This is a genomic window from Haoranjiania flava, from assembly GCF_025631005.1.
GTDB lineage: Bacteria > Bacteroidota > Bacteroidia > Chitinophagales > Chitinophagaceae > Haoranjiania > Haoranjiania flava.
In genome coordinates this window covers 1-57,671 of record NZ_JAOTPL010000014.1, presented here as the reverse complement: position 1 = coordinate 57,671, position 57,671 = coordinate 1, and the positions used below count along the sequence as shown (strand labels likewise).

Below are 57,671 nucleotides of genomic sequence, written 5' to 3'. Positions count from 1 at the left end.
ACAGATATGAGCTGCCTGATGCATATTGATGGTATATTAAAAAAACAGGGAGGAAACCTCAAAGTTTTGCACCTGGCAGATGTACTGGCTAATGGATGGTGAAGTTAGAGAAGCGTTTAATGGATCATTGACAATGGATAATGATTATCGTGGAGTTGCTTAGTTGTAGGGTTGTAGGGTTGTTTAAGTTGTGGGGTTGTTTATATATCGCTGAATACTTTTTAATTCTCACGTATTACTTCTTACTTTTTACTTAAAAATCAATACGAATGAAATGGCTGCTAAAGTCTGAACCCTTTAAATACAGTTGGGATCAGTTTGTGGAAGATAAACAAACCTTTTGGGATGGTGTGCGCAACTACCAGGCACGCAACAACCTGCAACAGATGAAAAAAGGCGATGAAGTTTTCTTCTACCATAGCAACGAAGGTAAAGAAATTGTGGGCATTGCCAAAGTAGTAAAAGCGGTTTACCCGGATCCTACAACCACTGATGAACGCTGGGTTTGCGTGGATCTGCAGCCGGTAAAAAAACTAAAAAAACCTGTTTCCCTGGCTCAAATGAAAACAGAGAATAAATTAGCAGATTTCGCATTGATAAAACAAAGCAGGCTATCCGTAATACCGGTTACTGATGGGGAATGGAAAACAATCCTGGAGATGAGTGAATAATTAAAACGATCTTATGAAACGACAATCATTTTTTTCAACCCTGCTCATTAGCATTCTTTGCACGGCTATTGCCTGTTCTAAAAACTATTACCAGCATACTCCGGGAGAAAAATGGCCATTGACATGGGAAGAAAATTTTAACGGGAATAGCCTTGATCTGAGCAGATGGACAAAAATCCCACGCGGCACAAGCGATTGGAACAGGTATATGTCGGCCTACGACTCCTTGTATGAAGTAAAAAACGGCAATCTTATTTTACGTGGTGTAACAAATACTTCGCAGCTCGCAGACACTGCATCCTACCTTACCGGTGGTGTGTATACCAAAGATAAAGCCAACTTCGGGTATGGCAGGCTGGAAATACGTGCAAAGCTCAATGGCGCAAAGGGCGCATGGCCTGCATTCTGGATGCTTCCTGCAACCGGCCGCTGGCCGCATGGAGGTGAAATTGACATTATGGAACGCTTGAATTTTGACGCCATTGCCTACCAGACAGTACACTCGCATTATACTTACAATCTTAAGATTAAAAGCCCAGCGCAAGGCGCTACCATGCCTATTAAACCTGACGATTATAATATTTATGCTGTTGAAAAACACAAAGACAGCCTGGTGTTTTTTGTAAACGAAAAAAGGAGTTTTACTTATCCGCGCATAGAAACTGATAAAGAAGGCCAATTCCTTTTCGACCAGAGTGATTTCTATTTGTTGCTTGATATGCAGCTGGGTGGAAACTGGGTAGGCGCCATTGACAACAGGCAACTGCCCGTAGAAATGTACATCGACTGGGTAAGATTTTATGAATTGAAATAGTTTAGCGTATAACCTATTAAAACACCGATGCTAAACACTATTTTTATTTTTATTCCGCAATTCTAATATTATCATTCTCGGTTGGTATAGATTCCTAATCTTTATGGTTATCTCCTTCTGGCGCAAGCGTCCGCTTGTGCACCCACTGCCGCACTGTCATTCAGAGCGAGGAGGCACAAACCAAGCCATCTCCTTGTGGCGCAACCCCCTTCTGGCGCAAGCGTCCGCTTGTGCCTCACGGCCAGCACTGTCATTCAGAGCGAGGCATAAACCAAGCCATCCCCTTCTGGCGCAAGCGTCCGCTTGTGCCTCACCGCCAGTACCGTCATTCAGAGGGAGGCACAAACCAAGCCATCTTTTCCCGCAGGACTCTACCTGACGACGGACTCATGCATTCGCTTTTCCCTGACAATAAATAATTTCTTGAATTTGGCAGTTGTCTTCAAATAACGAAATCAAACTCTATTATATGTATGGAATTTGATGTGTGTATTTTTATTTTTCTTTATGGTCACATTAAATAACCATTTTTTTAGATTCCATATTCATTCCCGGTTGGTATAGATTCTTGATCTTTATGGAATTTCATTTATCTTAGCGCATTAATTTTTCAAAATATTAAAAGATATAACCGGATGAAAAAAATCTTCTCATTTCTTATTGCGTGCCTTTTTGCTTTTCAATCTTTTGCAGATGAAGGAATGTGGCTGCCGTACCTTTTAGGGCAGGAAACTTACAACAACATGGTTAAACGTGGGCTGAAACTCACTAAGGAACAACTTTACAGCATCAACAAACCTTCTGTAAAAGATGCAATCGTGATCTTTGGCGGCGGCTGTACCGGAGAAATTGTAAGCGATAAAGGCCTGCTTTTTACCAACCACCATTGCGGCTACAACAACATTGCAAATGCAAGCACAGTAGAGCACAATTATTTAAAAGATGGTTTCTATGCAAAAAGCATGAAAGAAGAAATTCCCTCCGAAGGGCTTAGCGTAAAATTCCTGGATAAAGTTGTAGACGTAACAGACCAGTTCCTGCCCAAATTAAAAGGTTTAGCGGGCGCTGAACGCCAGAACAAAGGCAGTGAAATAGCACGTGAACTTATTGACAAATCTACCAACCAGGCTGCAGGCCTTGAAGCAAACATAATCCCTTTCTACAAAGGAAATCAATACCTGCTGTTTGTTTACAAGGTTTACAAGGATGTGCGACTGGTAGCAGCCCCACCAGAAAACATCGGCAAATTTGGTGGAGATACAGACAACTGGGAATGGCCGCGCCATACCGGTGACTTCTCTGTTTTTCGCGTGTACATGAGCCCCGAGGGCAACCCCGCAGCTTATTCTCCCAATAACGTTCCTTACAAACCCAAACACTTCCTGCCTGTTTCTATCAAAGGTGTAAAAGAAGGCGACTACGCCATGATCTATGGCTATCCCGGCGGCACCAACCGGTATGAAACCTCTTACGGTGTAAAACTTAAAAACGATATTGAGAATCCAACCCTGGTAAGCCTCCGCGACACACGCCTGAAGCTGATGATGAACGAAATGAAGAAAGATGCTGCTACCAAATTAAAGCTGGCTTCTTCTTACGCAGGCATTGCAAACTATTGGAAATTTTTCGACGGAGAATCAAAACAACTGAAAAAACACAATGTATACAACGTAAAGCAGGCACAGGAGCAGCAGTTCATCACTTGGGCAAAAAACAAACCTGAATACAAAGATATTTTTACCGACTATAAAACCGCCTACGAACAATGGACTCCATATGCTAAACAAAGAGTCTACTACACAGAAGGCATTATGGGCGCGCCCGTTGCAAGATACAGCAATATGTTGTCCGGTTTTGAAAAAGCACTTGCTGAAAATAACACGGAAGAGATCAATAAACTTAAAACCTCTCTTGACAGGGTAAGAAAAGGATTTATTGCAGAAGAAGACATACCAAGCGATAAAAATATTCTTGCAGCAACTGCACAGCTTTATTACAACGATGTAGATAAAAGCCAGCAACCAACCGAGTTCTACAACTGGCTGCAAACAAAATATGGCGCATTGGACGATGCCGTTACTTACAAAAAATGGGCTAACGATGCTTTTGAGAGCTCGCTGCTCATCAATGATGCTAAGTGGAACGCTTTTATTCAAAACCCTACCATGGCCCAACTCAACAGCGACCTGGTGTACCAGTACGTGCGTGCTTTTGGCAGATATTACCAGGAGCAGGTAGCGCCGAAATATGCTGCATTCAACAATAAGATCAGCGACCTCGGCAGGCTGTACATAAAAGGCTCACAGGAAATGAATCCCAAAGCAAATATATACCCTGATGCAAACTTCAGCATGAGGCTTTCTTATGGCACCGTACAATCTTATACGCCCAGAGATGCTGTATTTTACAACTACGCCACTACCATGAAAGGTGTATTGGAAAAATATGTGCCCGGCGATTATGAATTTGACCTGGCGCAGAAACAGATAGACCTGTACACGAAAAAAGATTTCGGCCAATACAAAGATCCCAAGTTTAATGATGTGGTGGTAGGCTTTATTACCAACAACGACATTACCGGTGGTAACTCAGGCTCGCCTGTGTTGAACGCTAAAGGTGAACTTATCGGCCTGGCATTCGATGGCAACTACGAAGCGCTGAGCCATAAAATTGCTTTTGACAAAGATCTGAACCGTACCATAAATGTAGATATCCGCTACGTGTTGTGGGTAATAGAAAAAATGGGCGGCGCTAAAAATATCATCAATGAACTAAAAATTGTGAGATAGGCATTTTGTAATTTAAGTTTCAATAAGGTCATCTCAAAAGGTGGCCTTATTTTTTACGGATTACAGACAAATAAATAAATTTTCTTGAAAACTAACATTTGATAATTGAAAAAATTATCGACATTTGCATGTAAATTCATTCAATCATTTTTAAAAAACGTTTACCGATTGTAAACATTTGTATTAATTTATTAAAAAATATTTAACCGGATGCTAAAAGAAATTTTAAAAAGAGAACAGGCCATAACGTTAGTAAAAGATACTTTTTCAAATGCGTTAGCGAGAGAATTAAACCTGGTGAAAGTGTCTTCACCTTTAATAGTTTTAGACGGCACCGGTATAAATGATGACCTCAATGGTATTGAAAGGCCGGTGGCTTTTCCCGTAAAGAGTATGGAAGAGAAACGCGCGGTAGTGGTGCATTCCCTGGCTAAATGGAAACGCCTTCGCCTAAAAGAGCTGGATGTGGAAGCAGGAAAAGGAATTCTTACAGACATGCGCGCCCTGCGCCCGGATGAAGATTATAGCCCGCTGCATTCTATCTATGTAGACCAGTGGGATTGGGAAAAACACATTGAGCCTGAAGAAAGAAACCTTGCTTATCTTAAAAAAACTGTCAAAAAAATTTACAGGGCTTTTAAACATACGGAAGCAGTTGTGCACGAGCATCATCATCACATTAAACCAACGCTGCCCGAAAATATTACGTTCATTCATTCCGAAGAGCTGCTGCAACGCTATCCGGGCAAGAAAGCAAAAGAAAGAGAGCATCTTATTGCCAAGGAATTTGGCGCTGTGTTTATAATGGGCATTGGCGGCAAACTATCCAACGACGAGCCGCATGATGGCCGTGCTGCAGACTATGATGACTGGAGCACCCAAAACGATGACGGCTACAACGGCATCAACGGTGATATTATTTTCTGGCATCCGCTGCTGGAATGCGCTTTTGAAGTATCGTCCATGGGCATCAGGGTAGATAAAAAAGCCATGAAACAACAGCTGAAACTTAAAAACTGTGAACAAAAAGCCGAACTTCCATTTCACAAACTATTGCTTTCGGGCAAGTTGCCAGAAAGTATAGGTGGAGGCATCGGCCAGTCCAGGACCTGCATGTTCTTATTGAAGAATACTCATATTGGCGAGGTACAGGTAAGTGTGTGGCCGGAAGATCAAAGAAAAAGAGTGCAGCAAGACGGCATTACGCTGCTTTAGCTTTCCTGATCTTTTCTATATTTTTTCTGCGCCGCTGCATTTCAAGCTGTATCTTTGATTTACTCTGCGTAACAATATAGACACCGGAAAAAACAAGTATGGCAGAAAGGATATTTTCATAACCGAAACTGCCCATGCCTATGGCTATAGCAACAACAGATGCTACAAAAGGCTGCAAATAATTATACATGCTCAGGGTAGTAGGCCGGATGGTTTTCTGGCCGACCGGGATCAATAAATAGGCTATAAACGTTGCAAACACTACAACGTAGCCTATTCTTAACCACGCATCTGTTGGCAATTGACTGAAAGGTGTATCAATAAAAGCGGTATAGCAAAGAGGAATGCTTATTATTAAAGAAAATAAAAACATCCATTTCATAATGTGAACCGGGTGATAAGTTGCAATAAGTTTTTTGAATAAAGTGAGATACAGCGCATAGCTGAATGATGAAAACAAAATTAATAGAATACCGTGTAAGCTGCTGTCGCCGGTCCCTTCGGCATTTGCCATTATAAGAAGCAATGCGCCTGAGGCGCCGACAGCCACGCCTGTCACTTTCAGCCAGCTGATAGGTTCACTGAGTATCAGAAAAGATAAAATCATTGTGATCACCGGAAGTAAAGTTGTTATTAAAGAAGCTGTAACGGGTGAAGTTGTGGAAAGACCGATGATAAATGATAACTGGTTGATGAGAACCCCGAGCATACCGGCAAGAAATAATTTGATGATATCTTTAAAAGGTATTCTTGCTTTTTTAATAAACACAGAAGCAATCCAGAAAAGCAGCGCCGCACCCGCTACCCTGAAAAGATGCAGCGATAAAGGCTGCAGCATATCCGGAAGCAAAGATCTTGATACGGCCATATTTAGTCCGAATATAATATTAGCTATCAACAGCGCAACGTGCCCCGAAGATCTTTTGATTATCCTCATTGAAAACAGTTAATTAGGTAAGGCACAAATATCATCAAACCGGTGATAACTGCCAAAAGAGAAACAAGCAATACAGCGCCTGCCGATACATCTTTGACAACTTTAATAATTTCATCATAATCGGTTGTGACGCGGTCGCAAAGTTTTTCAATGGCTGTGTTGAGCATTTCGGTCGCCATCACTACGGCACACAAGATCAGGACGATGAGCCATTCTGTTTTTGTAATGGAAAATATCCACGCAAATACAATGGCTATAACGCTTACAGCAAGCTGTATCTGGCCGTTTCGCTCTTTGGAAAAAAAAGTTATAATGCCGGCGAGTGCATACATAACCGATTGCAGGAATGGCGCTTTTCTATTCTTCATTTCCCCAACGATAAGCCTGGTTATCAAATCCACATAGATCAATTATCCTGTCTACCACGGTGGCGGCAAGCGCTTCAATAGTTTGCGGGCGGCTGTAAAAGGAAGGAGACAGCGGGCATACGATGCCGCCGGCAAGTGTTACAGTTTGCATATTCTGTATATGTACAAGGCTGTAAGGCGTATCACGGACAGCTAAGATCAGCTTTCTTCTCTCTTTCAGTATCACGTCTGCGGCACGGGTTACCAGGTCGTTGCTCACACCGGAAGCGATGCGGCCTAATGTGCCCATGCTGCAAGGCACAATGATCATGGTATCGTACCTGGCAGAGCCTGATGCAAAGGGCGCATTAAAATCCATTTTATCATAATACTTTACAGGGTAGTGTTTGTAAGCATCATTCTGCAATTCCGTAGACCACACATCTTGGGCGTTTCTGCTCATAACAATGCTGACATCTTCCCATTGGTCTTTAAGCATCATGAGTTTATCCAGCAGCAATTTTGCATACAACGATCCGCTTGCACCTGTAACCGCTATCACTATTTTTTTAGACATTGTGCAAAGTTACATTTTAAACTACTGATCGCGCAAACGCGCGTACACTTCCTTTATAAAATCTATGGCAAACTTTATCTCTTCACCAGTGGTGAACCTTCCCAGGCTAAAGCGTACGGAACTTTTTGCCATATCTTCAGGCACGCCCATTGCCGTTAAGACATGGCTGGGCATATTACTTTCGGCGCTGCACGCAGAGCCGGCAGATACCGCCATTTCTTTAGATAGCTCCGCTATCAGCCGCTTGCCGCTGACTTTTTTAAAAGACAAATTGCACACATTGAATATACGGCGCTGCCTGTGCCCATTCAGTAAGACGCCTTCAACACCAAGCAAAGCATTTTCAAGCGTATCTCTTAATGTTTCTATGCGTTTAGTTTCTTCTTCATGAAAAATATCCAACGATTTGCCCAATCCCACTATTCCCGGCACATTCAGCGTGCCGCTGCGCCAGCCACGCTCATGGCCGCCCCCGTGCACCTGTGCTGCAAGATTTACCCGCGGGTTTTTTCTTCGCACATACAAGCCGCCGATGCCTTTAGGCCCGTACATCTTATGCCCTGAAAAGCACAGCAGGTCTATGTTTTCGTCCTGCACATTCATTGGCAACTTACCTACTGCCTGGGTAGCATCGCAAAAGAAAAACACGTTTTTTTGTTTACAAATATTGCCAATGATTTTTATTGGCTGTAATACACCGGTCTCGTTATTGGCGTACATCACTGCTATTAGCAACGTATCTTCGCGGATGGCGCTTTGCAGCGACTCCATATCTAAAAGCCCGTGTGAGTCAACCGGCAAAACAGTTAGCTCCGCGCCTTTTTCTTCTAAGCTTTTGCAGGTATCCATTACTGCGCTGTGCTCCGTAGCCACAGTGATGATGTGTTTCTTTCTACCGCCATACATTCCGTATAACCCTTTAACAGCGAGGTTTACAGCTTCCGTAGCGCCGGAAGTAAAAATAATCTCCTGCGCATCGGCATGTAAATGAGCGGCAATTTTTTCACGTGCATTATCTACCGCTTTCCGCGCCTGCAAACCGTACACATGTGTAGCGCTTGAGGCGTTCCCAAACTGTGTGGTAAAGTAAGGCAGCATCTCCTGCAATACATTTTTATCAACGGGTGTTGTGGCATTATAATCCAGGTAGATCATGATCTGTTTTTAAATAGCAACAATATTTTTACTTTTATTTTCCTTTATTTTTTCCGGTAAAGATTGCAGTAGCTCGTGTTTCAGCAGGTTTACCAGTTTCTTTTTCACAAAGTCTGTGTTTGTTACCAGGCTCACTTCGCGCATGGGTTTGGGCGCTTTAAAGAGTTTTAGCTGCCGCAGCTGTTTCACGCCTAAATTTAATGTTGCCAGCTCGGGCAAAAACGTTACGCCGTCTGTTACGTCTACCAATCTTATTAAGGTTTCCAGGCTGCCTGCCTCGTATTCAAACAAGCTGCCGTGCAGGCTGTTTTTCCTTAATTCACAAAAGTTCATCACCTGCGAACGGAAGCAATGGCCTTCTTCCAGGAGCCAGAGCTTATCGGGGTTTATATCTTTTGACAAAATATATTCCTTGCCAATAAGGTCGCTTTTTTTAGAAGTATACACCATCAGCTCTTCGTAGAATAAAACATTTTCCCTGATGCCCTTATCATAGAGCGGTGTTACCAGTATGCCGGCGTCGAGAGCGCCTTCTTTTAAATCCCTTACCAGCAGGTCTGTAGTAACCTCATTGACAACAAGCTTTATTTTAGGGTATTTTTTTGTGAACAGCGGTATAAACAAAGGCAACAGGTAAGGGGCAAGCGTGGGTATAATGCCTACCCTCAACTCACCATTTACAATATCTTTTTTATCCGAAATAGACTGCAACAGCTCGTCTCTTTCCGCGATTATTTTCCTCGCATAAGCTATCACCTCCTGTCCTGCCTGTGTAACTGTTACAGGCTGTTTGGTGCGGTCGAATATTTTTACACCCAGCTCATCTTCCAGCTTTTGTATCTGCATGCTCAGCGTAGGCTGCGTTACATAACATTTCTCAGCGGCCAGAGAAAACTGTTTGTGGATGTTTAAGGAAATAATGTATTCTAACTGCGTAAAAGTCATATTGATAATTTCTATAAAGATAAGTAATAATTATCAATACATTTTATAGCTACTTTTTGAGGTAGCGTTTCATTTCTTTGGCATTATCGCGCTGTTTAATGGTTTCGCGTTTATCGTAGATCTTTTTGCCCTTTGCCAGCCCTACCTCTACCTTTACCAGGTTTCTCTCATTCACAAATATTTGCAGAGGCACCAATGTTAATCCTTTTTCTTTCAGCGCTGCCTGTATTCTTTTGATCTCTCGCTTTGTAAGCAACAGTTTACGGTCGTGTACAGCTACGTGGTTGTTGCTGGTTCCGAGTTTGTATTCAGCAATATACAAGCCCCTCAGCCAGATCTCACCTTTATCAAAAAAGCAGAAGCTGTCATTGAAGCTCACGCGCGCTTCGCGCACTGATTTTACTTCGGTACCAAGCAGCACAATACCAGCGGTGTATTTATCTTCGATAAAATAATGGTAATATGCCTGCCTGTTACTTATGCGTATATCCTTCATTGCTGCTCGCTCTTTAAAAAATCAAAAGCCCCTCGCTTGGTGAAAGGCTTTGAAATTATCTGTCAGAAAATTTTATTTCAACAAGTTCACATACACAGAAACCCGCTGTTTAAGGTCGTGCCTGTGTACAATAAAATCCAGGAAGCCGTGTTCAAGCTGGAACTCGCTTTTCTGGAATCCTTTGGGCAGCTCTTTTTTAATGGTGTCTTTGATCACCCTGGGGCCTGCAAAGCCAATGAGCGCGCCGGGTTCAGCAAAGTTAAAGTCGCCCAGCATGGCAAAGCTTGCAGTAACGCCGCCAAAAGTAGGATCTGTAACCAGCGAGAAGAACGGTATTTTAGCATTGCTCAGTTGTGTAAGCTTGGCGCTTGTCTTTGCCATCTGCATTAAGCTGAAGGCGCTTTCCATCATACGTGCGCCGCCGCTTTTGCTGATGACCATGAACGGGATCTGATGCTCAATGGCATAATCTACCGAACGGCTAAACTTCTCTCCCATGACACTGCCCAGTGAGCCGCCGATAAAGGCAAAATCCATGCTGGCGATAATCATCTCATTGCCGTTGACCTTGCCGGTAGCCACGCGCATACTGTCTTTCAGGTCGGTTTGAGAGTATAGTTTATCTAGCCTTTGCTGGTAAGATTTTAAATCTGTAAAGCCTAAAAAATCTATGCTTTTAATTTCATTGTAAAGCTCCTTGTATTGCGCATCATCAAACATCAGCCTGAAATATTCTTCGCTTTCAATGCGATGGTGGTAGCTGCACTTCGGGCACACATATTTACTGTCTGCCAATTCCTGAGAAGTACATATATAGCTACATTCCGGGCATTTACTCCAGAGGCCTTCGGGCATCTCCTTCTTTTCTGAAGTGCTGGTGCTGATGCCTTTTTTTAAACGTTGAAACCAACTCAAATTATCTTCTTTATTTTCAAGGTTCTGAAATACAGTTATATTTTCCGCTATAGGATCAAGGTTATCCGTTTCGTGATCCTGCTTATCAATTTCTTCTGCCATAGAGATTTGTAAAAAAACAATGTTATCACAAAATTAATGAACAATTCTATTCTACGTGTTTTTTATTGCTTTAATCTGCAAAGTTAGCAAAAATCTCCTAACATCAATTCGGTTTGTTGCTTACCGAAAACATGTTTAATTTTGCATAAAATTTTTTCAAATTAAAAACTACAACAAATGGCAAAATACAGAAGTGGCGTACTTTATGGCGAAGAGTTAAGGGCTTTGTACAACGATGCAAATGCTAATAAATTTGCAATGCCTGCCGTAAATGTAATTGGCACAAACTCTATCAATGCGGTACTGGAAACAGCGGCCAAAGTCAACTCTCCCGTTATCATACAATTCAGCAACGGCGGCGCCCAGTTCTTTGCCGGAAAGGGTATGCCGAATGACCAGTTGCAAGCCAATATTGCCGGAGCTATCAGCGGCGCCCTGCACGTACACAATGTAGCTCAATATTATAATGTGCCTGTGGTTTTACACACAGACCATGCCGCTAAAAAATGGTTGCCCTGGATAGATGCACTGATCAAAGCAGGCGAGCAATTTAAAAAAGAAAAAGGCCAGCCTTTATTCAGCTCCCACATGCTTGACCTGAGCGAGGAATCTTTGGAGGAAAACATTGAAACTTCTGTAGAATTTTTTAAGAAAATGGCTCCGCTCGGCATGAGCATTGAAGTGGAACTGGGCGTTACAGGCGGTGAAGAAGACGGTGTAGACAATACAGATGTAGACAATTCAAAATTGTATACCCAGCCGGAAGAAGTATGGCAGGTGTATGAAGCGCTGAGCCAGGTAGGCGACCTGTTTACCGTTGCAGCTGCGTTTGGTAATGTGCACGGCGTGTACAAACCGGGTAATGTGGAATTGCGTCCTGATATTCTTAAGAGCAGCCAGAGCTTTGTGTGTGAAAAATTAGGCTTAGGCAGCGAAGAAAAACCTGTATGCTACGTATTCCACGGTGGCAGCGGCTCTCCGAAACACCAGATCACTGAATCTCTGGACTACGGTGTAATCAAAATGAACATTGATACAGATATGCAATGGGCATTTTCTGAAGGTGTGTTTAATTATTACAAGAAAAATGAAGCTTACCTGCAAGGGCAATTAGGCAACCCGGAAGGCCCCGATGCTCCAAACAAAAAATACTATGATCCACGCGTGTGGTTGCGCAAAGGCGAAGAAACTTTCGTACAAAGATTACAGGAAGCATTTACCGACCTGAACTGCATCAACAGGAACGCATAATAATTCATTGAAATATTTTAACTTTAATCTCAGGACAACCTCCTGGGATTTTTTTATTTAAAAATAATACAATAATGAGGCTGCTACTGCTATCAACGGCCATGTTGCTATCTTTGAGTGCATCTGCACAGAAAGACACAGCCGGCATTGCCCCTGAAGACAGCACCACGATTGGCTTTGCCATGTACGACCTCTACCATAAACTGCCCGAAGGGCCGCTGGGAAATTTTATTGCCGATGGCATAAAAACAGCAGTACAGTTAAAATGGGGCAATAAGATAGATATTGCGCTGGTTTCTCCGCAATCGATCAGAGGAAAAATAGAGAAAGGCACTTTTAAGAAAAACCAGTTATTAAAGCTGTTGCCCTATGAAGACTCTATTGCCGTGATGAAAGTAAACGGGGTACAACTTAAACCCATGCTCGACAAGATCGCTTCTTTGGGAGGCTACGCTGTAGCCGGCCTGCAAATGCAGATAAACAACATGCAGGCAGACAGTATTTTTATCAACAGGCAACCACTGGACAGCGCTCGCGAATACATGCTGGCTATACCCTATTACCTCCTTGTAAAAAAAAGAATTCCTGTACCGGCAAATATACCCGTTTTAAATGCTGACCTGAGCATGCGCCGCGCCATATGTGAATATATTCAATGGCTTACCAACACCGGAAAAACTATATGGCCTGTTCCGTACAGAAGAATACGCTATGCTAACTAAAATCGCCGGAAATGGCTAAAACATTGGATTGTATGAATATAATGCGTATCTTCAAATCAAATTCTAAATAACCAGTTGTTTTATGCATTAGATAAATTTGAGCGAAATAAAAAATTTTTTTTTCAACAAAAAAAGCAAGAAATTCGTCTTCTGTTTTCGAGAGGTTTTCAATTGAAAATGAACGACATTTCTCATTATTAAATGTGTTTGCAATTAAAGTAATGAATAATACTGCGGAATCTGTTTGGAACAATTGTTTGAATATTATTAAGGATATTGTTGAGTGGCAGGAATACAAAACCTGGTTCGAACCCATTGTGCCCATTGAACTAAAAGATAACGGACTGTTGATACAGGTTCCCAGCCAGTTTTTTTATGAATACCTGGAAGAGCATTACGTTTCTTTATTGCAAAAAACACTTACCCGCACTTTAGGCCGCGGCGCTAAACTGGAATACCGCATAATGATAGACAGCGGATCTCAAAACAAAAGCGGCACTACAGATATACCAGGCGGCCATGCAAGGCCAAGCAGCGACAACAGCATTGAACTTCCCTGGAACTTCAACCGCGAAAAATCCGTAACCATCAATCCATTTGCCGCTCCCGGCATTACAAAATTCAAGATTGATTCACAACTCAATGATAACTATACTTTTGAATCTTTTATAGAAGGCGATTGTAACCGCGTGGCAAGAAGAGCAGGCAAAACCGTGGCGGAAAGGCCCGGCTCCACTTCGTTTAACCCATTGGTGATCTACGGCGGCACAGGCCTGGGAAAAACACACCTGATACAGGCTATAGGAAACGAAACCAAAAAGGCCAATCCCAATAAAGTTGTGCTGTATGTAAGCTGTGAGAAATTCATTAACCAGTTTATTAACCACTCCCGCAACAACCAGATAAACGATTTTATTCTTTTCTACCAGTTAATAGATGTGCTGATCATAGATGATGTGCAATACTTTGCTTCGGCCGACAAGAGCCAGGATGCCTTCTTTGCCATATTCAACCACCTGCACCAGAGCGGCAAGCAACTGATCATGACATCGGATAAACCGCCCAAAGACCTTAACGGTTTGCAGGAAAGGCTGCTGAGCCGCTTTCGCTGGGGATTGAGCACCGACATACAAATACCCGATCCTGAAGTGCGCCTGGAAATACTTCGCCAGAAAATGCATAAAGACGGTGTAGACATTCCGAAAGAAGTATTGAAATACGTAGCCAACAATATTTCCACCAACGTGCGTGAACTGGAAGGCGCTTTCCTTTCGCTGCTGGCACAGTCATCGCTGAATAAAAAGGAAATTGATATTGATATTGCTAAAAAAGTTCTGCGCAACATCATTAAATCCAATTCAAAAGAAATAACCATAGAAGCCATTCAGAAAATGGTATGCGAATATTTTGATGTGCCTTATGAAAAGCTTCTGCAGAAAACCCGGAAGCGCGAGATTGTACAGGCAAGGCAGATAACGATGTACCTGGCGAAGGCATTTACAAAAAATTCCCTCAAGACCATCGGCGAACATTTTGGCGGCCGCGACCATACCACCGTGATCCATAGCTGCCAGACTGTAAAGGACCTGATGGAGACCGATTCTGTATTTAATGAAAATGTGATGGAGCTCACGCAAAAAGTGCAGCTTGCCACGCTGAATTAGCGGTTAAAAATTTGGTATTATAAAAATGGAGTAATACATTTGCATCCCTGTTTAAGCGAAAGGTGAGGTGGATGAGTGGCTGAAATCAGTAGTTTGCTAAACTGCCGTACGGGTTAAACTGTACCGAGGGTTCGAATCCCTCCCTCACCGCTGAGAGGGTCTTCATTGAGAAGACCCTCTTTTTTTCGTATATTAATAATCCTTTTTCTTTCATTTTTAAATGGTTATGCGGCAATAAACCGAGCATGGTAGGTGTTCGATAAATACCGTTTTTCATAATACAGATTGCTGTCGAACACCCTGTTCACAAATTCCCTCTTTTGCAGGGTATCGGATACCGTATATACGTGGCGGATATCTGTCAATAGGTTTAGGTTGTCTTCCAAAATGCTGAACGCCTTGCTCTGGTCATTGCTCAATCGTTCAATCGCCCCTTTGAGGTTCAGTATCTCGTTGCTGTATATCGAATACCAACGGTCGTAGGTATCTTTATTGATTTCGTTCTTTATCCATTTCTCCTCGACCGAGAACAGTTTTTCCTCGACTTCCTGCAATTGGGCTCTCTTTTCGATGACCTTTTTACGGTTGCTCTCCATTTCCAAATCGAGCGAGCTTTTGGTAACTGTCCTAATCTTCCTTACCCTTGCACTCGGCAGGCTCATCAGTTCGCAGGCTTCCAAAAATTGATTGTGGGCTTTGATGGCACTTATATTATTGTGCTTGGAGTGTCTGCACTTATAGTAATAGAAATACTTGCCCGATTTACCCCTTGATGGCGCACCCGAAGGATGGCTTCCACAATGGCAATTTTTCCTCTTTCTCACGTTCCCTTTGCTCGTTAATTTCCAAAATGGTCTTGTCGATTTCGGGAGTTTCCTTTTTGTTCTCACTGTTTTCCATCGCTATTATTCCTTTCTGTTGGTGAAAAATGAAGCAGATTGTCCGCTTCATTTTTGAAATTACCCTGAAGGGGTGTTTGAGCTTTCAATGTTGTAGTCAGAGGTAGCATTTGGCGTTTAGATGCCAAATTATGTATTGCAACCCCAATTTTGGTTAAAGTATTTTCTGTAAATTTGCATCAAACAAAAACACATATTTCAATGAAGCTATAAGTAACTGTTCAAAAAGAGAGATAATAATTCATCAATTATGCAAAGTGATGAAGAAATATATTGCAAATTTTAAATTTCAGAACAATGACACAGTTACAAATGATTGATACAACCAAATCAATAGCTCAACAAGACAAAAATGTTTCCGCAGTTTTAATGTATGGTTCGTTTACCAAAAATGAGGGAGACCAATATTCTGACATCGAGTTTTATATCTTCCTGAAAAACAAAGAAAATTTTTCTGCCGAAAAGTGGGTGAATCAGATTTATCCAACGGCTTTGTACTTCACGAATGAATACGCAAGTGAAGTTGCCATTTTTGAAAATCTAATTAGAGGCGAGTTCCATTTTTTAACAGTAAATGAGATTGACGTTATAAAATCGTGGGAGGGTTTTGTATCGTTCAGTGATTTTGACCAAATGAGTTTAATTGACAAAGACGGTCTTTTAGCTAAAACACTTAATCAAATCAAAATAAAGTCGCCTGAACGTATTACAGATGAGAATATCTTGTTCTTAAGTCAATCATTATTAAATGTATTATTGACAACAAACAATTTGATAAAAAGACAGGAATATGCTCACGCTTACCAGAGTCTATCAAATGTACAAAAGTATTTACTTTGGTTAATCCGAATAGCGACCAATCAAACCAATCATTGGGAAAGCCCTACTAAAAGTCTGGAAACAGACATTGATAAAGGTTGGTATTCAGAATTTAGATTGACCACATCTGATTTGGATAAGGAAAATTTAAAAAAAGCTTTTCAAAATTCATTGAACTTATCGAAAAAGCTATTTGATGAATTAGATATTGCAACAGACTTAAAACTATTGTTAAATAGAATTGGATAAAAACCATTCCCAAAAAAGAACAAAAAAAGGTAGCAAAGATAAGGTATAATATGATATATACAGAAAATGAAGTGTTCGACATAATTCTAAACTGTGAGCATACACCAAAAGTCGTTCTCATGTGTGGACTGTCAGGATCCGGAAAAACCACATTCGCAAAACAGTTAGAATGTTATGGTTTTCATAGGCTATCGGTCGATGAAGAAATATGGAATAACTATGGTCAGTTCGGAATAGATTATGCTGAAGAAGAATATGATAAGCTATCAGCTTTAGCAGAAAAGGCACTGTTTATTCAGTTTTTGGAACTTCTAAAATCAAAACGGAATATAGTAGTAGACTTTAGTTTCTGGCAAAAAGAAAAGCGTAACGAGTTTAAGCGGATAGTGGAAACAAACCACGGAAAGTGGTTTCTTGTTTATATGAACCCTCCTATTTCGGCAATAAAAAATAGACTGAAAATTAGAAATAAAAATTTTGAGGCAAATGCCGCTTTTCCGATTACAGATTCCATCCTAAACAAATATCTACTTGGCTTTCAACCCCCTAAACAAGAGAATCAATTGGAAATAACCTCCAATAATGTAAGTTAATCGAAGCAGAAAGAGATGGCAAAAAAATGTGGTATTATAAAAATGCTAAATTTGTATCTCCTTTCTTTAAAGACAGACTAGAAAGAGAATATTTTTATGGGGCACATCAGAGAATACTACGAGCGGATAACAAAATTACAGGAAACAGAATGGGAATTTATAGCTTCCCACTTTGACAGGAGGGTTTTTGGCAAAAACGAAACCATCACACGACAGGGCGAAACAGAAAAATACCTTTCCTTTGTAGAAACAGGCATCGTTCGGTTTTATATTCCAGATGATGAAAACGAGCTGACTTTTAATTTCTGTTTTGATAAAGAATTTACCTGTGCTTACAATTCATTCCTGACCCAGACATCATCTGAATACGAATTGCAGGCATTGACGGAAACCGTGGTTTGGCAAATATCTTATGATGATTTGCAAAAAGTGTATGCAAAGACCAAAGCAGGAAACTATTTAGGGCGTTTTGTATCGGAGAAACTGTTTTTGCAGAAAAGCAAAAGAGAATTGTCGCTTTTAAAACACACAGCCAAAGAACGGTATCTAAACCTGTTCAATGAGCAACCTGATATTTTAAAATTCATTCCGTTAAAATACGTTGCTTCCTATATCGGAATAACACCACAGGCTTTGAGCCGGATACGCAGACAAATTGCATAGCAATCGCTAACATCGTTGAAAATCAACGGAATCCGTGTGTAAATACTTAACATAGGTTCATTGCCTACCATGTTTATTCTTTGGAAATTTGTTGAAAAATCCAAAGAATAATGAAACGATCCATCTTAGCATACGGACACCATATCTTAAAAAAGAAATGCAACGACATCGAAAAGGATTATCCTGAATTGGATAAATTAATTGCCGATATGTGGGAAACTATGGAAAATGCCAATGGTTGCGGATTGGCATCACCACAGATAGGACTTCCGGTTAGACTGTTTATCGTGGACAGTAAATCAACTTTTGATAACCTCGGAGAAGAAGACAGAAAGTTTTATTTCCCCCAAGATGATAAAGGCATAATGGAAACTTTTATCAACGCCAAAATCATCCAACGGTCTGAAGAACTTTGGGAAGACGAAGAGGGCTGTTTAAGTATTCCAAATTTATTCTACAAAGTAAAGCGGAATTGGGCGATAACGATTGAATATTATAATCGGAATTTTGAAAAGCAAATCCATACATTCAGTGGAACGACCGCGCGAATGATACAGCACGAATACGACCATACCGAGGGAGTTCTCTATCTCGATTATCTCAAGCCTTTAACAAAAAGGCTTATGGCTTCCAAACTTCAAAAAATCCTAAAAGGTCAAATTGTACCAGCCTATCCCATGAACTTCATACGATAGAAAAAGCAACCATTTTAAACATACTTACTTATGATAAATATTAGAAAGCCGACATAGATGACGTGATAACTATTTCAAAATTGGGACGTATAACATTTTCAGATACGTTTGAGTCTTTTTTCAACGACAAGAACGAACTGTTGGATTACTTGGAAGACATTTTTTCGGAAAAAAGGATTCATGACAGTACTAAAAGCGGAATCCATTTATTGGATTGCTTTCTACGATAGCATTCCTGTTGGTTATGCGAAAATTAAACTGGACTTCACAAGCCAATTGATAATCCCTCCAAAAACATGCTATCTTGATAAGATTTATGTCGTAAATAAATTTATAAGCAAAGAAATCGGTAAAGAACTGCATAAAATTTTAATGCAAGAAATAATTGCTTTGAAGTATCAGTGTATTTGGCTCTCTGTAGTAGGAATACGAAAAATCAGTTTGGTTTTAGAAAGATTATTTCAGATTACGTTAGGGGATTTGCATCATTCTTTCCATCGAATGAAATATCGTTCCGGCTCACGAACCGCATTTTTAGCCCAATTGAAGTTTTTCTTTGGAAGAATATATGGACAAGGATTTATAGAGGTATCAAAAACAAACAAAAAGGGAAGCAAAGATAACGGATAACGATAACTGCGCACACATAATGGCTTCGCCACCCCTTCGGGACTTATAGTGTTTCATTATCTTATATCCATTGATAGAATGGCTTTCTTTTTTTTCTGTTTTTTTCTTTTGGAGTGTTTACCATTGTTTCACAACAATTAAAAATATAAATTTTTAGAATTATACTAAATTTCTAATTGTTAGACAAGCTATTAACGTAGGTAAATGTATTAAGAAACCAACCATCTATTTTTTACATCCCCGAACTCGTTCTCATTTTCGGCAATTGATTTCCATTCCAACACAGATTGTGGCACAGAATTGTCATTATTGCTGTATTTTTTATACAATATACTTGCTAAAGAAACAGCTTTTTGTTTTAGTAAGAGATAATCCGCTAAAGAAATAGTTTCTGAATTAATATTTAAACTTGAAATATATTCCAAGGACGAATAGACCGCTCCTTCGATATTCGACAAATCTACCTCACTATGATTAATTAAATCTTTTATGATGTCAAAAATATCACTCATAATTTCTACTATACGCCATTTTAACGGAATACTTAATACTTCTAATAACTGGTTTAAAAAGTCTTTCAATCCTTGATAAGGACTACTATGAACCACTAAAATAACAGAATCTAAGGCATCAACTAGCACTGTTCTGTTTTGTGAGATTAAAGCCTTTTGCAATTCTATCAAATAGGTTTTATAATCATCATACATCCCAAATACTATTTTTGCTTTCAGAATAGAGACATCGTGTATTTCCATATCATTTATAAGACTTTTTAATCGTTGGGTTATTTCAGCATTTAGGTCTTTTTTAGAATAACCAAAAACCCTTGACAGTATATTAGTCAAATTTTTAAACCTGGCTAAAAATTCATCATATACTCGTCCACCAAAACCTTCTGATTTGTATTTTTCGTCTATCAGATAATGTTTATCCAAATGCCACCATTGTTCGCATTTAGCTAAAAGACTTTCAAATTCTTCAACACTCCATTTTACGCCATCGGAATTATTTATAGTCTGGGAGCCATAAAGTAATTCTTCTGCATATCGGTCTCCTCCTCCTGACATTCCAATGCCCTTTTCTGTCCGTAAACCCTGAATATTAAAATTGTTGTTTTTAATGTATTCCCTATACAAACTTTCAACACTGATGTGAGTAGGATGTACCCATTTTATAAAAGCGAAATGATAATAATTAGTTTTTTGTGGAAAGCCATCGTCATCTGTATATTGCCAGATAATATTGAAAAGTCTTTTTTCTTGATTTTTAGTGAGCTGCTTCACTTCATATAAAAACATTAAACGTTTAATTGCGTTAATCCTAAAATTGGAGTTTTCGGACGCTTTTAGATAAATACTATTTAGTTGTTTTGGTTCGATTTTTAATTTACCTTCAATTTTAGATGCTTTTAAAAAATCAAAGGGCTCCTTAAATGTTGTCTGAGCTATCGCACTATTAGCATCTAAAATAGGAGTATCCATCAGTAATTCAGAAGCTTGTTTTAGAGTATTCTTATTGCTCGAATCTATTAAGTTTTTAAACAGCTTATCCAATTGTGGCAAGGATATGAGTTGCTTATATATAGTTTGGTACAGTTTAAAAATTTCTATTCGTATTTCATCGCTGCATTTTGTGCATAAACGTGATAATACCGCAGGAACTTTATCGGTATATACTTTTGCAATAGGATTAGATTCTCGCTCCGGTAATAATGTTTCAAATCTATTTAGATACTCCTTTATATAATTGTCTACTTCAGAAATAGATAAATTTGTCAACTGTCTACGGTCAAAAGTAACCTCAACAACTTTGTCACTTCTATATCGGTTTAAAATTGCTATACCCCACTTTGGGGAGGCGTGTTTAATACGTTCAATTACTCCATTTATAGTTTTGTTATCAATGTTCACTGCCGATAAACTTAATGGAATAGCAAGTTCTTCGAGGTAACGTAGAAAGGTATAAGCTGTTATAAAGTCTTTAGAGGAGCCACCTAATGTAAAAGTACGTGTACTTAGACCGATTTCAAACTCACTTTTAACAGTTACGTCTTTTTGAGGAATATAAGGCTGGCTAAGCATTAAATCAAAATATTTTTTCTCATTCCACGGGTCACATTTATATTGTAATAAATCATTCCATCGTTCATCGAAATCCTCTTTGTTTGTTTCTTCTTTTTCTTGATTATTCCACTGCCCCCAACGGATATTCTGTTGAACCATTTTGAGCTGAAACATTACATAGGATTCTTGAGAAACCCAAAAATAATCATTATCTATTGGAGATAAATTAAGTTTTTTGCGAATTTCCGTTAGAATTGATTCTAATAAACTTGCTGCTTCTTTTAATTGGCCAAACTCAGTCATTAACATAGCACGTTTAGCACCCCAAAACAAAGGCATATTACTTTGTGGCCACTCGTTTAATAACTTTTTTGCTTCTGTATATTGCATTTTGAACATAGCATTTAATACTTGTTCATAATAAAAATGTGCTAACTGTTCAGAAGATAAATGCTTTTTGATGCTAATAATTGTGTCATAAGTTGCCGTCCATTCTTTTTCAAAATGCTCTTCTCTATAAAATCTTAATAATGATAAAGAAAGTTGTACCCACAACTTTTTATAATGTTCCCAGTCAATATCATTGCGTGTACAGGTGTCTATATTGATTTCTCTTCTTTCTATAATTTCTGTTGGAAAGAAATTATAACGATTTAAAATCTGCTGAAAAGGAGGCACAATATTATTCCATATAGGGAACAAACACTTTTCTAATCGCCAATTGAGTTCATAGATATAATCAAGCTCTTCAAAAAGTTGAAGTTGCTCAAAAACAGACTTATCAGAACTCTGTCTTTCTGTATACATCCATAATTTATCTCTTTGCTCTTGAGGTAAGATTATCCAGTTAGGGTATTTTTCTCGACATTCTCTCCATTCTTTAATAAGAAACTCTGGGTTCTTGTCTTTTGATAATTGGAATGTTTTCAGGTCTGAGGATAAAAAAGGCCATTCCAAATTATCACGTTTACTACGCTGGTTTGCGAGATAGGTTATAAAAAGTTGTAATCCTTTCTTATGGTCTCCTTTGACATCTTCACAATTGGATAAATCAACAGCAACAATATTTTTGTTACTCAATAGTTTTTTCTGTGATTCTGAAAGATTTAAGACACCTATCAGGTAAATTTTAGGGGCATTGTTCTTTCCTATATTATCATTAATCCATCCAGTCCATTGGAGAAAATTTGGGTCATCTCCAGAGAAACCAATCAAACATAACGTATTTTCCAATAAGGATTGTTGAACTGTATTAACAAAAGGAGCGTATTTTTTTGGATATATTCTATAATCTTCCTCTGTAATCACAAATGGACGTTCTGATGGTAAACTGCCATGCAACTTTATTATTCGTGGTTTATTAGAATAAACGAGGTCACTCTGATTAAGTACAATATCATATTTTCTCGAAATAACATCTTTGCAACTTCTTTCAAGTAAAGTATCATAATTAGTTGTAAAAACATCTGTCCAAGGAAGCTCCATTAACATTTTGTGAACATCTGATGGTTCATATTCACTATCTGCAATGTTATTCTGGATAAAATGTTCTAATGCAGAACGACCAAACGTAGCCTCAAATTCTTCTGCTAATTTTAATAAGCTCAAATATTTGACCTTATCATCAGGTTTCTGGTTATATAATTTTTCATAAAAAGCGTCGCCTAATTGTCCCCAATTTGGAGGATACTTAGTCGAGTTAATAGTATTAACAGCATTTTTGCTAAAACCAGCACCGACCATAACAGAGGCGTGTCCTGTCCAAAGACGTTCAGCTATTTCGGAAAAATAGGATAAAATCTCTGATGGGAATATTGTCATTCTTTTTGATAGGAAATTTACGATTTTAATGTTGTATTATAAAAGTTAAGTCTATAAATTCATTTTATCCCATCCAAAAAGGTTAAAAATGGTATTAAGTGTTCGACTGTAATCCCTGTCAGCCCGCAAAAAGACATTGAGTATCAATGTCTTTTTTTTGCAACGATGAAAATCAAATCAGGCTTTATGGTAGCCAGTTCTTCTTAAATACTGAAATGATGAGAAAATAATCTTTGAGAAAAAATTATTGTATTATGATCGTGAAGCCATATAGGCTGAAGATTACAAATTTTAGGTTGATTTCTCTAAGGGTCGGTATAAATTTCTTTATCATAACTCTTCATTTTCAATTATTCGCAGAGGGCCTCAGGCAGCCAGACAAAACCGGAAACGGAAATTCTGATTGGTGTTATGGGGGAAAATATTATTTTCTGTATACGGCATATTACGGGCTTAAAGACTATCAGGCTATTTTGATGCCAGGCCTCTATTATCCATAAATCTGTGCACAAGGCGGAATTACTTTCCAAAAGCTAAATTTATTGATACGTAATGCCCTGATAATATTCGTAGATCTTTACACGCAGCAAATAATCATACTTCGCTGATATCAGATTTATGGCGGCTTTATCCAGGTTATTTTTTACGATGAGGTAATCGATTGATGTACCTTGCCCTACATTGAACTTTGCTTCAGCTGCTTTAAACGACAAACTTAAATAGTTAAACTGTTGTAGTAATGCTTCATAACGTTCAAAAGCGCCCGTTACATTATTATAAGCTTCTTCAATATCCTGTTGCAGTTCGGTTTTTACAGCAGTCTTTTGCAGCGTATAATCTTTCAGGTCAATTTTTGCTTTTTTAATGTCTTTTCTTACTCTGAATGAATTGAATACAGGGACATGAAGTGTTAGTGCAAAAGCCGATGATATATTGTTGTTAAGTTGATTAAAATACTTTCCTTGTGAAGCAGTAGAATAATTGGAATAAAAGCCTGTTCCAAATTTCAAAGTTGGGAACAAACTGCCCTTGGCCACCTTGATGGCCTCTTCAGCGCTTCGCCTCCTGTATTCAGCGGCCTTTACTTTTGCAAAATTATTAAGCGCAGTTTCATAGGCAGCCTGAGTGTTGCCATTATATTCATTCAAGATTGCACCCGAAATTTCTCTTTTAAATTCCATGTCCTTTTCGTAGGGAATACCCATCAGCCTGCATAATGCAATGCGCAGATTTCCGAGTGCATTTTTGGTATTAATTATAGCTACCTGGTCGTTAGCTAACTGTCCCTGTACATCATACAACACAGCAGGAGCAATAGCGCCTTTGTCGTTCAGGATATTTAATCTTTCTACCTGCTTTTGACTTAAGTCTGATTGTGATTGCAATTGAATCAACATATCTTCTGTGTTCATCATTTGCAGGTAGGCCAGGATCACATGGATGGTAATATTATCTTTTTGTTGCTGCAGATCCATTTTAGCTGCTTCATAATCCATGGAACGCTGCCGTACCAGGTTGCTTAGTGTGAGGCCCTGAAATAAAATAACCTCACCATTCAGACTATAATTGGCACTGCTAAACCTTTGCGCTACATAAGCATTGGTAGACGGATCTATGCTTCTGCCCTGGTTATTGCTGTGCTGATTGTGCGCGTTTATATTCGGCAGCTTGTTCAGCTTACTTTGTTTCCAATCCAGTTCACTATATTCTAGCCGGTATATACCCTGATTTATCAGCAGGTTGTTTTTTAAAGCCGTATCAATACATTGCTGCAATGTAAAGAACTTTTGTTGACCGAATACAACAATAACATTCAACATTAAAACAGTTATAAAAAACTTCTTCATTCTACACAAATTTTTAGTTTTATAACACCAGCTGCAGTTCAGGTAGCAACAATGTGCCTGCTCACCCGTTCAGGCAAGCATAGCTTCTGACAGCTATCGCAATACTTACCATTTATTATGCACCATTTATTATTCACCATTCACTATTTACGATTGTTCTCATTTCTCTACTCTCCCGTCCAGCAGGTGTACGACCCTGGAGCCATACGCCGCATTTTTTTCTGAATGCGTTACCTGGATGATGGTAACTCCCTCTTCTTTATTTAATTGCTTAAAGAGGTTCATGATTTCTTCTCCCTGTTTGGAATTGAGGTTGCCTGTGGGTTCGTCAGCTAAAATCAGTTTTGGATTAGCAATCAAGGCTCTTGCTATACCCACTAATTGTTGTTGCCCGCCTGAAAGTTGTGTCGGAAACAGATCCTTTTTGCCCACAATCTGAAATCTGTCCAGCATATCGCCTACCATTGCTTTCCGCTCAGATGTTTTAAAACCTTTATAGATCAGCGGCGTTTCAATATTCTCATACACAGTCAATTCATCTATCAGGTGATATGCCTGGAACACAAAGCCAATATAGCTTTTATACAAGGCCGACTTTTGTTTTTCTTTCAGGGTGTGTACTTCTTCGTTCATAAAAAAGTATTGGCCTTCATTAAAATCATCGAGCATACCTATCACATTCAGCAAGGTTGTTTTGCCTGAACCTGATGGCCCCATTACGGAAATAAATTCCCCTTCATTAACCTTGAGGTTGATATCTTTTAATAAGAAGGTTCTTTTTGTACCTGTATTTACCCATTTGTAGATCCCTTGTAGTTGTAGCATATGATTTGAGATATGAAAGGTGAATAGTGAATAGTATGATTATCTGACATCTCATATCTGATGCCCGATGTCTGACTATTCTGTTCTTAAGCTTTTTATGGGGTTATCTAATGCAACTTTTAATGAATGGTAAGCAATTACTAAAAAAGCGCTCATAAATAAAATAATTCCTGCAAGTATAAACAACGTGGCATTCAGATCAATTCTGTAAGCAAAAGTTTGCAGCCATTTATTCATTAAGATAATGGATATACCTGTTGCAATAATAAATGCAAGAACAATAAGCCTAATAAATGAACCCGCCAATAATGCTGTAATGTTTATGACCGACGCCCCTAAAACTTTTCGAACACCTATCTCTTTCACCCGCAATCTCGCCGTAAATGCAGCTAAGCCAAATATGCCGGCACATGCAAGAACTATCGATATAACAGAAAATAGTGCAATAATTGTATTTATCCTCTTTTCCGATTCATACATTTTCTGATAGTCTTCATCCAAAAAATAGTAATTGAAAACTGCCGCAGGCAACCAGCTTTTATATTTATTCTTAATAAAATCAATTGTCGATTCAAGATTCTCTGCTCTTACTCTGATAAGCAGATTACCTTCACGCGGCCCGGCCATCAGTACGAGCGGTTCTATTTTGTTGCGCAAAGAAGCAAAATGGAAATTTTCTATGACACCAATAATTTCGCCACGCATCCCGCCCATTACATATGCGTTCTTTCCTATTATATTCTTAGGTGTGGAATTGAGAGCCTTTACTGTTTCCTCGTTGACTAAATAATGATAAATATTTGAATCCCTGTTTTGATGAGTAACGTCAGCTATATCCTGTAGAGTAAAATCTCTTCCGGCTATTAATTTTATTCCACAGGTATTCAAATAATCCTGATCTACAGGATTTCCCTTACATTGTATGCTTTTTTCTTTTGACAGCCCGATACTTCTTCCACTACCAATTGTTACCGGGGACCAGTCCCCTGCTGATACAGCAAGTATATTAGGATTCGTTTTAAGATCGGCTTTAATTTGTTCTATTTGTTTCATATGCTGCCAGAAACCATTCAGCCTTATGATATTGTCTCTGGTATATCCTAATTTTTTTTGTTGTATATATTTCATCTGGCTCATCATCGTAATCATAGCTATGATAAGAAATGAAGAAACCACAAACTGAAACAAAATAAAACTATTTTGGATCCAATTTCCCGTCCATTTGCCTTTAAGATTGCCTTTGAGAACAGTTACTTCTTTAAATCTTGAAAGCACAATGGCAGGATAGCTACCCGCAAAAAAAGCAATAAATAAAAGAAGAATAATTATTACTAATAATATTGCAGGTTGAAACAACTCCTTATACACAAATTGTGTCTGGGCTAAACGATTAAAAACTCCCAGAAACACATAAGAAAGCAGAAGGCTTACAACAACGGCACTTAATGTAATGACTAAAGACTCAATGATAAATTGCCAAAAAATACTTTTTTTACCAGCTCCTGTAACTTTACGTATACCCACCTCACGGGCTCTTTTAGTAGAACTGGCTACGCTCATATTGATATATGTAAAACAAGCAATAATTAAAATAAGCGATGCTATACCTATGGAAATATAGATATAATTAATACTCACATTAGGCACTATTGCATCTAATGAAGAGTATAAATGAATCTTCAACAAAGGCTCGAATCCAAAACCAACTTTTTTATCACCCATTACCGATTTAACTAATGCAGGTATTTGAGGTAGAATATTTTCAGAGCTTTTAGGGTTTTTAAATAACAGGTAAGTAGAAAAATCCGCATTATAGTATGTTTTGCCATCATATGATTTTAATATTGGCGCTACACTTCGGAGGAAGTTGTAAGTAATTTGAGAGTTCTTTGGCACATCTTCTGCAATTCCCGCAACGGTAACAGGCATTTTATCATCGCCAACCAAAAGTGTTTTTCCAACAGGATTGTGCTCTCCAAAATATTTCCTGCTCATCGTTGGCGTTAAAAAAATTTTATTAGGATCTTTCAAATCTTTTGGATCTCCTTCAATAAGTTTAAAATCAAATACATCGAAAAAGGTAGAATCCACATTTAGAATAGATTCGTCAAATGACTTTTCTCCATTTGCAATAGCTTCATACGAGGAATAGAGACGTGTTCCTGTTTCAACTTCAGGAAAATTTTCTTTAAACGAAGGAAGTACATATGCACTTGTAACACTATGAGGCCTCGAGTCACCATTCTCCCCGGGAAATATTGTAATTACTCTTGCTATCCTGTCGGCCTTTGAATGGAATTTATCAAAACTCAATTCAAAATGCACATACAGCGCCAAAAAAAGACAGCACATTAACCCTATTGCAAGGCCACTAATATTAATAATTGAAAATAATCTATTCCTTTTCAGGTTCCGCCACGCAGTTTTAAAATAGTTTTTGATCATGGTATTAAAGAATTGAGCTGTGAGAGGTAAGAAGTGAGATGTAAGTCAGTAAAAGCTCAAACCTCATTTCGGATTTTTTGATTTATTCTGTTCTTAAACTTTTTATGGGATTCCTGGTAGCTGCTTTTATCGCCTGAAAACTCACGGTAAGTAATGCAACCATTAACGCTGCAATACCGGCCGCCGCAAATATCCACCAACTAATATGGATACGATAAGCAAAACTTTGTAACCATGTATTCATTCCCCACCATGCAACCGGAAATGCGGCCAAAGAAGCAGCACAAACGAGCTTTACAAACTGCTTTGAAAGCATTTGTGTTATTTGGGCCACACTTGCACCCAACACTTTTCGCACACCAATTTCTTTCGTGCGCTGCTCCGCGGTGTATGTTGCCAATCCAAACAGCCCCAAACTTGCAACAAAAATGGTAAGGATCGCAAAAAGATTTAGGATGGTGCCGGTTTTTTGTTCTGCTGAATAAGTGTTAGCAAACAGATCGTCAATAAAATTATAGGCAAAAGGTTCACCGGTTTGAAAACTATTCCATAATTTATTCATGGTTGATAATAGTCCCCGTAAATCTGTCGTTTTTATTTTAAAGATGAGCCCGCTTTCAGGTTTCAATGTCATAAACAAAGGGCTGATGGCTTTATGCAATGTTTTAAAATTAAAATTTTTTACCACGCCAATTACACGATATGGATAATTATCGCCCCTGTCGCTGTTTTGCATAAGAACCGTTTTTCCAACAACCGTTGTATTGTTCCAGCCGAGCATTTGCGCAGCCGTTTCGTTTAATAATATCGCCGATGAATCAGAAATATAATCTTTAGAAAAATTTCTTCCGTTCACTATATTTATGCCAAAGGTTGGTATATAATTTTCATCAACACGGTACCCCACGCCATTTACAAGTAAGTTGTCGTTTCCCTGCGGAAACACCAGCGAATTATTATAGTTGCTGGGGCCCGCAGGTTTATAGGATGATACGGTAGCATTTACAATCCGCGGGTCATGCAGCATTTCCTGTTTAAAGGTCTGCTCATTATTTCCTAACGCATAAGAATTAGGAATAATAATTAGTTGTTCTTTATCAAAACCAAGGTCTTTGTTCTGAATATATTTCATCTGTTGATAAACGACAATTGTTCCAATAATAAGGGAAACAGAAATGAAGAACTGAAAAACAACCAGGCCGCTTCTTAATCCGAAACCGCTGTTATTGTTATTTAATTTTCCTTTTAAAACCGCAACCGGTTTATAAGATGATAAATAGAATGCGGGATAAATGCCAGCGAGAACGCCAACCAGCAAGCCGCAAAATATAAAAGCAATGAAAGGTTGAAAATTAAAAGTCAGGTTTTTGCCGGCTATATTATTGAAAGCAGGCATGCCCAATTTCACTAACGTGAATGCAACAAATAAGGCAAAGATGGTGATTAATACTGATTCTAATAAAAATTGGCCTATCAGTTGCTTCTTTGTGCAACCTGATACTTTTCTTATGCCTACTTCCTTTGCCCGCTTGGACGCTCCGGCGGTGGATAAATTGATAAAATTAATGCATGCTACAATCAGCATAAAAATAGCAACCCCCGCAAAAATGTAAACATAGGTTGCATTGCCGCCGGGCTCATATTCGTTGTTGGTATTGGAATGTAAATGAATATCCGTTAATGGCTGTAAGGTAAAGCCCATCGAATTTCCTTTAGTGCGGAACTGCTCAATGCTTAAACCCATCTGCTGCTGAATTTGTGGGCCCATGTATTTTTCAACCATTGCGGGAAACTTTACTTCTATCTTCTTTAAATCAGCGCCAGGCTTTAATAGAAGATAGGTATGATAACCACCGGACATCCACGTGTCAAGTGAAGCTTCTTGCCAGCCAGCCATCGAACCAAACATTTCAAAATGAAAATGTGAATTAGAGGGGATGTCTTTTATAACACCTGTAACAGTGTAAAATGAAGTGTTGTTATTAAAGGAAAGTGTTCTGCCCAGCGGGGATTCTTTACCAAAATATTTTTCTGCCAGGTTTTGTGTGATGACCAGCGTATTTGGTTTTTGCAAAGCGGTTTTATAATCACCTTGTAACATTGGCAATGTGAATATGCTAAAGAAGTTTGGATCAACCAGTACCAACTCATCATCTTTAAAGATTTTATTGTTGTAAGTAACCTTTGGTTTGCCTTGTTGCAGAAGTCTTGTGGCATCTTCCACCTCCGGAAAATTGTTTTTCATGGTTTTTGCAACTGGCGGCATAGTTACACTTTCATTTATTTCCCCGCTATTAATATTTGCTTTAAAGATGACGCGGGCAATTCTGTCAGCATTTATATTAAACTTATCATAGCTTAATTCGTCCTGTACATACAACATTATAATGAAGCAGGTTGCAATGCCAATACCCAGACCGACAATATTGATAACAGAAAAAAGTTTATTTTTTTTGATATTCCGCCACGCAGTTTTAAAATAGTTTTTGATCATGGTATTAAAGAATTGAGCTGTGAGAGGTAAGGAGTGAGATGTAAGTCAGTAAAAGCTCAAACCTCATTTCGGATTTTTTTGATTTATTCTGTTCTTAAGCTTTTTATGGGGTTAGTAAGCGCTGCCTTAACAGACTGCGTGCTTACTGCAATCAATGCTATTAATATTGATATAGTACCCGCAAAAACAAAAATCCACCATTCAATCTGCGTACGGTAAGCAAATCCTTGCAACCACTTATGCATGGCCCACCACCCCGCAGGCAATGCAAAAACAAAGGAGATCAGGACCAGCTTTAAAAAATCAGCATTTAGCATAGCAGATATCTGGTAAGCATTGGCGCCTAAAACTTTGCGTACGCCAATTTCCTTCCTGCGTACTTCTGTACTATAGGCTGCCAGCCCTAAAAGCCCAAGGCAGGAAATTAATATGGCAATAGCTCCGAATAATTTAATAAGTATTGTAAAATTGATATCAGATTTATATTGCTCTGCAAATGATTCATCCAGGAATGTGTATTCAAAGGGATATTCGTTAGTATATTTTACCCATTGCCTTTTGGTTGCTTCAATTGCTCTTTGTGCATTTTGTGCGGTAGTTTTTACATATAGTACTGAATTCCATCCCTTTTTAGAACTACTCATTATTAGGGGTGCTATGGGCTGATGCAAATCATGGAAATGGAAATCCTTCACTATTCCTATAATAGTACCTTTAGTATCATGGTATGTAATTTCTTTTCCAATGGGATCCTTAATTGCAAGCTTTTTTATTGCTGTTTCATTCAATATAAAGGATGTAGAATCACCTGGCGTTCCGGAGAAATTTTTACCCTTAGCAATTGATAACTGCATAGCAGGAATAAAGCGTGGCTCTACATTTAATTCATAAAAGAAAATGCTGCCAGGCTTGTGATCTGCATCATGATAATCTCCTGAAGCATGTTGTATACTACTGATATACCCGTTGGCCACAGAAGCAGCCTGTATAGATGGGTCCTTTCTCAGTTCATTGAGCACAGCTTCTGTATGCATGACCATATTCGTTTTCATGGGAGCAGTAAGCACATAAGACTGATCATAACCCAGGTCCATTTTCCTGATATAGTTCATCTGGCGTGTGATAATGATGGTAGCTATAATCAACACAATAGAGATAAAGAACTGTAAAACTACCAGCGCCCTTCTTATGTAGGAATTGCCCGAGGAGGATAAATGTCTTTTTTGGAACACTTCCATTGGCTTAAAAGACGAAAGAAAAATAGCTGGGTATACTGCTGCTGCAGCCAAAGTGGCTAAAAACATTACTAAAATTACTTTCCATATTCCCGGATCAAACAGGGATATTTCTAAACCCTCTTCCATAAACGTTTTATTAAAAAGAGGAATGAAAAAATAAAGCATTAATAAGCATCCCAAAGCTGCAATACCAAACAATAAAGTGGTTTCAAAAACGAACTGAGTAAATATTTGTATTTTGTTGGCGCCGGTAATTTTTCGCATGCCAACTTCTTTCATTCGGCCTATAGCACGGGCGGTGGAAAGATTGACATAGTTGATACAAGCTATTACAAGAATCAAGATTCCAATAGCCAGAAACAATCTCACAAGTTTCAGATTCGTATCTTTCCCATCAACAGACCTGAGGTTTAATTCAGTAAACTTCATAGGAAAAAATTGCACTTTCTGTACAGCTTTATATTCCTTATGGGGAAATCTCTCAATAAACATTTTAGAAATTTTTTGTAGTGCAGATGCAGCTATGCTTTCATTACGGGCCTTTATGAAAGAGTAAAAGGCATAATTTCCCATATCTTCATCAATCGTTTTCCAGACCCCATTCCCGCCATTATTTGTAAAATTAGAAGCTAACTCCGCCATGGAAAATAATATTTCAGGCCTGATGGAAGTGTTCTTCGGAAAATCTTTCATTACAGCGGTTACAACATAATTGGTTGAATTATCTTTCTTAAGTGTTTTGCCAATAGGATTGTCGTTGCCAAACAAGTAACGCGCAGTTGTTTCATTGATGACGATTGAATTACTTAATGCAAGTGGCGACTTTTTATCTCCTGCTACAATTTGATGCGAAAAGAATTTGAAGAAATTGCTATCGGCATAAAAAGCCTGGCTTTTGTTGTATAATTCCTGGGAGCCGTATGTAAGAAGCGTTACATAATTTTGCGATAAGCGCATAACGGATTCTATTTCCGGGATAGAAGCCGATAAAGTTTTTAAAACACCGGTGGAATTACTGAAATGTATAATTTCTCCATTATTGGGCATTTTTATATTCACAGAAAAAATCTTGTCTGCATCTTTAATGTGACTGTTGAAACTATATTGGAAATGTACCCACATTAATATCATTATCCCTGCGGCCAGCCCCACTGCCAGCCCGATTAAATTTAGCGCACTAAAGAATTTGCCTTTTAACAGGTTTCGCCACGCAGTTTTGAAATAATTTTTGATCATGGTATTAAAGAATTGATCTTTGAGATGTGAAACGTAAGAACTGAGATGTAAGACAGCTGAAACTCATACACAATGCTTATTTAAATTAAAATATTTTCAATCACCGTTTGCCCATCCAACATTCTGACAATGCGGTGGCTGTAACGGGCATCGTGTTCGCTGTGCGTAACCATGACGATGGTAGTTCCCGCTTCATTGAGGTCAGTGAGCATTTGCATTACTTCATTACCGTTCGTGCTATCGAGGTTACCTGTAGGCTCATCGGCAAGGATAAGCTTTGGGCGGTTCACCACAGCACGGGCAACAGCTACACGCTGCTGCTGCCCACCTGAAAGCTGCTGTGGAAAATGATTGCGGCGGTGCATGATCTGCACTTTATCCAGCACTTCTTCAACCCTTGCCTTACGATCAGATTTCTTCACACCTGCGTACATCAGCGGCAATTCCACGTTTTCATAAACTGTCAGTTCATCAATGAGGTTAAAGCTCTGGAAAACAAATCCGATGTTTTTCTTGCGCATATCCGCGCGTTTTCTTTCGTTGAACTTTGCCACTTCTGTCCCGTTGAACAAATAGCTCCCGGCATCGGGATCATCTAAAAGCCCGATGATGTTTAAAAGTGTTGACTTTCCGCAGCCGGAAGGGCCCATTACGGCTACAAACTCACCGGGCTTTACTTCGAAGGATATTTTATTTAAGGCGAGGGTTTCTACTTCTTCGGTTCTGTAGATCTTTTCGAGCCCGGTAATTTTTATCATTGTGTCACCGTTCACAAAAGGGGGGATCAGGCTTGCATCTTTAATTTCAGTTGTTATCATTTTAATATAAATTTTGATAAGGAATATAATTTTTTAAGCATCGGAATATGGTTATAGAAATTAAAAAACCTGTTACAAAAGAAAAAGTGTAAAAGGCTTTTTCTGATGTTTCCATAATGGGGAATAAGAAAACGCTGTGTAAACACTTCGGCAAGTTGAAACGCAGCCTGCATGCGGTTTCTTATCAGAAAAAAGTAAGACACGGATGGGCTTAATTTTGTTGCCGATACCAATTTCCTGATCAATGTGCATGAAGGAATAGAAAAGACAGAGCCATTTTTAGATGCAACGGTATATGTTTCTATAATTACTGAAATTGAACTTTTAGGCTGACCTAAGCTCAAGCCTTTGAAAAAAGCATTATGAAAATCTCTTTTGAATGATTGCGTGATAACAGGCCTTACGCCGGAAATAAAAAACATTGCAATTGAGTTGAGGCAAAACCAAATACTGAATACACCCGAGGCTATAATTGCTGCCAGAGCGAAATTTCTGCAACTACAGGTAGTAACCCCTGACAAAGGGTTTGATAAAATAAAAGATGTAAAAATCATTCTCATTTAATCAGCTTATGTAATTGTTCAGGTTATAAAAATCAACATACGGTGAGCATTTTAATATTCACTTTACGGAGGCTTAGTGATTTTTCAATACCAATTCCTGCATATCTCCATAATTTTCATAACTGCTCGTTACTACTTTATCCCCAGGTTTTAATCCGTTCATCACTTCGTAATAATCCGGGTTTTGTCTACCCAATTGCACGTCAACCTTATAAGCAATTTTTCCGTTTTCGCTTACTTTAAATACCCAGTTGCCACCCGTTTGCTGGTAAAAGCCGCCTTTGGGAAGCAACAACGCGGTTGTTTCATCGCTTAACGCCAGACTGATCTGTATAGTTTGCCCGCGACGGATATCTGACGGCCAGTCTTTTACAAACTCCAGATCCACCTGGAAACGGCCATTGTTTACCTGGCTGAAAACTTTTTTAACGGTTAACTGATAAGGTTTATTAGCTATGCTTGCTTCGCCGGTTAATCCTGTAAAAATTCTTGAAATATAATGCTCGTCAATATCAGCACGCACCTTATAACTACCTATTACATCCAGCTGGCCTAACCTTGTGCCCTTGTTTACAGATTGTCCTATCTCAGCATCTAAAGATGTGAGCTGCCCTGCTACAGGAGCACGTACAATAAGGTCCCCAACCTTTTGGCTAAACAAGCCTAATGTACGTTGTGACCCTGCATACGATTGACCGGCCTGTTTGGTTTGCTGACGGCTCAACTCTTCATCCTGCTTCAGTATTCTTTCAGACAGTTCTTTTTTTTGTGCGTAATAATTATAATCATTCTCTGATTTTTTAAATTCCTGCAAACCAATGGCATTGTTTTCATAAAGGTATTTATTCATTTCATAAACCCTTTTTGCTTCTTTTAACTGGCTTTCCACATCTGCCATCTGATTAAGTTTCGACACTGTATTTTGTTGTGCGGCATTTTGCGCAATCTGCATCTGCGTAAGTGTATTATACACCTGTGATTGCTGAGTGAGCAAATTCAGCATCAGGTCAGAATTGCTCAGCCTGAGGATAGGCTGTCCCTTCGCCATCACAGTACCATCTTCCACATATTTTTCTTCAACGCGCCCGCCTTCCATTGCATCCAGGTAAATAGTATTCATTGGTAAAACCACACCGTTTACAGGAATGTATTCTTTGAAAAGTGCCTTTTTTACTTCACTGATAGTTATACGTTCTGTATCTACATTCAGTTTGCTATTGCCGGTGCTGAGGTAAATACTCAAACCTATTAACACCGCAATCCCGGTAATTGCTGCGATCATCAGGATCCTTTTCTTACTCCAAAATTTTTTCTCAATCGGCCTGTCCACCTGTAATATTTTTATTGATGATTTTACAAATTAACAATCAATGCTATGCCAAATTAGCAACTAATTGAATCGCATAACTTTAAATGGCTGATGAAATATTTAGATGTTACAGTACCGCACACCAACTGTGCGGTTTTGATACAGTTTCTATTTACAATATCTTTAGAATTGTAAAAATAGAGGTATTCGTAAATTTGCTTTAGAAAAACTATGTTACTCAGGGACGCGACTATACTGGTGATTGATGATGATGCGGATGTATTAACTGCCGCCAGGCTCCTCTTAAAGTCTCATGCAAAAGAAGTTGTTACGGAAAAAAATCCTGAGATGCTGCGCTCTATTTTCCTGAAAAGAGATTTTGACGTGGTACTAATGGATATGAATTTCAGCAGTTCTCTAAATTCCGGAAATGAAGGATTGTATTGGTTGAGAAAAGTAAAATCACTAGGCTCAAACGCTTCTGTTATAATGATTACCGCTTATGGAGATATTGACCTGGCAGTAAGATCATTAAAAGAAGGAGCATCAGACTTCTTACTAAAACCCTGGCAGAATGAATCCTTATTAAATAGCATCAGGGATATACTGAAAAAGAAATCTGGAACTGATATCACCATCCGTGAAGACAAAGGAAATTTTTTGGTGAAGTCGGAGGTGATGAAAGATGTGCTGAAAAAAATTGAAAAAATAGCGCCCACGGATGCTAATATTTTAATACTCGGCGAAAACGGCACCGGTAAAGACCTTGTGGCAAAAGCAATACACCAGCAATCGCTGCGTGCATCAAAACCATTTATTAAAACAGATGTTGGTTCGCTCACCGAAACGCTCTTCGAGAGCGAATTGTTCGGCCATGTGAAAGGCGCCTTTACAGACGCCCGCGAAGAACGAACAGGAAGGTTTGAGGCTGCAAATGGCGGTACGCTGTTTTTAGATGAGATCGGGAATATATCACTGCACCAGCAGGCAAGGCTGCTTTCCGTTTTGCAAAGCCGCCAGGTTATTAAGCTGGGAAGCAACCTGCCACTGCCTGTCAATATTCGTTTAATCTGTGCTACAAACCTGCCAATGCACGAGCTGGCAGATGAAAAGCGTTTCAGAAAAGATTTGATTTATCGCATTAATACTGTTGAAATACTGCTTCCGCCATTAAGACAAAGGGACGGCGATATTCAGCTTCTGGCAGATCATTTTGTAGCATTTTATTCAGAAAAATACTTTAAACCATTCCTGTCAATTGATAAAAAAGCAATAGAAAAATTGGAGCATTACCATTTTCCCGGCAATGTGAGGGAACTGCAATACATAATTGAGAGAGCAGTAATTATGTGCGAAACCACTAATATTAAACCTAATGATATTGTTTTTTCTCCCATTGAATGTAATGAAGCGGTAAATGCTGCTACCAGCCAGATGAACCTGAATGCATTGGAAAAAAATACCATTTTATTAGCCATTGAAAAAAATAATGGGAATATTTCTAAAGCAGCAAAAGAATTAGGCCTTACCAGAACTGCATTGTACCGTCGATTGAACAAATATGACATTTAAAAGAAAAAAAATCAAACTTATCCTGCAGGTAATACTGTTGTTTATTACGCTGGCAGCTTTTGCGTGGTTTTTAACGCAGCAACAATGGTGGCCTGCAGTCGTATCATTTTCATTATCCATTTTCTTTGCAGTTGAAATTATTCGCATTACCATAAAATCAGAAAAAACAATACTGGAATTTATTGAAGCAGTGAAGTATAATGACTATAGCCTTACTTATAATACCAAGACTGCTCCAAAGGACATGCAGCATCTCTACAAAGGCTTAAATACAATCAGTGAAAGTTTTAAAAATATCATCAGGGAGAAAAATACGGAGAAAACTTATCTCCAAAAGATATTGGAAATGGTAAATATTGGAATTATCTCGTTTAATGCTGAAACCGGTGAAATATTTATGATCAATGAATGTTTCAAAGATTTAACCAACATTCCTTATGCTAAAAATATTCATGCTTTTGAAAAGCGCAACCATGATTTTCTCAATTTGATCTTGCATATGAAAACGGGTCAATCAGAAATATTCAGTTTTAAAAAGGGAGCTGTAACAGATAAGTTATTAATAAATGCCACACTATTTAAAACGGGCAATTATTACAACAAACTAATAGCAATTCAGAATGTAAATGAGCCATTGAACCAAACAGAATCCAGAGCCTGGCAAAAATTATTGAATGTAATGACCCACGAGATCATGAACTCTGTAGCGCCCATTTCTTCATTGGCTGATACTTTGATCAAGCAGTTAGATAAAGAAACGGCCGGTAAAAATAAAGATAACGAAGACCTTCTCGAAGGTCTGCATACGATAAAGAAAAGAAGTGATGGTTTACAGCGTTTTGCTGTTACCTACAGAAACCTGAATAAGATAACCAAATTAAACATTAAGGAGATTTTTGTAAGGGATATTTTTGAAAATCTGCAAACTTTAATGCAGCCAACCCTTGATCAAAAAAATATAGAATTAGATGTAATTCTAAAAGAGCCCGATTTAAAAATCAAGGCTGATACAGATCTTATTGAACAGGTTTTAATAAACCTGCTGACTAACGCAATTGAAGCGGTCAAAGAAGTGGCTGAAGCACATATTGTTTTATCTGCTTACCAAAAAAGCGGCAAAAAATATATACGCGTGGTTGATAACGGTATTGGTATGAGCGAAGTAATCACTGAACAAATATTTATACCCTTTTTTAGTACCAGGAAAAACGGCAATGGCATAGGCCTGAGCTTATGTAAACAGATCATACTGCTGCACAAAGGAACTATACAGGTTTTTAGTGAAGAGGGAAAAGGAACAGCTTTTGTCATCGGATTGTAGTATTATGATAATAACTACCACATTAATACTAACACTTGCATGCTTGAACAAACCATGAAAAGCAAAGCCCTGGGCAATAAACAGAAGTTGCTGCTGCGCGACCGTTCTGTAAACACAATCGATTATTTCCCGGACATTTGTTGTTTCTTTTTTTCTCCAATATTCATTAGTCTTTGTAATACCTGTGCTAATTCAAGTTCGGATTTAGAGTCAGTTTTGCTGTGAGTTCTTTTAATAGCATGTTGCTCTTCATGCATTTTTATTATTTGCTTTTGTAGTTTAATTATTTCGGACTGAAGATTTTTAATTTCCTGGTTTAAAATGTCAATTTCGCCCGATAATGATTCATCTTTATGCTCTGTCTTTATCATTGATCCTTTACCCGTAATCAGCCAGTCAAGATTAAAGTCATGATAATTATCTATGACTAATCGCAATTTATCAACACCAAGGCTGCTTCCGCTGTCTAAAAAACCAACTGAAAGTCCTGTTTTTGCATAAAACTTGTTCTTACTAATGCCCTTATAGTTAAGATATTGTATTATTTTCTCTTTATCTGTCATGATTTTTATCAAAGGATATTTGGCATATAATGACAATTATCATTAAATTTGCTTTCAAACTACAAAACCATATGAGCAATGAACAAAAGTAGGCGAAAATACGATGCAAAACGTGCGGAGGTTGTAAAGTTTTTGGCAAACAAATTCAATTGTACCCCTGAATATATCCGCAGCGTTATTCACCCCGATAGCACCGTAAACTGGCTTAGAAGTGACGAAATACGCCGCGAATACAAGGAAAAATACGAAGCGATCAGGAATATACTTTCTTAAATATGAACTAAGAATTCAGAATTTACTGGAACCATCCCTAAAGAGCTACGCAAACAAGGCATGGAACCATTTGATTTGTAGCTCAAGACATCATGTAATCTATTGCAGCTTGATGAAATTACATAAAGGCAACAGTGATAGCTGAAGAAGAGAATCTTTTATACCCAATAAAATTTAAAATAATGGTAAAAGGTAAAAAGGAACATACATACTTAATCATACCGATCTTTCCTTGTGACGGAAAATAAAAGTTTCCTTAAAAAAATATTAATATAAACTTTTAAGATTCTCATTTTCCCATTTTTACCCTATTACTAATTTTTTTGAACAGTACTGAGAGTGTCAAAATACATCTTTGCAGTACCAAAACCATTAATTATGAGTAATATAAAGTTCTACCTGTACTATCTTGAGTCTCAATTTACAGGATATGCGCCGGTTATAAGAATAACCGTATTTGCAGTAAGCATTCTCTTACTTATCTACCTTGTTTCTATGTTCAGGATATTTATTATGGGTTATAAAGCCCGGAAAGAAGAAATCCGTTTGAGGAAATTTCAAAAGAAATACGGAGAAAAAGTCGAAAAGTTGGTATTGAGCGAAACTGATGTCAGCGAGGATGAAATTAGTACCATACTTAATTTGAATGACAATATATTGTCCGATTGGGAATATAAACAAATGACCGAATTGCTCACCACATTGAAAGAGGAAAACAAAGAAAAGCTTAACTTAAATAACTATAACAATATTGTTACCGCATTGTCGCTGGTAGAGTTTTGGGAAAAACGGCTTAGAAAACACAGCCTTTTTAAAAATAAGACAGCATTGCGGAAATTCGATACGGTTTCACAAAGCATCCCCGGAAGCCTGATTGCTCACAAAGTAAATACTAAGAATGAAGCCCTTAGAAAGCACGCAAGAAGCCAATACATAAAGTTCTCTACTTTTGACGGTTTTAAATTTCTCGATGATAATTTCGACAGGGACTTTAATTCACTTGATGCCATAAGAATACACAACGCGCTCAAGTTCCGTTCCGAGCAAAAGCCTTTACCCCCATTGATACGTTGGGTACACACTGCAACCAATGAAAAATATCAGACATTTCTTATTAAAGAAATAGGTTTATTCCGCCAGGCAGAAAGTGCTGAACAGCTGCTGAATCTGTTTAAAAACACTGAAAGCTTCACGGTAAAAGCGCAGATAGCTCAAACCCTTGGTATGCTGAAATATGAAAATGCCATTCCTGTTTTTGAAACCGAATATGATTATAACCCCATACCGGTACAACGCAATATTATTGAAGCGCTGGGTGAGTTTAAATCGCAGGCCGCATTGAGCTTCCTGGAAACACTTTACGGCAATACACACAATCATGATCTGCTGATAACTATTGTACACAATATCTGTAAAATAGATAAGGAAAGAAAAGTCTTTGAAAAACTGAAAAACAGCGCCAGCACAGACTTCGAGAAAAATATTTTTAAACATGAGGAATCTTTGTTTGCAGGGATTTAAAACTCCACCCTTCTATGAATTACGTAGTATACATATACCAGTATCTGATATTTTTCTATGCGCTCTCTGTAACCATAATCTATTTTTTACTGGCATTTTTCAGTTTCTTTCAAATATCAAAATACAAGATCAACTATACCAGGCATGAAGATGATGACATCATCAGAAATAAGCAAATAGTTCCCGGCATTTCTGTGGTTGCTCCCGCGTTCAACGAGGAAGTAATTGTCATTGATAATGTAAAATCGCTTTTAAATCTTGATTATCCGAACTTTGAAGTTGTCATTGTAAATGACGGCAGTAAAGACCGCACACTCGAATTGCTGATAGAAAACTTCGATCTGTACGAAGCGCCATATCCATATATTGAAAAAATAAGATGCAAGCCGGTAAAGCGCATTTTCAAATCTGCTTCTGCCGAATACAGCAATCTGATAGTAGTAGACAAAATAAACGGCGGTACCAAAGCAGACGCCATGAACGCAGGGATTAATATTGCCAGGCATGACTATTTCATTAATACAGACGTAGATTGCCTGCTCGCACCGGATACATTATCTAAGATCATCCTGCCGGTACTTGACTCTAATGAGCGCGTGATCGCTGTAGGCGCTACTATGAGAATGGCAAACGGCTGCGACATTGAAGCCGGAAGGATCAGGCGCGTACGCCCGCCGAAAGGCATTATACCTGCATTCCAGGAAACAGAGTACCTGCGTTCTTACCTGGTTGCAAAGATGGGATGGTCCAGGTTTAACCTCATCCCCAACGTTTCAGGAGGCTTCGGGCTTTTTGAAAAAGCAGCCGTGGTAGATGCCGGCGGCTTTGACCCGCTGTCCCACGCAGAAGATATGGACATGACCATAAGAATTGCAGCCAACGTAAGAAACAGCGGCCAGAAATATAAAATAGCCCAGATACCCGATAGTCTTTGCTGGACAGAAGGCCCGCCCAACCTGAAGGTTCTGAGCCGCCAGCGCACGCGCTGGGGCAGAGGACTGCTACAGATATTTGTGGTACACAGAAGGCTGATCTTTAACCGCCGTTATGGCAGGCTGGGCATGGTGATACTGCCTTATGCACTGATCTTTGAGTTCCTGGCCCCGATAATAGAACTGACAGGTGTGGCATTTCTACTGTTCCTGTTATTTACGCAGCAGATCAACTACAATACTTTCTGGCTGATGCTGTTCTTTGCCTATATGATAGGAGCAGCTTTTTCCCTGGTAACTATATCCTACGATATGGCTGTAAAGAAGCAGTACAAAACGTTCAGGGAATATTTAAAGCTGGTGGTACTGTCGGCATTCGAGGCCATTTTATACCATCCCCTGATCGTTTTTTTCAGCCTGAGAGGCTACTGGCAGTTCCTGACAAGGAAAAACTTTAAGTGGGGCGCCATGACCAGGCAGGGTTTTACTAAAAATACACAGGTAGCACCTACTAACACTATTGCGAATTAATTTATAATTGAAAAAGAAATGATACTAGCATCCATGAAAATGCGCTTACATTTATTGAAATACTTAGGCGCAGTGGTACTTACCGCCATTACTATGGTGCCGCTCACTGCACAGGTACAACTAAAACCTGACGACCGCGACAAGTATGCAGCAAGAGCAAAAGCCGATTTTGATATAGGCCACTGGGAAGCAGGAAAAAAAACCATAGACGAAGGGCTTAAAAAATATCCCAAAGACTCAGACCTGAAAATGCTTTCCGGAAAATACTACCATCACAAAAAACAATACGATAAAGCGCGCTACGAACTCATAAAGTCACTGGAACAAAATCCCGGGAATGTAGACGCCAAGCACATCCTGGTAAATGTAGAAACCGAATCAAAAAGATACAGCAGCGCTATCTGTTATGTAAATGAACTGCTGGAAGTAAACCCCTACTGGAGAGGCTTATGGCGTAAAAAGATAGAACTTTACGAGCTGGACGGCAATACTGTAGAGGCCAACCGCTTACGCAAGCGCATTGCGCAGATATACCCGGAAGACAGCAAGCTGAAAGCAGACCTTATTTACAATAGCGAGCTTGAAGCCAACGATAAGCGAAGATCGGGCAAGCTTGATGAGGCTATTGAGATCCGCAAACAACTGATTGCCGCAGAAACCAGGAAGCCCGAACACTACCTGATGATCGTAAACGACTATCTGCAGGCCGGCGATCAGGCAAACGCCATGGCCTACGTGGAAAGAGGACTGAACTTGATGCCGGCCAACAGCGCGCTGATCAATAAAAAACTGGGCATACTGGCAGAGCAGAAAAGATATAACGAACTGTTGCCGTTTTTACAGCAGCAGATCAGGAAGGGAAATACATCGCTCCAGAGCCAGTACAACTATTATCTGCTTGAAGCGGCAAGGAATGCCAAAGAACAGGACCCTGCCACACTTTACGGAAAAATATTTGATAAAAACCCCGGAGACGATGAAGCATTTTCATACGTATTCAACAATGCTTTCGGCAACCAGCAATATGAAGAAGCTTTAAGCATCCTTTCTAAATACCGCCGTTCGCGCGGCAATAATAAGAGCCTCGATTTAAAAGAGCTGGTTATTTACCAGAGAACGGGCAACACCAGCAGGGCAAATTCTTTTACAAAGGAATTATTTGCCAGGTATCCCGGCGACAGCGACCTGAAAGCTGCCTATGTGAAAATTGTGCTTGAAGAAGCCAAAGCTAAAATGGCCGATGAAAACTATGCAGCAGCCCTTGCAGACTGGGAAACAGTGAAGCGCTACGGCGACCGTGAAATGTATGCAGTAGCACAGGCTAACCTGTACAATGCTTACCTGAATATGGACAACTACAACAATGCCATGGCAATACTCACCGAAATGATTGCAGCAAGCCCCGGCAACGCAGAACTGTATTTAAAAAAATCTGACATCTATAAAAAAACGGGCAATTATGACCTGGCACTGGCAGCTTACGAACAGGCCATTGACCTGGTAAACGATGAATTGAAGCCCGTTTACCTCGGCGGATACGGAGATATGCTTACAGGTATCATCAAAGGATTGAACGAACAATTCAGGTTTAAGGAATCAATGGATTATGTGCAAAGATGGCTGCAAAAAGACCCGAAAAACAAGCTGGCGCTTCACTACGCTGTGAACATCTCTAACGAAACCAAGAACCGTGAAGATGTAATAAAATATGCTACGCTGGGCGCTGCCGCGTATCCTGCAGATGTATTCTTTAAACTCAAGCTTATACAGATAAACGGTTTGCAACCGGAAAACTTCCACAACGTATATGCAGAGCTGGAAGAAGAGCTGAAAAAAAACCCGCACCACCCCGATGTGGTGAATACCTTTGTACAGTTGTCTGAAGATTTCGGCAAATACCTGATAAAAAACAGCAAGAGCGAAGAAGCGCTGGTGGTATTGGATAAAGGGCTGGTATATGCGCCCAACAACAAAACATTGAAGTACCTGAAAGGAACAGCTTATGAGAAACTGAAGGATTACGAAAATGCTTACATCTATCAATCGTTTTACGAGCCCTCACTGCTGGAACTGGCTGAGTTTAAACATTACCTGGCGTATCTGAAATCGCGCACTTATAAAAACCAGGTTGGCTTCTCACACTTAAGAAGCAGGTTTGGCGATAACTACACCATTACCTCAATTTCTTCTCTGGAATATATCCGCTTTGCAGGAGAGAATACATACACCGGCAGGGCGCACTACGCCGGCAGGGAAGCAGGAAAAGGAGTACAGTTGCAGGCAGAATGGGACCGTCAATGGAATATAAATACCCGCACTAAGATCAACGCTGCTTGGGCAAACCAGTTCTTTCCGTCAATCAGCATAAACGCATCGGTGTACCGGGAACTGAACCTGATGAATGGACTGGAAGCGGAGCTGGGCGCAGGCTACAGGAAATTACCTGGCGGAGAAAACCTGATGAATATTGTATTAGGCGCCACCAAACAATTTGACCCGTGGAGAATAAACACGAGGTTCAATAACTTCATGCTGGACGGCACCTATCTGTACAACCTGTCTGCAGACACACGCTATTATTTTGCTACACCCAAAAGCTACCTAATGGCAGTAGGAAGCTTTGGTTCCTCGCCGGATGTGGACCTGCTTGACTATCAACTCTATAACGGATTTTCTGTCCTCAACACAATGGTAGGCCTGGGAGGAAGCCATATGATCTATCGCAGTGTATCTGCAGGCCTACTGGGCTCCTGGCACAACTACCAGACAAACAGCGGCATATATAAAAATTTATACAACATACATCTTAGCATACATGTGGCATTTTAAAAATATACTCAACTTGTTTTTTTGTTTACTGATTGTATTGGGCAGTTGCTCATCCAACAGCAATACACCGGGCCTCAAGGCAGACCGGTACGTTATTTCATTTGAAGAAGATGCGCAAAGCGAACAATGGGCAACATACCTGTTCAATCATTTATCAAAAAGAATAACAGATAAAGGGTCTGTGGAAATATCAAAGCGTCCGCAGCAGAAAAGTTTAGCCCAGGGCTCCAAAGTCATTCACGTGGAAATCGCTGCTGACCTTAAGAATGATTATTGCATACAGCATAGCAGCGAACGCCTGCACTTGCGTATAAAAAATAAGGAAGTAGCCGTATGGATAATTTATGAACTGATTGAGTCCATTTCTTCCGTTGATAACCGTGTAGAAGCAAAAGACCTGCCGCCGGCAACCATCAAGTTCAGCAACGGCTGCCGTGATTTTGACTTCGCATATCGCGACCCGCACTTTGCGCCAAACCTGCAGCCGGAATACGCACCTGTGGCAGGAAACAACAACGTGGAAGCCGACTGGGGCATATGGGGACACAACCTTTCAAAAATAGTAAAAGCAGCAGAGGCGCCGGAAGAAGTATATGCACTGGTGAATAACCGCAGAAACAAAGACCAATTGTCTTTTACTTCTGAAAAATTGTTAGGCATAACAGTAAACTACATCATTGACAATTATGGAGACGGAGCTGACAAAGGTACCAGGTTTATGATAACGCCTAATGACAATGACCTGGTGTGCTCCTGTGCCACATGTACGGAAGCAGGCAATACAGAAAACAATGCCACTCCTGCAGTGAATGAATTTGTAAGAAAGCTGGCTGAAAGATTTCCCAAACACGAATTTTTTATCACAGCTTATCGCACGGTGAAAGCCCCGCCCGCACACCAGATGGCGGCTAACACGGGCGTATTCCTGAGTACCATTGACCTGCCAAAGGGCGTGGAACTTAACAGCAACAACAATAAAACAAAAGTTTTCCTGGACAAGCTGGAAGCATGGAAACAAAAAACGGCCAACATCTATGTGTGGGATTATGCAGCCAATTTCGATGATTACCTTTCACCGATGCCTGTACTCTATGCCGCACAAAAACAATTTAAATTCTTTAAAAAACAGGGCATCAAAGGCGTGTTTGCCAATGCGGGCGGCTACGATTATATACCATTTGACGACGTAAAAACCTACGTACTTGGCGCATTGCTAAAAAACACAAACGCTGACGTAGAAACACTGGTGAAAAAGTTTTTTGCCAAAAACTACCCGGCAGCTCACGCACTGCTTACCGCTTACTATTTAAAACTTGAAAAAGATTTCGATAAAAAAGGTAAAGCCTACAACATGTATGGCGGCATAAACGATAACCTGGCAACCTACCTTAATGCTGCGGATTTTGAAAAATTCCACACATCGCTTGGAACCGTTGCGGGCAAAGCATCCGGTGAAGAAAAAGCGCGGCTCAAGAAACTGTACACGGCGCTGACATTTACAAGGCTTCAGCTTATTTATGCCAAAGGTACAGATGCTATCAGGCAAATGCCTGCCGGGGAGTTAAAAATTTTATTGGAAACGCTTGAAGGCTATAAAAGCTATGCGGATATGCAACGCTATCGCGAAAGCGGCGGAGAGTTATCTGCATATATGGATGAATGGAAAAGCCTGTTAACAACCATCAAAACACCAAACCAATTAAAAGGAACATCCATAAAGCTTCTGTCCAGGGCAGATGAAGGCTATGAAACGCCCGGAGTGTTAAATGACGGCTTGCCCGGCTTTGCTACCGATTATCACCAAGGCTGGTATATAAGCAGTATAGACGACCTGCATATAAGCTTCCCGGCTCAGCAACTACAAAATGCAGGAAAAATAAAATGCAGGTTCCTGTATAATGAAGACCACAGATTCCTGCCTCCTGAAAAAATAGAAATAAAAGCAGACGGCAGACTGATAAAGACCATCACTAACAAAGAAATAGCATTATCCGGAGCCGTTGCTGCCTGTGAAGCCAAGATACCATTAGCGGGAACAAAAAACATTGAATTGAAATTTTACAGGCCTAAAGATGTAAAAAGTAAGATAGCGATTGATGAAATATTTATTTTGAAATAGTGCCCATTACAATATTTCCATTTTAAAGATTAGCGCATATGAATAAATAAAAAACACAGTTATTGCATATAAACCTTGTAATTATTTCGCGCCGCTATGTGGCTGAAAACAACCACAAGCAACGCACTAAAAAATATACACACATGAACCAACCTACGATAGATCATCTGCATAAAATAAAGCATAAGAACATAGCAAGATTTAAATTTTTACCAGCATTCCTGATCATGGTTACAATTCTGTTAAGCATTGCAGGTTGTAAAAATATGGAAGACATAAAGACGACAGTGGCTGTAGAAGACAATGGCCGGCACTACTACCCCATTCTTACAGGCCAGGAACTGGAGATAGTCTTTCCTATAAAAAATACAGGTATGCACCCGTTTATGCTTACAGATATTATTACTTCCTGCGGATGCATCACGGCTAACACGTCATCTGTAAAAGCGATACCGTCCGGGGCAGAAGGCCGTTTATTACTGAAATACAACAGCACAAAGAATATAGGCTATGTAAAGCATTATATAACCCTTTATGGCAATCTGGCCACTGCCGATAAAATTGACATCACATTCGATGTGCATGTAGTGCCCAATGCTATGTATACCAAAGACTACGAGGAGCTGTACCAGGAAGAGAAAAATAAAGGAGGCAATGTAAAAGACCTGGTAGACGGTAATGAAAATAATAAAGGTTATTACATGGATGAAGATTTTTAATTAGCACGCAGAAACAACGGGCAGTTTTATGAATCTGCAGTGATATATAAATTTATTGTAATTTTGATTATTTTTAATATAGTAGCAGGTAGTCCATCTGCATATCCTATTATTAAACACAATCAGGATGTTGCCCGTACAAAAAGCAAATCAGTACTTGTATAAAAACAGATCTTTCAAACAAATAATAATCATTTATCTGTTGTTGGAGATCCTGGAATTTTTATTAAGAAGTTTATCACTATCTATACCCCTGGCAATGCTTTTTCCACCTATGTTGTACATGTTACATCTAAGACTGCAGAATAAACCTGTAAGCATAGCTGCCAAGTGGTATCTTTTTATACCCTTTGTAGTTTTCATGCTGCTGAAATTGTACCTCTTTGTTATTGCGCCTGGCGAAATGAGTATGGAACTATGGATCAAGCTGTTTGCTGTTGTATACGGCCTATATGCATTAATAATAGTTTTGGCTGTTTTCCTGGATTCGCAGCATTACGAAAACAATGCTGCTGCAGCCAAGCGCAAGCTGCTGGTGAAACAATTGTCATTATTGATGTTTATGGGCGTAATAGTGATAACAGCACTGCTCTATTTTGATGGCTCAAATGAAAGCAGGGTACCCGTTTACCGGCTGCCTCCCACAGCGATAATGTTTGCTTTTCTTATCTCCTGTATTTTGCTGAAAATAGATTATATATATCACGAAAAAAAACAGCAGTCTGAAATGGCAAATGAATATATGCCGCCTTCCCTGCTCCGGCTGGAACGCATACAGGTACAGCTCTGCAAAATGCTGGAAGAAGACCAATGTTTTTTAAAGCACAACTGCAATAAAGAGTTCATAGCAGCTAAATGCCTGGTACCTAAAGAAGATATTTCTTATTTTTTCGATCATTACATCGAAAAGGATTTCAAAATGTTTATTGCAGAATACCGCATAGCTTATGCAATAGCCATGATGAAGGAAAAGGGAAAAATGCTTACCCTGGAGGCCATAGCTCATGAATGCGGGTTTAAATCACTAAAAACTTTTAATAAATATTTTCAGAAGATCAAAGGCCAACTGCCTTCTGAGTTTATGAAACCGGAATAGAAAAAATGTTTGTTCCACTGCGTATATTAATGGTTCTTTTGCTGGCTGCAGCGCTACATTTCTTTTACCACCTGCGTAAAAAATCATTACAGGATAAAGTTTTCGGCAGTGTATTGTTGTTTTACCTTATTCATGTATCTTTTATATTTCCTATATTCCTGGCAGGTATCCATGAATATGGCTACCTAGATAAAGCTGCGCCATTTAGTTTATCCTATGGGCCGGCATTATATTTTCTGTATCGGGCCACCATTTCAAAAACATTATCCATGAAAAACATTATTAAACACTCGCTGCCTGTGTTGATGTTCTGGGTAATATATTTTGTTTTTGTTTTTGATGGAGCTTTCAGGGAGCAGATGAAAATATGGTATTATCCCGTAGTCTATGGCAGCATAGGCTTATCGATGGTTCTTTATTCAGGCTATGTGGTAGTTTCAGGAAGAAAGTTCAGGGTAATGGTTTCCAAAATCAATTATTTTGCATGGTACTGTATACTTTCAGGGCTATTCATGTTGTTTCTCACGTATGTTTTTATCACAACAGGTGTGCACGTACATGAAAAGACAACTCCTGAAAGTTCGGCAGTAACGGTAGCAGTATTTATGTGCCTGGGTGTCTTGATTTTATTGTCAGAATCGTTCAACAGGTTCAGAGCACAGTATTTTCCCTCTTTACGCAAGCATACAATACCTAAAGTAAAACAGGAAGCACCAAAGGCAAATGTATCAATACCACAAACGGCGCAAGCCCAGGTAAACGAAGATGAAAATTTCTATGCATTAGAAAAGTATTTTGCATCAGAGCCTATCTGCAATCCTTCATTGACCATAAAAGACACAGCAACCGCACTGAACATAACCCAGAAAACACTAAATGATCAAATAACCCTGTACTACAATACAACCTTTGCGAAGCTCCTAGTTTCCAAGCGGGTAGACATGGCCTGTAAAGTCTTAAGGTCTGATGACTTTAAAAATGAATTTGACAAGCTTGCGGGTGAATGCGGTTTTGGTTCAAAAGCTACCTTTTACAGAAACTTTCAGCAGTTAAAAGGTTGCACACCTTCACAATTCAGAAGCAGTTTTCTCAATGAAAAAAAATCATGAAATAGCCATAAGCAAAATTGCATACCAACCGCGGATGAATAAAGGCTATTCCATGTGGCAAATGAAAAACAAATAAAATATCCACATGAACAATCAAGTAATATAAGTACAGCATGGAACAAACAATATTTTTTACCCCTGTAATTTTATCTCTGCTCACACTGGTATTCTATTATATTACAGATTTAAAACAGGAACGCTTCAGATACATACCCTGGATACTTGGATGTTTTGCTGCTGAAGCTGTTTACATTCTTTATCTTTTCAAGGTAAAAGAAACACAGGCATACATGTATACAATAATGCCGCCGCTTGACATGTGTGCTCTGGTGCTGCTATTTTTCTTTTTATATGAAACTATTACAGGCAAACGGCTTTCCATGCTGGTAAAGCTGCTTAATTTTTTACCTGCAATATTATGGATGCTCGCGTTCATAGCTGTAGAGACCGCTTATGCCCTGATACTCACAGATACTAAAGACCATTATCTGGGCAGGCAGATTACAGGACTGATAATGTGCGCTACCTATTTCCTGGTGCTGTTGCCAATGTATGGCACCAAAAAAATTTCTAAGTTAAAAAACCTGGATTTTACTGACGCTCTGATGTTCCTTGGATTACTGATAACCATTACACTTACCTTCTCCATATTTTTTACCCTATTTTCCGGCGCTTCCAACAGGCTGGCGATATACATGATAAAAATACTCGAGTTTATTACTGTAATCACTTTGTATCTTTTACTTTTTAATCAATACAAGTACAAGCTGGAAAACATGCGCAACAAGCGTCTGGCGATCTTACAGCCTTTTTCAATTGCGTTACCAAAAACCGATGCACAACCTGCTATAGAAACCGAAATAGAAGCTCTGCCGGAGAAAATGAATGATACCAAATACATGAAAGTGCTGTTGGATGATGATACATTGAATTACTATTTAAAAAAAATACAGGCCTACTTTGCAAAAGAGCTTGATGAGTACCTGAGCCCTGAGTTTAATCTTAGTGTATTATCAGAAAAGACAGGCATTCAGAAGGCACACCTATCGCAGGTGTTCAATGTAAAAGCCGGTAAAACCTTCATTCGGTTTTTGAATGAGAAAAGGATTGCCTACGCATGTGAACTCTTACAGGAAGATGCAGACATGTCTATAATAGCGCTTTCTGAAGCCTGCGGCTACCGCTCGCGCACTACTTTTTACCAGCAGTTCAAAGCCATCAAAGGGCAAAGCGTACAGGAATACATCAGCAATCTTAAAATAAATTTGTAGTACACATGTACTTATTCACCCTTGGCTTTATAATATTTAATACCTTCCAGCACCCCGGCAGATAATTTATTTTTTGCGAAGTAAATATACCTGCTTTTGCGTAAAGACTCCAATTCCGGGCTGTAGTTGGCAACTACAATACCTTTGGTTCTGCCCTTGAGCATGCCGATGTCATTGCCGCCGTTGCCGGCTGTGAATATCTGTGTTATGGGTATCTCCCATTTGTAGCTGAGGTAGCGCACTGCATTGCCTTTGCCGGCTCTTACAGGTATAATGTCCAGGTATTTATTGTCGGTGAGCAGTATGCGTGCGCGCAGTTTTTTATCGTCGAGGAATTTGTATAAGTTGGCCAGGTCATCTTCATTAAAGCTGCTGTCTACGTAGTAACTAAGTTTGTATTTCCACTGCGCATCCTCTTCCTGTAATTTTATTTTGGCATAACCTTGCAAGGACTGTTGCAGTTCCTTTCTTTTCCACTGATGGCTGATGTGTGTTTCCCATCCCGGGTCGGGCAAGAAATTATGGGTATAATAAATTTCAGTGCCGGCAGAGCAGATCAATATGTCGGCCTGCGGCAGATCATAATCCTGCAGAGCTTTGGAAGTAAGTTCCTTGTTGCGCCCGGATGCAATTCCGAAAATAATATTATTGTCTTCAATGAATTTGCTAAGCTCTTTAAGCCCTGTAGTATCTTCTCCTTCAACCAGCGTACCGTCAAGATCGGATATTAAAAACTCTTTGCCATGCAGCAAACGCTTACCAACAGAGGAGTTGCTGCCGGGTGATTGTTGTTGAAAAGAAGTTTTGGCATAGAGTTCATCCACTACTTCTATATATTTTTTTGCATGGCTCTCCCAGGTATAGCTTTCCTGGCCTGCTTTAATACCGTTAGAAGAATATGTGTCCCACAGATTGTTATCAGCAATTATTTTCTTCAATGCAGATGAAATTGCTTTCGTATCACCCACATCAACCAGTATACCATTGTCGGCCTGCTCTATGATTTCTTTTGGCCCTCCGGTTGGCGATGCTACCACGGGAAGCCCGCAGGCTGCTGCTTCTATGATGGTTAACCCGAAGTTTTCCCCGGGTGTAGCATTCACGAAAACACCTTTCTTACGTGCTGCCACCCTGTATATTTCAGGCACTTCATTGGTAGGGTCATTCTTCTTAGGCAGCGCCATTTTACCGTACAGGTCATATTTATCCATCAGCAATAAAAGGTTGGTAAGAATTTCCTGCTCGTCGGGCGACATTTGTGTAATATCTTTTCTTACACCTGCAAAGATGGCGAGGTTAGCCATTGCCTGCAGTTCTTTATCCTGGCCATAGCTGGTGATGATCGTTTCAAAGTTTTTTCTTTTATCGGCCCTGCCAATTGACAAGATCAAAGGCTTTTCCGGGGCAAACAAAAAACGCTCAATCTCTGAGTTCACACGGTATACAGCGTTCTCCTGTTCAATAGTCATTTTAAAAGAAGGCATATCTACCCGGTAAAACGGGTAAAAGATATCTGTATTGATGCCGGGAGAGATTACTTTATAATTTGCCTTTTCTTTGTTCTGATAAGATGCGTATTGCAACTGTATTTCATGGTTGGTGCTTACGATCACGGTATCTGCATGCTGCAAGGTTTTCTCCTCTTCAGTTATGCGCTTTTGCATGTGAAACTTTTCTTCAATTTTATTTTCACTCCATCCGTCGCGCAGTAGGATATTTTTCTTATTCCTGCCCAAAGAGTGCCCGGTTGCTATAAAAGGTATGCTGAAAATTTTACTGATCTCGCCGGCGATATAATTGCCATCGGCATAATGGCCGTGAACCACGTTGGGAAAATCATCGTTCTTTTCAATAAACCTGATGGTCTTATCTACAAACTCATCAAGATAAGGCCAGAGCTGCTCTTTTGCGCGGTAATGATTGCCTCCACAGGCTATCCGCACAATTCTTGCTTTGTCATTTACATTCTCTATCTCCTCTGCATAGGCAGGTGAGACTCTTTTATCATTTATTTTACGTGTAAAAAGATCTACTCTCCGTACTTTTGGATGATTGGACAGAGCTTCAAGCAGCTCAAGCACATATTTCACCTGGCCGCCTGTATCTTTGTCCCTGCCTATTTCAGGTTCATGGTAGCGGATTAAACCGTGTGGGCTAAAAAGTTGTATATAATATTTCATCTTATAGTTTAAATGTATGTGTGCAAGTATAAGTAAATAAACAAAAGAATAGGCAAAATATCAAAATAAGTATTTAAAAATTATGTATTCAGGATCAGGGTTTTCAGATTGGGAGATAGGCGATATTACAGTGATCAAGCACAAAGACACTTATCATTTGTTTCATCTTATCATTCCCAACCACGACTATATAGCACACGCAATTTCTAAAGATGGTATATCATGGCGCCGTGTAAAGAATGCTATATTCGTCGGCGACCCCGGTGAGTGGGACGATGACATGCTGTGGACCATGCATGTGTGCGAAGTAAACGGAAAGTTTGAAATGTACTATACAGGCCTGCAACGCAGGGACAGGGGCATCATTTCCCGCATAGGGCTGGCAGTGTCTGAAGACCTGTACACCTGGACAAAAGTCACCAATCAGCTATTCCCTTTTGCACCGGAAGGAAAAGAGTATGAAACGCTGGACTATAACGACAGGAAATGGCTCAGTTACCGCGACCCTTTCCGCTATGAATATAAGGATGAAGTATATTTCCTGATCTGTGCAAGAGTAAACCAGGGGCCGGTCTCGCGCAGGGGGTGTGTAGGCCTTGCCAAGCTGGAGGCTAATGAAATGAAGCACTTGCCGCCGATGCATTTTCCACGGATGTATGATGATGTAGAGTGCCCGTGCGTATTTTATCTCAAAGGCAATTATTACCTCATCGGTTCCATCCGCGAAGATATTAAAGTACGCTATTGGTTCTCCCCCGACTTCCTGGGAGAATACCATTGCTTTCACGCAAGCACGCTGTTGCCGCAGGGAAACTATGCTGCAAGGATCATTGAAGAAAAAGACGGGTATATAGTTTTATACAATTTTTTCTATGCCGGGCAAATAAACCAGTTACGGGTATTGCCGCCCCCCAAACAACTTGATGTGGATGAAAGAGGCCGCCTGGTATTAAAGAGCTATTACCGTTGGGAAAAAATGGTGCAGCGTGAAATACACCAGAAAGACTTTGGCCAGATCGTACCATTGTTTGGTAATCATACGGCGGAAATGCTTGTGGAAGAAAATAAATTTACCTGTGGCTCAAGAAGCGGCTATGAAATTTTTTATTTCGAAAAACCATCTGAGAATTTTATCTGGGAGGGTATTTTAAAAGTTGAAGGCATGGGCAAACTCGGCCTTGTTTCAGACATGGATAAAGATGGTAACGGCTACTTTATTTCCTTTGACGTACAGAATGGGTTTGTGCAGATCAGGGCATGGGGGTTAAATCCTGACGATAACCGTTCAAACTTTGTGTACAGCAATATTCAATCAAATAATTTTGCAATACCTACAGACAGGACTTTTTTCTTTAAGCTGATCCGCTATGGAAATTATATAGAGCTAACGCTCGCCAACGAAGTAAAGCTCACGCTTATAGATTATAAATATTCAGCCAATGGCATAGGCCTGTATTCTTCATCATCTCTGATCTCATTGAAAGATTCAGTTATTAAAGTATTGCCTAAACTCCAAAGCGAGTATGCGAGCCAGGAAGAAAGCGAGTTAATATAGAATAGTTATGGAGTGATCAAGTGATGGAGTTATGGAGATGATATCGTGAACCAGCGCTATGAATGGCTTATAGCCAACACGTCCTGCTTGTCGTAATACGGCGTGGCGCCGGAACGCGTAGCAATAAAAGCTCCTAACTTAGAAGCAAAGTCCACAGCCTCTTGCGGCGGTATGTGATTGATAAAAGCATAAATTATCCCGGAAAGGAAAGCATCGCCGCAGCCAATAGTATCGGCAACGTTTACCTTATAGCCGGCGTTATCATAGCGTTTCCCGTTGTGGTACATAAATGCGCCATTGCTGCCTTTTGTCACGATAAGCGTTTCCAGCTCATACCTGCTTATGATGGTCTTTAGCGAATCCTCCGATGAAGCAATATGGTTCCAGTTACAGATAGTATCAAATTCCACATCATTCATTTTCACTACATCGCTCAGCATCAGCAGTTGCTCAATCCTGGTTTTATCTACATATGGCGGGCGCATGTTGATATCAAAAACTTTTTTTACCGGCAGCTCAAGCAGTTTGAGTAATGTTTTTTCTGTAACCTTATTACGTGATGATAAACTGCCGAAAATAAACCATGCTGCTTTGCTTACTACATCTATTGCCTCCTGCGAACACTCAATAAAATCCCAGGCTACGGGCTCATTGATCTCGTACGACATTTCACCTGCATCACTCTGCGATGCAATGACAGTGCTGGTTTCATGGTCATGGTCGATCTGGACAAAAGCGGTAGTTAAATGTTTTTGTTGCATAAACGCTAAAAGCCCTGCCCCGTTTTCATCGTTGCCTACTCTTGTGATCATGGCAGTGCCAATGCCCATCCTGGCCAGGTGATAAGCCACATTAAAGGGAGCGCCGCCCACTTCTTTATGATCGTTTAATATATCGTAAAGTATTTCACCAAACGTAACACAATGAAAGTACTGTTGCATAATATAATTATTTTTATTACAGGCAATATACAAAATGCTTTTCTTAAAGGAAACGGATTTAAATTTTCAGCCAGCATACCACTTGATAAGCGCTGTGGAAAATATAGCTGCGATAAGATGGCGCTGCTCCATAATTATCAGCTCAGTGTAAGGTATTTCAAGTCGCCTTTCTCTAAGTAAACCCTGTAGGCATGCGGTGTTAAGCCGCCGGTGTCCTGGCGCGGACTGATGATCAGTTCCTGGTTCTCCGCCTGCTCCAACATCTGTATTAATGCTTTTTTATTGTGGTCAGCAGCGTCTTTTATTTTTTTCCGTTCCGATTGTAACCGGCGTATCTCTGCTTCCAATTCCTCCTGGTTTCCTTGTTCCACATCATATGCATCATCCGGGGATTGTTTTGTGTATAGTTGTTCAATGTTTTCATTTATAGATGCCATTCTGCCGAGCTGTTCCAGCCAGGTATGAAAGAAAGTGCCTGCCGCGTTCATAAGTTTTATTTTTGTTCACTTAAAAATACGAAATATTCCTGCACGCAATGAGTATATGCGTTGAACAAAAACTTATTTTTGTGGCTGATAAAATTTCTTCGCTTTGAATAGAGATATGTTCGTCATTGGCATTGCGGGTGGCTCCGGTTCCGGCAAAACCACTTTGGTAAATTCCATTCTTGAGAAAGTTCCTTATGATCAGATTGCCGTGCTGGCACAGGATTCCTACTATAGAGATGCTGCGCACCTTCCTCTGGCACAAAGGCGGCAATTAAATTTCGATCACCCGGATTCCATTGAATGGGATTTGATGCTGACGCATATTCAGCAATTAAAAAGCGGGCAGCCAATAGCGTGCCCTACTTACTCCTACCTGAGCTGTACGCGCTTGGAAGAAACAATTCACATAGCGCCGAAGAAAATCTTACTGGTGGAAGGCATTCTCATTTTCACATACCTGCCCCTCTGTAAAACAATGGACATGCGCATTTACCTGGAGGTTGATGCAGACCTGCGTCTTTCACGGATTATAGAAAGAGATATGGAAAAGCGCGAGCGCACAGCGCAGGAAGTCTTGCAACGCTACTATAAAACAGTGAGGCCGATGTATGAAGAATTCATCAAGCCCTCCAGGCAGCGTGCAGACATGCTGGTAATGGGCGGCGGCCTGAACATGGAAGCTACGGAATTCATTGCTTCTGCTATTTTAGGAAAGCTGTAAAGTTTTCTGGCAAGCAAATTAATAAGGACTTTTATTTTATAGTGCTGATTTTCACGCAAACTTTCGCTGAGTAAGCAGAGATTATATATTCCTTACTTCCCGATCTTGCGGAACAGCTTTGCT

The 57,671-nt window shown here is 39.6% G+C and carries 48 protein-coding genes and 1 tRNA gene (1 of these 49 running past the window's edge); 28 read left to right on the top strand and 21 right to left on the bottom strand.

Going from position 1 to position 57,671, the window contains the following annotated elements:
• The 5 genes from OD355_RS10010 to asnA all read left to right on the top strand — a co-directional run.
• Positions 1–102, top strand: partial view of a (Fe-S)-binding protein gene (locus OD355_RS10010; protein WP_263038333.1) — the final stretch only. It extends 618 nt beyond the left edge of the window; only the last 102 of its 720 coding nucleotides appear in the window; its start codon lies off the left edge, out of view; it ends in the stop codon at positions 100–102.
• A gap of 167 nt (positions 103–269) precedes the next feature.
• Positions 270–671 (top strand): EVE domain-containing protein, encoded by a 402-nt coding sequence (locus OD355_RS10005; RefSeq protein ID WP_263038332.1) that lies wholly within the window; start codon positions 270–272, stop codon positions 669–671.
• A 13-nt stretch (positions 672–684) separates the two neighbouring features.
• Entirely contained in the window at positions 685–1,485 is an 801-nt protein-coding gene (locus OD355_RS10000; protein ID WP_263038331.1) for a glycoside hydrolase family 16 protein, read from the top strand.
• Positions 1,486–2,120: 635 nt separating this feature from the next.
• The gene (locus OD355_RS09995; RefSeq protein WP_263038330.1) at positions 2,121–4,274 is read left to right on the top strand and encodes a S46 family peptidase; all 2,154 of its coding nucleotides are present in this window, start codon (positions 2,121–2,123) and stop codon (positions 4,272–4,274) included.
• A 210-nt stretch (positions 4,275–4,484) separates the two neighbouring features.
• Positions 4,485–5,489 (top strand): aspartate--ammonia ligase, encoded by a 1,005-nt coding sequence (gene asnA, locus OD355_RS09990; RefSeq protein ID WP_263038329.1) that lies wholly within the window; start codon positions 4,485–4,487, stop codon positions 5,487–5,489.
• Here asnA and OD355_RS09985 read toward each other — a convergent pair.
• The 7 genes from OD355_RS09985 to accD form a co-directional block, all read right to left on the bottom strand.
• Positions 5,476–6,426 (bottom strand): DMT family transporter, encoded by a 951-nt coding sequence (locus OD355_RS09985; RefSeq protein WP_263038328.1) that lies wholly within the window; start codon positions 6,424–6,426, stop codon positions 5,476–5,478. The two genes, asnA and OD355_RS09985, sit on opposite strands and share 14 nt — an antisense overlap.
• Entirely contained in the window at positions 6,423–6,794 is a 372-nt protein-coding gene (locus tag OD355_RS09980; RefSeq protein ID WP_263038327.1) for a diacylglycerol kinase family protein, read from the bottom strand. Before OD355_RS09980 ends, OD355_RS09985 begins: the two co-directional genes overlap by 4 nt.
• On the bottom strand, positions 6,784–7,350 hold the full coding sequence (locus OD355_RS09975; RefSeq protein WP_263038326.1) for a UbiX family flavin prenyltransferase: 567 nt from the start codon (positions 7,348–7,350) through the stop codon (positions 6,784–6,786). Before OD355_RS09975 ends, OD355_RS09980 begins: the two co-directional genes overlap by 11 nt.
• Before the next feature lie 21 nt (positions 7,351–7,371).
• Positions 7,372–8,505, bottom strand: coding sequence for a cysteine desulfurase family protein (locus tag OD355_RS09970; RefSeq protein WP_263038325.1), 1,134 nt, complete (start codon positions 8,503–8,505; stop codon positions 7,372–7,374).
• A 9-nt stretch (positions 8,506–8,514) separates the two neighbouring features.
• A complete protein-coding gene (locus tag OD355_RS09965) occupies positions 8,515–9,450 on the bottom strand; it encodes a hydrogen peroxide-inducible genes activator (RefSeq protein ID WP_263038324.1) in 936 nt (311 codons plus the stop codon).
• A 49-nt stretch (positions 9,451–9,499) separates the two neighbouring features.
• A complete protein-coding gene (smpB, locus tag OD355_RS09960) occupies positions 9,500–9,946 on the bottom strand; it encodes an SsrA-binding protein (protein WP_263038323.1) in 447 nt (148 codons plus the stop codon).
• A gap of 72 nt (positions 9,947–10,018) precedes the next feature.
• Positions 10,019–10,963 carry an acetyl-CoA carboxylase, carboxyltransferase subunit beta gene (gene accD / locus OD355_RS09955; RefSeq protein WP_263038322.1) on the bottom strand — a complete coding sequence of 315 codons (945 nt, stop codon included), beginning with the start codon at positions 10,961–10,963 and terminating at the stop codon, positions 10,019–10,021.
• Positions 10,964–11,140: 177 nt separating this feature from the next.
• Between accD and fbaA the strand changes: the two genes are divergently transcribed.
• The 4 genes from fbaA to OD355_RS09935 all read left to right on the top strand — a co-directional run bounded on the left by fbaA (position 11,141) and on the right by OD355_RS09935 (position 14,750).
• Positions 11,141–12,214, top strand: coding sequence for a class II fructose-bisphosphate aldolase (gene fbaA / locus OD355_RS09950; protein WP_263038321.1), 1,074 nt, complete (start codon positions 11,141–11,143; stop codon positions 12,212–12,214).
• A gap of 74 nt (positions 12,215–12,288) precedes the next feature.
• Positions 12,289–12,936 carry a 5'-nucleotidase C-terminal domain-containing protein gene (locus tag OD355_RS09945; RefSeq protein WP_263038320.1) on the top strand — a complete coding sequence of 216 codons (648 nt, stop codon included), beginning with the start codon at positions 12,289–12,291 and terminating at the stop codon, positions 12,934–12,936.
• 221 nt (positions 12,937–13,157) lie between these two features.
• Positions 13,158–14,600: a chromosomal replication initiator protein DnaA gene (gene dnaA / locus OD355_RS09940; protein ID WP_263038319.1), complete on the top strand. Its 1,443-nt coding sequence runs from the start codon at positions 13,158–13,160 to the stop codon at positions 14,598–14,600.
• A gap of 61 nt (positions 14,601–14,661) precedes the next feature.
• Positions 14,662–14,750: transfer RNA gene (locus tag OD355_RS09935), tRNA-Ser, on the top strand.
• Between the two features lie 74 nt (positions 14,751–14,824).
• Here OD355_RS09935 and OD355_RS09930 read toward each other — a convergent pair.
• On the bottom strand, positions 14,825–15,154 hold the full coding sequence (locus tag OD355_RS09930; protein ID WP_263038318.1) for a hypothetical protein: 330 nt from the start codon (positions 15,152–15,154) through the stop codon (positions 14,825–14,827).
• A 208-nt stretch (positions 15,155–15,362) separates the two neighbouring features.
• Entirely contained in the window at positions 15,363–15,551 is a 189-nt protein-coding gene (locus tag OD355_RS09925; RefSeq protein ID WP_263038317.1) for a hypothetical protein, read from the bottom strand.
• A gap of 245 nt (positions 15,552–15,796) precedes the next feature.
• On the opposite strand from OD355_RS09925, the gene OD355_RS09920 reads away from it, so the two are divergent.
• From OD355_RS09920 to OD355_RS09900, 5 genes are all read left to right on the top strand, one after another.
• The gene (locus OD355_RS09920) at positions 15,797–16,567 is read left to right on the top strand and encodes an aminoglycoside 6-adenylyltransferase (protein ID WP_263038316.1); all 771 of its coding nucleotides are present in this window, start codon (positions 15,797–15,799) and stop codon (positions 16,565–16,567) included.
• Between the two features lie 50 nt (positions 16,568–16,617).
• A complete protein-coding gene (locus OD355_RS09915; RefSeq protein ID WP_263038315.1) occupies positions 16,618–17,160 on the top strand; it encodes an AAA family ATPase in 543 nt (180 codons plus the stop codon).
• Between the two features lie 96 nt (positions 17,161–17,256).
• Positions 17,257–17,823: a Crp/Fnr family transcriptional regulator gene (locus OD355_RS09910; RefSeq protein WP_263038314.1), complete on the top strand. Its 567-nt coding sequence runs from the start codon at positions 17,257–17,259 to the stop codon at positions 17,821–17,823.
• A gap of 110 nt (positions 17,824–17,933) precedes the next feature.
• Entirely contained in the window at positions 17,934–18,518 is a 585-nt protein-coding gene (def, locus tag OD355_RS09905) for a peptide deformylase (protein ID WP_263038313.1), read from the top strand.
• Between the two features lie 180 nt (positions 18,519–18,698).
• Positions 18,699–19,148: a GNAT family N-acetyltransferase gene (locus OD355_RS09900; RefSeq protein WP_263038312.1), complete on the top strand. Its 450-nt coding sequence runs from the start codon at positions 18,699–18,701 to the stop codon at positions 19,146–19,148.
• 209 nt (positions 19,149–19,357) lie between these two features.
• Here OD355_RS09900 and dsr2 read toward each other — a convergent pair whose 3' ends face one another.
• The 7 genes from dsr2 to OD355_RS09865 all read right to left on the bottom strand — a co-directional run bounded on the left by dsr2 (position 19,358) and on the right by OD355_RS09865 (position 33,875).
• The gene (gene dsr2, locus OD355_RS09895; RefSeq protein WP_263038311.1) at positions 19,358–23,032 is read right to left on the bottom strand and encodes an anti-phage defense-associated sirtuin Dsr2; all 3,675 of its coding nucleotides are present in this window, start codon (positions 23,030–23,032) and stop codon (positions 19,358–19,360) included.
• A 539-nt stretch (positions 23,033–23,571) separates the two neighbouring features.
• Positions 23,572–24,879 carry a TolC family protein gene (locus OD355_RS09890; protein ID WP_263038310.1) on the bottom strand — a complete coding sequence of 436 codons (1,308 nt, stop codon included), beginning with the start codon at positions 24,877–24,879 and terminating at the stop codon, positions 23,572–23,574.
• Between the two features lie 159 nt (positions 24,880–25,038).
• Positions 25,039–25,704, bottom strand: a complete 666-nt coding sequence (locus OD355_RS09885; protein WP_263038309.1) for an ABC transporter ATP-binding protein — start codon at positions 25,702–25,704, stop codon at positions 25,039–25,041.
• Positions 25,705–25,779: 75 nt separating this feature from the next.
• Positions 25,780–28,149 (bottom strand): ABC transporter permease, encoded by a 2,370-nt coding sequence (locus tag OD355_RS09880; RefSeq protein ID WP_263038308.1) that lies wholly within the window; start codon positions 28,147–28,149, stop codon positions 25,780–25,782.
• Positions 28,150–28,231: 82 nt separating this feature from the next.
• A complete protein-coding gene (locus tag OD355_RS09875) occupies positions 28,232–30,643 on the bottom strand; it encodes an ABC transporter permease (protein WP_263038307.1) in 2,412 nt (803 codons plus the stop codon).
• 83 nt (positions 30,644–30,726) lie between these two features.
• Positions 30,727–33,117 carry an ABC transporter permease gene (locus tag OD355_RS09870; RefSeq protein ID WP_263038306.1) on the bottom strand — a complete coding sequence of 797 codons (2,391 nt, stop codon included), beginning with the start codon at positions 33,115–33,117 and terminating at the stop codon, positions 30,727–30,729.
• Between the two features lie 80 nt (positions 33,118–33,197).
• Complete coding sequence (locus OD355_RS09865; protein ID WP_263038359.1) at positions 33,198–33,875, bottom strand: ABC transporter ATP-binding protein; 678 nt, start codon at positions 33,873–33,875, stop codon at positions 33,198–33,200.
• A 435-nt stretch (positions 33,876–34,310) separates the two neighbouring features.
• Here OD355_RS09865 and OD355_RS09860 point away from each other — a divergent pair, with 435 nt between their 5' ends.
• On the top strand, positions 34,311–34,499 hold the full coding sequence (locus OD355_RS09860) for a PIN domain-containing protein (RefSeq protein WP_263038305.1): 189 nt from the start codon (positions 34,311–34,313) through the stop codon (positions 34,497–34,499).
• A gap of 72 nt (positions 34,500–34,571) precedes the next feature.
• Here the strand turns inward: OD355_RS09860 and OD355_RS09855 are convergent, their stop codons facing one another.
• Positions 34,572–35,828: an efflux RND transporter periplasmic adaptor subunit gene (locus tag OD355_RS09855; RefSeq protein WP_263038304.1), complete on the bottom strand. Its 1,257-nt coding sequence runs from the start codon at positions 35,826–35,828 to the stop codon at positions 34,572–34,574.
• Between the two features lie 210 nt (positions 35,829–36,038).
• On the opposite strand from OD355_RS09855, the gene OD355_RS09850 reads away from it, so the two are divergent.
• Complete coding sequence (locus OD355_RS09850) at positions 36,039–37,379, top strand: sigma-54-dependent transcriptional regulator (RefSeq protein WP_263038303.1); 1,341 nt, start codon at positions 36,039–36,041, stop codon at positions 37,377–37,379.
• A complete protein-coding gene (locus OD355_RS09845) occupies positions 37,369–38,700 on the top strand; it encodes a sensor histidine kinase (RefSeq protein WP_263038302.1) in 1,332 nt (443 codons plus the stop codon). The genes OD355_RS09850 and OD355_RS09845 overlap by 11 nt, the downstream gene beginning before the upstream one ends.
• 122 nt (positions 38,701–38,822) lie before the next feature.
• Here OD355_RS09845 and OD355_RS09840 read toward each other — a convergent pair whose 3' ends face one another.
• A complete protein-coding gene (locus OD355_RS09840) occupies positions 38,823–39,263 on the bottom strand; it encodes a hypothetical protein (RefSeq protein ID WP_263038301.1) in 441 nt (146 codons plus the stop codon).
• 78 nt (positions 39,264–39,341) lie between these two features.
• Here OD355_RS09840 and OD355_RS09835 point away from each other — a divergent pair, with 78 nt between their 5' ends.
• The 9 genes from OD355_RS09835 (at position 39,342) to OD355_RS09795 (ending at position 51,663) form a co-directional block, all read left to right on the top strand.
• Positions 39,342–39,536 carry a hypothetical protein gene (locus tag OD355_RS09835; RefSeq protein ID WP_263038300.1) on the top strand — a complete coding sequence of 65 codons (195 nt, stop codon included), beginning with the start codon at positions 39,342–39,344 and terminating at the stop codon, positions 39,534–39,536.
• 378 nt (positions 39,537–39,914) lie between these two features.
• Positions 39,915–41,057, top strand: coding sequence for a HEAT repeat domain-containing protein (locus tag OD355_RS09830; protein WP_263038299.1), 1,143 nt, complete (start codon positions 39,915–39,917; stop codon positions 41,055–41,057).
• A gap of 14 nt (positions 41,058–41,071) precedes the next feature.
• Positions 41,072–42,520: a glycosyltransferase family 2 protein gene (locus OD355_RS09825; RefSeq protein WP_263038298.1), complete on the top strand. Its 1,449-nt coding sequence runs from the start codon at positions 41,072–41,074 to the stop codon at positions 42,518–42,520.
• Between the two features lie 18 nt (positions 42,521–42,538).
• Positions 42,539–45,349, top strand: coding sequence for a tetratricopeptide repeat protein (locus tag OD355_RS09820; RefSeq protein ID WP_263038297.1), 2,811 nt, complete (start codon positions 42,539–42,541; stop codon positions 45,347–45,349).
• 13 nt (positions 45,350–45,362) lie between these two features.
• Positions 45,363–47,468: a DUF4838 domain-containing protein gene (locus OD355_RS09815; protein ID WP_263038296.1), complete on the top strand. Its 2,106-nt coding sequence runs from the start codon at positions 45,363–45,365 to the stop codon at positions 47,466–47,468.
• Between the two features lie 143 nt (positions 47,469–47,611).
• Positions 47,612–48,187 (top strand): DUF1573 domain-containing protein, encoded by a 576-nt coding sequence (locus OD355_RS09810; RefSeq protein ID WP_263038295.1) that lies wholly within the window; start codon positions 47,612–47,614, stop codon positions 48,185–48,187.
• Positions 48,188–48,470: 283 nt separating this feature from the next.
• Complete coding sequence (locus OD355_RS09805) at positions 48,471–49,283, top strand: helix-turn-helix domain-containing protein (protein ID WP_263038294.1); 813 nt, start codon at positions 48,471–48,473, stop codon at positions 49,281–49,283.
• A gap of 269 nt (positions 49,284–49,552) precedes the next feature.
• On the top strand, positions 49,553–50,392 hold the full coding sequence (locus OD355_RS09800) for a helix-turn-helix domain-containing protein (RefSeq protein ID WP_263038293.1): 840 nt from the start codon (positions 49,553–49,555) through the stop codon (positions 50,390–50,392).
• A 113-nt stretch (positions 50,393–50,505) separates the two neighbouring features.
• Positions 50,506–51,663 (top strand): helix-turn-helix domain-containing protein, encoded by a 1,158-nt coding sequence (locus OD355_RS09795; protein ID WP_263038292.1) that lies wholly within the window; start codon positions 50,506–50,508, stop codon positions 51,661–51,663.
• An 11-nt stretch (positions 51,664–51,674) separates the two neighbouring features.
• Here OD355_RS09795 and OD355_RS09790 read toward each other — a convergent pair whose 3' ends face one another.
• On the bottom strand, positions 51,675–53,843 hold the full coding sequence (locus tag OD355_RS09790; RefSeq protein WP_263038291.1) for an HAD-IIB family hydrolase: 2,169 nt from the start codon (positions 53,841–53,843) through the stop codon (positions 51,675–51,677).
• 82 nt (positions 53,844–53,925) lie between these two features.
• On the opposite strand from OD355_RS09790, the gene OD355_RS09785 reads away from it, so the two are divergent.
• Entirely contained in the window at positions 53,926–55,398 is a 1,473-nt protein-coding gene (locus tag OD355_RS09785; protein WP_263038290.1) for a glycoside hydrolase family protein, read from the top strand.
• A 56-nt stretch (positions 55,399–55,454) separates the two neighbouring features.
• Here OD355_RS09785 and OD355_RS09780 read toward each other — a convergent pair whose 3' ends face one another.
• Both OD355_RS09780 and OD355_RS09775 read right to left on the bottom strand, forming a co-directional pair.
• Complete coding sequence (locus OD355_RS09780) at positions 55,455–56,339, bottom strand: carbohydrate kinase family protein (protein ID WP_263038289.1); 885 nt, start codon at positions 56,337–56,339, stop codon at positions 55,455–55,457.
• Positions 56,340–56,476: 137 nt separating this feature from the next.
• Positions 56,477–56,827: a hypothetical protein gene (locus tag OD355_RS09775; protein WP_263038288.1), complete on the bottom strand. Its 351-nt coding sequence runs from the start codon at positions 56,825–56,827 to the stop codon at positions 56,477–56,479.
• Between the two features lie 103 nt (positions 56,828–56,930).
• Here OD355_RS09775 and udk point away from each other — a divergent pair, with 103 nt between their 5' ends.
• Complete coding sequence (gene udk, locus OD355_RS09770) at positions 56,931–57,548, top strand: uridine kinase (RefSeq protein WP_263038287.1); 618 nt, start codon at positions 56,931–56,933, stop codon at positions 57,546–57,548.
• The last annotated feature ends 123 nt before the right edge of the window (positions 57,549–57,671 follow it).

Coding starts and splice junctions, on each gene's coding strand:
- OD355_RS10005 (WP_263038332.1), top strand. CDS start 270: ATGAAATGGCTGCTAAAGTCTGAACCCTTTAAATACAGTTGGGATCAG.
- OD355_RS10000 (WP_263038331.1), top strand. CDS start 685: ATGAAACGACAATCATTTTTTTCAACCCTGCTCATTAGCATTCTTTGC.
- OD355_RS09995 (WP_263038330.1), top strand. CDS start 2,121: ATGAAAAAAATCTTCTCATTTCTTATTGCGTGCCTTTTTGCTTTTCAA.
- asnA (WP_263038329.1), top strand. CDS start 4,485: ATGCTAAAAGAAATTTTAAAAAGAGAACAGGCCATAACGTTAGTAAAA.
- OD355_RS09985 (WP_263038328.1), bottom strand. CDS start 6,426: ATGAGGATAATCAAAAGATCTTCGGGGCACGTTGCGCTGTTGATAGCT.
- OD355_RS09980 (WP_263038327.1), bottom strand. CDS start 6,794: ATGAAGAATAGAAAAGCGCCATTCCTGCAATCGGTTATGTATGCACTC.
- OD355_RS09975 (WP_263038326.1), bottom strand. CDS start 7,350: ATGTCTAAAAAAATAGTGATAGCGGTTACAGGTGCAAGCGGATCGTTG.
- OD355_RS09970 (WP_263038325.1), bottom strand. CDS start 8,505: ATGATCTACCTGGATTATAATGCCACAACACCCGTTGATAAAAATGTA.
- OD355_RS09965 (WP_263038324.1), bottom strand. CDS start 9,450: ATGACTTTTACGCAGTTAGAATACATTATTTCCTTAAACATCCACAAA.
- smpB (WP_263038323.1), bottom strand. CDS start 9,946: ATGAAGGATATACGCATAAGTAACAGGCAGGCATATTACCATTATTTT.
- accD (WP_263038322.1), bottom strand. CDS start 10,963: ATGGCAGAAGAAATTGATAAGCAGGATCACGAAACGGATAACCTTGAT.
- fbaA (WP_263038321.1), top strand. CDS start 11,141: ATGGCAAAATACAGAAGTGGCGTACTTTATGGCGAAGAGTTAAGGGCT.
- OD355_RS09945 (WP_263038320.1), top strand. CDS start 12,289: ATGAGGCTGCTACTGCTATCAACGGCCATGTTGCTATCTTTGAGTGCA.
- dnaA (WP_263038319.1), top strand. CDS start 13,158: ATGAATAATACTGCGGAATCTGTTTGGAACAATTGTTTGAATATTATT.
- OD355_RS09925 (WP_263038317.1), bottom strand. CDS start 15,551: ATGAAGCGGACAATCTGCTTCATTTTTCACCAACAGAAAGGAATAATA.
- OD355_RS09920 (WP_263038316.1), top strand. CDS start 15,797: ATGACACAGTTACAAATGATTGATACAACCAAATCAATAGCTCAACAA.
- OD355_RS09915 (WP_263038315.1), top strand. CDS start 16,618: ATGATATATACAGAAAATGAAGTGTTCGACATAATTCTAAACTGTGAG.
- OD355_RS09910 (WP_263038314.1), top strand. CDS start 17,257: ATGGGGCACATCAGAGAATACTACGAGCGGATAACAAAATTACAGGAA.
- def (WP_263038313.1), top strand. CDS start 17,934: ATGAAACGATCCATCTTAGCATACGGACACCATATCTTAAAAAAGAAA.
- OD355_RS09900 (WP_263038312.1), top strand. CDS start 18,699: ATGACAGTACTAAAAGCGGAATCCATTTATTGGATTGCTTTCTACGAT.
- dsr2 (WP_263038311.1), bottom strand. CDS start 23,032: ATGACAATATTCCCATCAGAGATTTTATCCTATTTTTCCGAAATAGCT.
- OD355_RS09890 (WP_263038310.1), bottom strand. CDS start 24,879: ATGAAGAAGTTTTTTATAACTGTTTTAATGTTGAATGTTATTGTTGTA.
- OD355_RS09885 (WP_263038309.1), bottom strand. CDS start 25,704: ATGCTACAACTACAAGGGATCTACAAATGGGTAAATACAGGTACAAAA.
- OD355_RS09880 (WP_263038308.1), bottom strand. CDS start 28,149: ATGATCAAAAACTATTTTAAAACTGCGTGGCGGAACCTGAAAAGGAAT.
- OD355_RS09875 (WP_263038307.1), bottom strand. CDS start 30,643: ATGATCAAAAACTATTTTAAAACTGCGTGGCGGAATATCAAAAAAAAT.
- OD355_RS09870 (WP_263038306.1), bottom strand. CDS start 33,117: ATGATCAAAAATTATTTCAAAACTGCGTGGCGAAACCTGTTAAAAGGC.
- OD355_RS09865 (WP_263038359.1), bottom strand. CDS start 33,875: ATGATAAAAATTACCGGGCTCGAAAAGATCTACAGAACCGAAGAAGTA.
- OD355_RS09850 (WP_263038303.1), top strand. CDS start 36,039: ATGTTACTCAGGGACGCGACTATACTGGTGATTGATGATGATGCGGAT.
- OD355_RS09845 (WP_263038302.1), top strand. CDS start 37,369: ATGACATTTAAAAGAAAAAAAATCAAACTTATCCTGCAGGTAATACTG.
- OD355_RS09840 (WP_263038301.1), bottom strand. CDS start 39,263: ATGACAGATAAAGAGAAAATAATACAATATCTTAACTATAAGGGCATT.
- OD355_RS09835 (WP_263038300.1), top strand. CDS start 39,342: ATGAACAAAAGTAGGCGAAAATACGATGCAAAACGTGCGGAGGTTGTA.
- OD355_RS09830 (WP_263038299.1), top strand. CDS start 39,915: ATGAGTAATATAAAGTTCTACCTGTACTATCTTGAGTCTCAATTTACA.
- OD355_RS09825 (WP_263038298.1), top strand. CDS start 41,072: ATGAATTACGTAGTATACATATACCAGTATCTGATATTTTTCTATGCG.
- OD355_RS09820 (WP_263038297.1), top strand. CDS start 42,539: ATGATACTAGCATCCATGAAAATGCGCTTACATTTATTGAAATACTTA.
- OD355_RS09810 (WP_263038295.1), top strand. CDS start 47,612: ATGAACCAACCTACGATAGATCATCTGCATAAAATAAAGCATAAGAAC.
- OD355_RS09805 (WP_263038294.1), top strand. CDS start 48,471: ATGTTACATCTAAGACTGCAGAATAAACCTGTAAGCATAGCTGCCAAG.
- OD355_RS09800 (WP_263038293.1), top strand. CDS start 49,553: ATGAAAAACATTATTAAACACTCGCTGCCTGTGTTGATGTTCTGGGTA.
- OD355_RS09795 (WP_263038292.1), top strand. CDS start 50,506: ATGGAACAAACAATATTTTTTACCCCTGTAATTTTATCTCTGCTCACA.
- OD355_RS09790 (WP_263038291.1), bottom strand. CDS start 53,843: ATGAAATATTATATACAACTTTTTAGCCCACACGGTTTAATCCGCTAC.
- OD355_RS09785 (WP_263038290.1), top strand. CDS start 53,926: ATGTATTCAGGATCAGGGTTTTCAGATTGGGAGATAGGCGATATTACA.
- OD355_RS09780 (WP_263038289.1), bottom strand. CDS start 56,339: ATGCAACAGTACTTTCATTGTGTTACGTTTGGTGAAATACTTTACGAT.
- OD355_RS09775 (WP_263038288.1), bottom strand. CDS start 56,827: ATGAACGCGGCAGGCACTTTCTTTCATACCTGGCTGGAACAGCTCGGC.